The sequence below is a fragment of the Neisseria sp. HMSC066H01 genome, assembly GCF_001837375.1.
Taxonomy (GTDB): domain Bacteria; phylum Pseudomonadota; class Gammaproteobacteria; order Burkholderiales; family Neisseriaceae; genus Neisseria.
Genome location: NZ_KV832200.1, coordinates 23782 through 80128, shown reverse-complemented (window position 1 = coordinate 80128; position 56347 = coordinate 23782). Strand labels below are relative to the sequence as shown.

The 56347-nt window shown below is 51.3% G+C and carries 54 protein-coding genes, 1 tRNA gene and 2 pseudogenes (1 of these 57 cut by a window edge); 32 read left to right on the top strand and 25 right to left on the bottom strand.

Translation table 11 applies throughout. From position 1 onward, the window contains the following. Together HMPREF2551_RS10010 and HMPREF2551_RS10005 are read left to right on the top strand one after the other, a co-directional pair. A protein-coding gene (locus tag HMPREF2551_RS10010; RefSeq protein WP_070712224.1) for a peptidylprolyl isomerase crosses the window boundary here: on the top strand, positions 1–123 show its final stretch. The gene continues 867 nt to the left of window position 1, outside the view; 123 of the gene's 990 nt are visible here — the last part of the coding sequence; its start codon lies beyond the left edge, outside the window; its stop codon occupies positions 121–123. Positions 124–237: 114 nt separating this feature from the next. Next, positions 238–1047 carry an alpha/beta hydrolase gene (locus HMPREF2551_RS10005; protein ID WP_070838794.1) on the top strand — a complete coding sequence of 270 codons (810 nt, stop codon included), beginning with the start codon at positions 238–240 and terminating at the stop codon, positions 1045–1047. A 233-nt stretch (positions 1048–1280) separates the two neighbouring features. On the opposite strand, the gene HMPREF2551_RS10000 is transcribed toward HMPREF2551_RS10005, so the two are convergent. Next, positions 1281–1901: a DUF1269 domain-containing protein gene (locus HMPREF2551_RS10000; protein ID WP_070838793.1), complete on the bottom strand. Its 621-nt coding sequence runs from the start codon at positions 1899–1901 to the stop codon at positions 1281–1283. Between the two features lie 219 nt (positions 1902–2120). Next, positions 2121–3008 carry a 16S rRNA (cytidine(1402)-2'-O)-methyltransferase gene (rsmI, locus tag HMPREF2551_RS09995; protein ID WP_070838792.1) on the bottom strand — a complete coding sequence of 296 codons (888 nt, stop codon included), beginning with the start codon at positions 3006–3008 and terminating at the stop codon, positions 2121–2123. A gap of 65 nt (positions 3009–3073) precedes the next feature. On the opposite strand from rsmI, the gene HMPREF2551_RS09990 reads away from it, so the two are divergent. The 6 genes from HMPREF2551_RS09990 (at position 3074) to HMPREF2551_RS09965 (ending at position 6927) form a co-directional block, all read left to right on the top strand. After that, the gene (locus HMPREF2551_RS09990) at positions 3074–3421 is read left to right on the top strand and encodes a YraN family protein (RefSeq protein ID WP_070838791.1); all 348 of its coding nucleotides are present in this window, start codon (positions 3074–3076) and stop codon (positions 3419–3421) included. Positions 3422–3425: 4 nt separating this feature from the next. Then, a complete protein-coding gene (locus tag HMPREF2551_RS09985; RefSeq protein ID WP_070838790.1) occupies positions 3426–4019 on the top strand; it encodes a phosphoheptose isomerase in 594 nt (197 codons plus the stop codon). 74 nt (positions 4020–4093) lie between these two features. Continuing rightward, positions 4094–4705: a BON domain-containing protein gene (locus HMPREF2551_RS09980; protein WP_036493677.1), complete on the top strand. Its 612-nt coding sequence runs from the start codon at positions 4094–4096 to the stop codon at positions 4703–4705. Between the two features lie 67 nt (positions 4706–4772). Then, positions 4773–5387: a hypothetical protein gene (locus HMPREF2551_RS09975; RefSeq protein WP_070838789.1), complete on the top strand. Its 615-nt coding sequence runs from the start codon at positions 4773–4775 to the stop codon at positions 5385–5387. 63 nt (positions 5388–5450) lie between these two features. Then, a complete protein-coding gene (map, locus tag HMPREF2551_RS09970) occupies positions 5451–6230 on the top strand; it encodes a type I methionyl aminopeptidase (RefSeq protein WP_004520245.1) in 780 nt (259 codons plus the stop codon). 403 nt (positions 6231–6633) lie between these two features. Beyond that, positions 6634–6927, top strand: a complete 294-nt coding sequence (locus HMPREF2551_RS09965; protein ID WP_003684039.1) for a helix-turn-helix domain-containing protein — start codon at positions 6634–6636, stop codon at positions 6925–6927. A gap of 95 nt (positions 6928–7022) precedes the next feature. Here the strand turns inward: HMPREF2551_RS09965 and HMPREF2551_RS09960 are convergent, their stop codons facing one another. Genes HMPREF2551_RS09960 through HMPREF2551_RS09950 form a run of 3 tightly spaced genes read right to left on the bottom strand, consistent with a single transcriptional unit; the run spans position 7023 to position 9412 of the window. Then, the gene (locus HMPREF2551_RS09960; protein ID WP_070838788.1) at positions 7023–7973 is read right to left on the bottom strand and encodes a YheT family hydrolase; all 951 of its coding nucleotides are present in this window, start codon (positions 7971–7973) and stop codon (positions 7023–7025) included. Positions 7974–7985: 12 nt separating this feature from the next. Beyond that, the gene (locus tag HMPREF2551_RS09955; RefSeq protein ID WP_070838786.1) at positions 7986–8612 is read right to left on the bottom strand and encodes a phosphatase PAP2 family protein; all 627 of its coding nucleotides are present in this window, start codon (positions 8610–8612) and stop codon (positions 7986–7988) included. Next, on the bottom strand, positions 8612–9412 hold the full coding sequence (locus HMPREF2551_RS09950) for a competence/damage-inducible protein A (RefSeq protein ID WP_070838784.1): 801 nt from the start codon (positions 9410–9412) through the stop codon (positions 8612–8614). Before HMPREF2551_RS09950 ends, HMPREF2551_RS09955 begins: the two co-directional genes overlap by 1 nt. A 110-nt stretch (positions 9413–9522) precedes the next feature. Here HMPREF2551_RS09950 and argG point away from each other — a divergent pair, with 110 nt between their 5' ends. The 5 genes from argG to HMPREF2551_RS09925 all read left to right on the top strand — a co-directional run bounded on the left by argG (position 9523) and on the right by HMPREF2551_RS09925 (position 13042). Further along, positions 9523–10866: an argininosuccinate synthase gene (gene argG / locus HMPREF2551_RS09945; protein ID WP_070583756.1), complete on the top strand. Its 1344-nt coding sequence runs from the start codon at positions 9523–9525 to the stop codon at positions 10864–10866. A gap of 43 nt (positions 10867–10909) precedes the next feature. Continuing rightward, entirely contained in the window at positions 10910–11125 is a 216-nt protein-coding gene (locus HMPREF2551_RS09940; protein WP_036493650.1) for a DUF4177 domain-containing protein, read from the top strand. A 45-nt stretch (positions 11126–11170) separates the two neighbouring features. After that, a complete protein-coding gene (locus HMPREF2551_RS09935; protein WP_003749374.1) occupies positions 11171–11767 on the top strand; it encodes a DUF4240 domain-containing protein in 597 nt (198 codons plus the stop codon). Between the two features lie 178 nt (positions 11768–11945). Then, positions 11946–12395: a DUF3290 family protein gene (locus tag HMPREF2551_RS09930; RefSeq protein WP_049343729.1), complete on the top strand. Its 450-nt coding sequence runs from the start codon at positions 11946–11948 to the stop codon at positions 12393–12395. A gap of 14 nt (positions 12396–12409) precedes the next feature. Continuing rightward, entirely contained in the window at positions 12410–13042 is a 633-nt protein-coding gene (locus HMPREF2551_RS09925) for a DUF421 domain-containing protein (RefSeq protein ID WP_049336846.1), read from the top strand. Positions 13043–13114: 72 nt separating this feature from the next. On the opposite strand, the gene HMPREF2551_RS09920 is transcribed toward HMPREF2551_RS09925, so the two are convergent. The 3 genes from HMPREF2551_RS09920 to HMPREF2551_RS09910 form a co-directional block, all read right to left on the bottom strand. Further along, the gene (locus tag HMPREF2551_RS09920; protein ID WP_063076206.1) at positions 13115–13486 is read right to left on the bottom strand and encodes a DUF488 domain-containing protein; all 372 of its coding nucleotides are present in this window, start codon (positions 13484–13486) and stop codon (positions 13115–13117) included. A gap of 63 nt (positions 13487–13549) precedes the next feature. Further along, complete coding sequence (gene trpC / locus HMPREF2551_RS09915) at positions 13550–14332, bottom strand: indole-3-glycerol phosphate synthase TrpC (RefSeq protein WP_070838782.1); 783 nt, start codon at positions 14330–14332, stop codon at positions 13550–13552. A 141-nt stretch (positions 14333–14473) separates the two neighbouring features. Next, entirely contained in the window at positions 14474–15946 is a 1473-nt protein-coding gene (locus HMPREF2551_RS09910) for a malate:quinone oxidoreductase (RefSeq protein WP_070838780.1), read from the bottom strand. Positions 15947–16377: 431 nt separating this feature from the next. On the opposite strand from HMPREF2551_RS09910, the gene HMPREF2551_RS09905 reads away from it, so the two are divergent. The 3 genes from HMPREF2551_RS09905 to HMPREF2551_RS09895 all read left to right on the top strand — a co-directional run bounded on the left by HMPREF2551_RS09905 (position 16378) and on the right by HMPREF2551_RS09895 (position 18422). Then, the gene (locus HMPREF2551_RS09905) at positions 16378–16872 is read left to right on the top strand and encodes a hypothetical protein (protein ID WP_049348509.1); all 495 of its coding nucleotides are present in this window, start codon (positions 16378–16380) and stop codon (positions 16870–16872) included. A gap of 82 nt (positions 16873–16954) precedes the next feature. Then, on the top strand, positions 16955–17584 hold the full coding sequence (rsmG, locus tag HMPREF2551_RS09900) for a 16S rRNA (guanine(527)-N(7))-methyltransferase RsmG (RefSeq protein WP_036493627.1): 630 nt from the start codon (positions 16955–16957) through the stop codon (positions 17582–17584). Between the two features lie 67 nt (positions 17585–17651). Beyond that, the gene (locus HMPREF2551_RS09895) at positions 17652–18422 is read left to right on the top strand and encodes a ParA family protein (protein ID WP_070695186.1); all 771 of its coding nucleotides are present in this window, start codon (positions 17652–17654) and stop codon (positions 18420–18422) included. A 148-nt stretch (positions 18423–18570) separates the two neighbouring features. Here HMPREF2551_RS09895 and HMPREF2551_RS09890 read toward each other — a convergent pair. The 9 genes and pseudogenes from HMPREF2551_RS09890 to HMPREF2551_RS09850 all read right to left on the bottom strand — a co-directional run. Beyond that, positions 18571–18924: pseudogene (locus HMPREF2551_RS09890) on the bottom strand (DNA-formamidopyrimidine glycosylase family protein); the annotation flags it as partial. A gap of 91 nt (positions 18925–19015) precedes the next feature. Further along, positions 19016–19576 carry a hypothetical protein gene (locus HMPREF2551_RS09885; protein WP_070838778.1) on the bottom strand — a complete coding sequence of 187 codons (561 nt, stop codon included), beginning with the start codon at positions 19574–19576 and terminating at the stop codon, positions 19016–19018. Positions 19577–19593: 17 nt separating this feature from the next. Further along, entirely contained in the window at positions 19594–20466 is an 873-nt protein-coding gene (locus HMPREF2551_RS09880; RefSeq protein ID WP_070838776.1) for a DUF4747 family protein, read from the bottom strand. 57 nt (positions 20467–20523) lie between these two features. After that, positions 20524–23475 (bottom strand): DUF3418 domain-containing protein, encoded by a 2952-nt coding sequence (locus HMPREF2551_RS09875; protein ID WP_070838774.1) that lies wholly within the window; start codon positions 23473–23475, stop codon positions 20524–20526. A 65-nt stretch (positions 23476–23540) separates the two neighbouring features. Then, positions 23541–25118, bottom strand: coding sequence for a lipooligosaccharide phosphoethanolamine transferase (lpt3, locus tag HMPREF2551_RS09870; protein ID WP_143128535.1), 1578 nt, complete (start codon positions 25116–25118; stop codon positions 23541–23543). A gap of 140 nt (positions 25119–25258) precedes the next feature. Continuing rightward, a complete protein-coding gene (gene hrpA, locus HMPREF2551_RS09865) occupies positions 25259–26653 on the bottom strand; it encodes an ATP-dependent RNA helicase HrpA (protein ID WP_083323139.1) in 1395 nt (464 codons plus the stop codon). 108 nt (positions 26654–26761) lie between these two features. Further along, positions 26762–27148, bottom strand: coding sequence for a ribosome silencing factor (gene rsfS, locus HMPREF2551_RS09860; protein WP_002246503.1), 387 nt, complete (start codon positions 27146–27148; stop codon positions 26762–26764). A gap of 58 nt (positions 27149–27206) precedes the next feature. Continuing rightward, the gene (gene nadD / locus HMPREF2551_RS09855) at positions 27207–27812 is read right to left on the bottom strand and encodes a nicotinate-nucleotide adenylyltransferase (RefSeq protein ID WP_070838770.1); all 606 of its coding nucleotides are present in this window, start codon (positions 27810–27812) and stop codon (positions 27207–27209) included. A gap of 18 nt (positions 27813–27830) precedes the next feature. Then, complete coding sequence (locus HMPREF2551_RS09850) at positions 27831–28415, bottom strand: beta-class carbonic anhydrase (protein WP_070838768.1); 585 nt, start codon at positions 28413–28415, stop codon at positions 27831–27833. Between the two features lie 123 nt (positions 28416–28538). Here HMPREF2551_RS09850 and HMPREF2551_RS09845 point away from each other — a divergent pair, with 123 nt between their 5' ends. Both HMPREF2551_RS09845 and HMPREF2551_RS09840 read left to right on the top strand, forming a co-directional pair. Continuing rightward, positions 28539–29429 carry an NUDIX hydrolase gene (locus HMPREF2551_RS09845; protein WP_070838764.1) on the top strand — a complete coding sequence of 297 codons (891 nt, stop codon included), beginning with the start codon at positions 28539–28541 and terminating at the stop codon, positions 29427–29429. A 15-nt stretch (positions 29430–29444) separates the two neighbouring features. After that, the gene (locus HMPREF2551_RS09840) at positions 29445–30386 is read left to right on the top strand and encodes an ABC transporter ATP-binding protein (RefSeq protein ID WP_070838762.1); all 942 of its coding nucleotides are present in this window, start codon (positions 29445–29447) and stop codon (positions 30384–30386) included. A 284-nt stretch (positions 30387–30670) separates the two neighbouring features. Here HMPREF2551_RS09840 and HMPREF2551_RS09835 read toward each other — a convergent pair whose 3' ends face one another. The 6 genes from HMPREF2551_RS09835 to HMPREF2551_RS09810 all read right to left on the bottom strand — a co-directional run bounded on the left by HMPREF2551_RS09835 (position 30671) and on the right by HMPREF2551_RS09810 (position 39269). After that, entirely contained in the window at positions 30671–31393 is a 723-nt protein-coding gene (locus tag HMPREF2551_RS09835; RefSeq protein ID WP_049343711.1) for a pentapeptide repeat-containing protein, read from the bottom strand. An 81-nt stretch (positions 31394–31474) separates the two neighbouring features. After that, positions 31475–34306, bottom strand: coding sequence for a valine--tRNA ligase (locus HMPREF2551_RS09830; RefSeq protein ID WP_070838760.1), 2832 nt, complete (start codon positions 34304–34306; stop codon positions 31475–31477). A 96-nt stretch (positions 34307–34402) separates the two neighbouring features. Next, on the bottom strand, positions 34403–35212 hold the full coding sequence (zupT, locus tag HMPREF2551_RS09825; protein WP_002224778.1) for a zinc transporter ZupT: 810 nt from the start codon (positions 35210–35212) through the stop codon (positions 34403–34405). A gap of 180 nt (positions 35213–35392) precedes the next feature. Further along, positions 35393–36649, bottom strand: a complete 1257-nt coding sequence (locus HMPREF2551_RS09820) for a D-amino acid dehydrogenase (RefSeq protein ID WP_070838758.1) — start codon at positions 36647–36649, stop codon at positions 35393–35395. Positions 36650–36730: 81 nt separating this feature from the next. Then, positions 36731–38122, bottom strand: a complete 1392-nt coding sequence (locus HMPREF2551_RS09815; RefSeq protein ID WP_036493589.1) for an alanine/glycine:cation symporter family protein — start codon at positions 38120–38122, stop codon at positions 36731–36733. A 304-nt stretch (positions 38123–38426) separates the two neighbouring features. Then, the gene (locus HMPREF2551_RS09810) at positions 38427–39269 is read right to left on the bottom strand and encodes an ATP-grasp domain-containing protein (protein WP_070838757.1); all 843 of its coding nucleotides are present in this window, start codon (positions 39267–39269) and stop codon (positions 38427–38429) included. Positions 39270–39394: 125 nt separating this feature from the next. Here HMPREF2551_RS09810 and HMPREF2551_RS09805 point away from each other — a divergent pair, with 125 nt between their 5' ends. The 5 genes from HMPREF2551_RS09805 to HMPREF2551_RS09785 all read left to right on the top strand — a co-directional run bounded on the left by HMPREF2551_RS09805 (position 39395) and on the right by HMPREF2551_RS09785 (position 43530). Beyond that, the gene (locus HMPREF2551_RS09805) at positions 39395–40630 is read left to right on the top strand and encodes an FAD-binding domain-containing protein (RefSeq protein ID WP_070838755.1); all 1236 of its coding nucleotides are present in this window, start codon (positions 39395–39397) and stop codon (positions 40628–40630) included. Between the two features lie 147 nt (positions 40631–40777). Continuing rightward, positions 40778–41497: a septum site-determining protein MinC gene (gene minC / locus HMPREF2551_RS09800; protein ID WP_004520214.1), complete on the top strand. Its 720-nt coding sequence runs from the start codon at positions 40778–40780 to the stop codon at positions 41495–41497. A gap of 26 nt (positions 41498–41523) precedes the next feature. After that, a complete protein-coding gene (gene minD / locus HMPREF2551_RS09795; protein WP_070838753.1) occupies positions 41524–42339 on the top strand; it encodes a septum site-determining protein MinD in 816 nt (271 codons plus the stop codon). A 3-nt stretch (positions 42340–42342) separates the two neighbouring features. Then, positions 42343–42606: a cell division topological specificity factor MinE gene (gene minE / locus HMPREF2551_RS09790; RefSeq protein ID WP_070838751.1), complete on the top strand. Its 264-nt coding sequence runs from the start codon at positions 42343–42345 to the stop codon at positions 42604–42606. Between the two features lie 3 nt (positions 42607–42609). Further along, positions 42610–43530, top strand: a complete 921-nt coding sequence (locus HMPREF2551_RS09785) for a hydrogen peroxide-inducible genes activator (RefSeq protein ID WP_070838749.1) — start codon at positions 42610–42612, stop codon at positions 43528–43530. Positions 43531–43593: 63 nt separating this feature from the next. On the opposite strand, the gene HMPREF2551_RS09780 is transcribed toward HMPREF2551_RS09785, so the two are convergent. After that, positions 43594–43806, bottom strand: coding sequence for a glycine zipper 2TM domain-containing protein (locus tag HMPREF2551_RS09780; RefSeq protein WP_003684747.1), 213 nt, complete (start codon positions 43804–43806; stop codon positions 43594–43596). Positions 43807–44060: 254 nt separating this feature from the next. Between HMPREF2551_RS09780 and HMPREF2551_RS09775 the strand changes: the two genes are divergently transcribed. Together HMPREF2551_RS09775 and HMPREF2551_RS09770 are read left to right on the top strand one after the other, a co-directional pair. Beyond that, positions 44061–44510, top strand: a complete 450-nt coding sequence (locus HMPREF2551_RS09775; protein WP_070838747.1) for a CopD family copper resistance protein — start codon at positions 44061–44063, stop codon at positions 44508–44510. A 33-nt stretch (positions 44511–44543) separates the two neighbouring features. After that, a complete protein-coding gene (locus HMPREF2551_RS09770; RefSeq protein WP_070838745.1) occupies positions 44544–45518 on the top strand; it encodes a TerC family protein in 975 nt (324 codons plus the stop codon). A 63-nt stretch (positions 45519–45581) separates the two neighbouring features. On the opposite strand, the gene HMPREF2551_RS09765 is transcribed toward HMPREF2551_RS09770, so the two are convergent. Further along, entirely contained in the window at positions 45582–45980 is a 399-nt protein-coding gene (locus HMPREF2551_RS09765) for an Ag473 family lipoprotein (protein WP_070838743.1), read from the bottom strand. A 182-nt stretch (positions 45981–46162) separates the two neighbouring features. Between HMPREF2551_RS09765 and HMPREF2551_RS09760 the strand changes: the two genes are divergently transcribed. The 7 genes and pseudogenes from HMPREF2551_RS09760 (at position 46163) to cas2 (ending at position 56123) form a co-directional block, all read left to right on the top strand. Next, positions 46163–46238: transfer RNA gene (locus tag HMPREF2551_RS09760), tRNA-Lys, on the top strand. A gap of 256 nt (positions 46239–46494) precedes the next feature. Continuing rightward, positions 46495–47937: an aldehyde dehydrogenase gene (aldA, locus tag HMPREF2551_RS09755; protein ID WP_070838741.1), complete on the top strand. Its 1443-nt coding sequence runs from the start codon at positions 46495–46497 to the stop codon at positions 47935–47937. A gap of 179 nt (positions 47938–48116) precedes the next feature. Continuing rightward, positions 48117–49628 (top strand): lysine--tRNA ligase, encoded by a 1512-nt coding sequence (lysS, locus tag HMPREF2551_RS09750; protein ID WP_049331866.1) that lies wholly within the window; start codon positions 48117–48119, stop codon positions 49626–49628. Positions 49629–49888: 260 nt separating this feature from the next. Further along, positions 49889–51313: an alanine/glycine:cation symporter family protein gene (locus HMPREF2551_RS09745; RefSeq protein ID WP_070838740.1), complete on the top strand. Its 1425-nt coding sequence runs from the start codon at positions 49889–49891 to the stop codon at positions 51311–51313. Positions 51314–51582: 269 nt separating this feature from the next. Further along, a pseudogene (gene cas9 / locus HMPREF2551_RS09740) lies at positions 51583–54824 on the top strand (type II CRISPR RNA-guided endonuclease Cas9). A gap of 65 nt (positions 54825–54889) precedes the next feature. After that, on the top strand, positions 54890–55804 hold the full coding sequence (gene cas1 / locus HMPREF2551_RS09735) for a type II CRISPR-associated endonuclease Cas1 (protein WP_070838738.1): 915 nt from the start codon (positions 54890–54892) through the stop codon (positions 55802–55804). Next, positions 55797–56123 (top strand): CRISPR-associated endonuclease Cas2, encoded by a 327-nt coding sequence (cas2, locus tag HMPREF2551_RS09730; RefSeq protein WP_036493500.1) that lies wholly within the window; start codon positions 55797–55799, stop codon positions 56121–56123. The genes cas1 and cas2 overlap by 8 nt, the downstream gene beginning before the upstream one ends. Positions 56124–56347: the final 224 nt, after the last annotated feature.

Here is a 56347-nt window from a genome sequence, read left to right as displayed (position 1 = left end):
GGTACGCCTGAAGAGCGCCAACAAAACGCCGTCCGCCAGTATCTGTCCCAACAAAAAGCACAACAGGCGACCACCAACCTCCTGCGCGAACTGCACAGCAGCTCATACGTTGACGTACGCTAATCGCGCGTATTGTTAAAAAAGCAGAAATCCGTACAATAAGGCCGTCTGAAATCCATTGTTCAGACGGCCTTCTCTCCTTTTACTTAAGCAACCCATTGATTAAAGCACCCCATCATGCCCATCCGTCCCAACTGGCAAACCGCCACCCTGCTGCAAGCCGAAGAAACCTCCGTTACCTCCGCCCACACCGGCCGCACCTACCGCATTCAAGCCGCGACACTCGGCGAGCGTCCGGCAGGCGGCTATCCCGTACTATATATCCTTGACGGAGATGCCTTTTTCCCCGCCATCCTCAATATGGCGCAATCCCTGCTCATCAACCCCATCACCAAAAGCCATGCCGCCTGTCTGATTGTCGGTATCGGCTACACCTGCGGCACCATCCGCGACTTAAGCCAACGCGCCCTCGACTACACGCCGCCGCTGCCCGACAACGCGCCCGAATCCGAACGCAAACAATACGGCCAAGCCGACCGCTTCAGCCGCTTTATCGATGACGAACTCTCCACACTGCTCGACAGCAAATACCGCATCGATACCCAAAACCAAGCCATCTTCGGCCATTCGTTCGGCGCACTGTACGGCCTCTATTCCCTGTTCACCCGTCCCGAACGATTCCGCCATTATTTGCTGGTTTCGCCGTCTATCTGGTGGCAAGACCGCCGCGTACTTGATTGGCTGCCCGGCACATTGCCGCAAGGAATCGGCATCCGCCTCGGTGCAGGCGAACATGAAGGCAGAAACAACCGCCCCGACCAAACCAGCCGCGGCATGGTTGCACAAGCCAAAATTCTTGCCGGCACTTTGCACCACCTCGGCGCAGATGTCCGCTTTACCCTCTACCCCAACGCCAATCACGGCAATGCCCCGTTTTACGCCCTGACCGACTGCATCGAATATTTGCGCAGCGCATGGCAGCGTTGAAGCAGGTTTGCCAAACATCGAGGCCGTCTGAAACGCAAACTTAGAAGCGTATTGAACCTATTGGATCGATCTAAAATCCAATTATAAAAAGGCCGAGACCTTTGCAAAGGTCTCGGGGCATGAAAAAGGGAGAGGCTACCTGAAAAATAGATTTTCAGGTAGCCTCAAACCGGTTTGGCATGCATCCGAAACGGAAAATTTGAGCGGTTACATACCTTGGGTTGGTGGCAGTGTTATTTCAACTTGGCTGCCAATTTGTCGAATTTTTGTTTGATGTCGGCCTTGAAGGCTTCCACTTTCTCTTTGCGCTCGGCTTTGCGCTGTTTTTTCCACGCTTCGTGTGCCTGACGTGCCACTTCTTCCTGCGCTTCTATTGCTGCCAATACGTCCTGTTGGGCAACGGCTGCATCTTGCCGGAGAATAACGGTTTTGAAACGGTGGAAGAAGGCATCCAATACAGCTTCGTCGGATTCTTGCGCCAAAATAATGATTGCAGTACTGCCGTTATCCAGTTTTTTGGCTGTATTTTCCAGCAACAACTCCTCTCCCAATGTTTGGGCAGTGCCTGCATCACTGCCGATGAGTGCGCCAGTAGCTCCACCCAACAGAACACCGATAGGACCGCCGAGAATGCCGACCAGTGAACCAATGAGGCCGCCCGTCCATGTGCCTTCGACCGTATTGGCGGTAAAGTCGGTGCTTTCTGCTGGCATAATCAGACCATTTTCCTTTTTAATCAAAACGGCTTGTGCCACCAAAGCATCTGTTGTCTGCGAGTAAGCTTTCAATTCAGAAAAGGCTTGATAAGCTTCGCTGGAGATGTTGAATAAGACAACGATGATGTTTTGTTTCATAAGTCTACTCCCGTGGGTTGAAAGATTTAAGAACATACAAGTTGTATGCGGTGTCAGTGTAAATTGCAAGGGGGGGGGGGGAGCAATGCGGCAAACAAAACTTTACCTATGTAAAGCCTGTAGAACCGGCAAACGGATAACGAACAATACCCAGCCTTGCCTGTAGGAAATCGTCGCATCGTTCACACCACAGGTTGAGAGAAATAAGCCTGCAAGACCTCAAGCATCGTCTGAAATCCGTTTCCACTCCAACGCTAAATCGTACAAGGCTTTTTTGCTTTCGCCGGTAATCTTGGCGGCAAGCTCGGCGGCTTGTTTGGTCGGCAACTCGGCCGCAAGGATTTTCATCGTGTTTTGCGCCGCCTCAGGCAAATCGCTGTGTTTCTCTTTCACCGCAGGGTGCAACACCAGCACCATCTCGCCGCGCGTTTGGTTGCTGTCGTTTTTGAGGGCGGCTTGGATTTCGGCAACCGTGCCGCTGAGGAAGGTTTCAAACGTTTTGGTAATTTCTCGCGCCAAAGTCAAACGGCGTTCGGGGAACTGCGCGGCCATATCCGCAAGGCTTGCTTCGATACGGTGCGGCGTTTCAAACATCACAATCGGAAAATCGGCCTCAGCCCATTTAGCCAGCAGCTTTTGGCGTTCGCCGGTCTTAGGCGGCAGGAAACCGTTGAAGTAAAAATCGGATTCCGTCACCCCGGCCACGCTCAACGCCCCCATGACCGCGCTGGCTCCGACCACAGGTACCACTTTAAATCCGGCTTCACGCACTCGGGCGGCAAGTTTCGCACCGGGATCGCAAACCGCAGGCGTGCCCGCATCCGAAACTTGGGCGACGCTCAGGCCGTCTGAAAGATAGGAGATGATTTTGTCGGCCATTTGCTGCTCGTTGTGTTCGCGCACGCTCACGAGTTTGCCCTGAATGCCGTACGCACTCAAAAGCTGGGCGGTAACACGGGTGTCCTCGGCGCAGATAATATCGGCCTTTTGCAGCACGGCCAGCGCGCGCAGCGTTATGTCGGCTAAATTGCCGATGGGTGTGGCGACAACGTATAATGTCTGTTTTTCGATGCTGTCGACGGCTTTTTGCAGGTGTTTTGTGTACATAGATTCAAGGCCGTCTGAAACGGCGTCTCTTTAAAAACAATGATTATATAACGGGTAAACTTTTCATGCGCTTAAACCACAAACAGGGGGCGGCGGCCGAAGATGCGGCACTGGCGTTCCTGCTGGCCAAAGGCTGCTCGCTGCTGGCTCGGAACTGGCATTGTGCCTACGGCGAAATCGATTTAATCGTCAAAAACGGCGGTACGATTGTGTTTGTTGAAGTAAAATACCGCAAAAACCGAGGTTTCGGTGGTGCCGCATACAGCATCTCGCCGTCCAAATTATTGAAATTGCAACGAAGTGTAGAGTATTATCTGCAAAAGCACGGGTTGAACCATGCTCCCTGCCGCCTGGATGCGGTACTGATTGAAGGCGACGGCCAACCCGAATGGATTCAAAATATTACAGGTTAACCTCATGACAACATTACAAGAACGCGTTTCCGCACATTTTGCCGAGAGCATCCGCGCCAAGCAGGAAGCCGAAAAAGTACTGGTCGAGCCGACCGCACAGGCTGCCGAGCTGATGCTGCAATGCCTGATGAACGACGGCAAAATCCTGGCCTGCGGCAACGGCGGTTCGGCTGCCGACGCACAACACTTCGCCGCAGAAATGACCGGCCGTTTTGAAAAAGAACGCATGGAATTGGCCGCTGTCGCGCTGACGACAGACACTTCCGCCCTGACCGCCATCGGTAACGACTACGGTTTCGACCATGTATTCAGCAAACAAGTGCGCGCGCTCGGACGTGCCGGCGACGTATTGGTCGGCATCTCCACCTCCGGTAATTCCGCCAACGTTATCGAAGCCATCAAAGCCGCACACGAGCGCGACATGCAAGTCATCGCCATGACCGGCCGCGACGGCGGAAAAATCGCCGCCATGCTCAAAGATACCGACGTTTTGCTCAACGTCCCTTATCCGCGCACTGCCCGCATTCAGGAAAACCATATTTTGCTGATTCACGCTATGTGCGACTGCATCGACTCCGTCCTGCTCGAAGGCATATAATCCTTTCTTTTCAGACGGCCCGTCCCTTAAAGGCCGTCTGAACACCCAACCGTCCATACCCAAGGAAAAAGGATATGAAGAATATCAAACGCTACGCCCTCCCCGTTCTGACTGCGACCCTCTTGAGCCTGAGTCTGAGCGGCTGCGTCGGCGCTCTGATCGGCGGTGCAGCCGTCGGCACCAAATCCGCCGTCGACCGCCGCACCACCGGTGCGCAAACCGACGACAACGTTATGGCACTGCGCGTCGAAACCACCGCACGCTCCTACCTGCGCCAAAACAACCAAGTCGAAGGCTACAAGCCCAAACTGAACGTTGTCGGCTACAACCGCCACCTACTCCTGCTCGGCCAAGTGGCTACCGAAGGCGAAAAACAATTTGTTGAACGCATCGCCCGTTCCGAACAAGCTGCAGAAGGCGTGTACAACTACATCACCGTTGCCTCACAAGCGCGTTCGCTCGGCGATGTGACCAACGATACTTGGGGCACATCCAAAGTCCGCGCCGCCCTGTTGGGCCTCAGCCCGGCCACCCAGGCGCGTGTCAAAATCGTAACTTACGGCAACGTGACCTATGTCATGGGTATCCTTACGCCTGACGAGCAAGCCCGCGTGACCCAAAAAGTCAGCACGACCGTCGGCGTACAAAAAGTCGTTACCCTCTATCAAAACTACGTTGCCAACTGATTCACAGGCAATTCAGGGCCGTCTGAACATTCAGACGGCCATCCCACCAACTATTACCTGACCCATCATGTCAAAAAATAATAAAGCCCCTTTCCAACTTAAACCCAAACACTTAATCCGCGCATTCTTCCTTGTCAGCTTCGTTGCCGTCGCAGCCCTTGTTGCCGGCGTATTCAGTACCCTAAACTCCGGTAAAACCGACGTACCCGAAAAAAACCCTGCCGAACAAACCGACACACGCATTGAAGTTTGGCGCCCCAACGGCGCAGTCGAACCTGAAACCGTTCAACCTGCCAAAGACGGCGACGCAAAAACCGCCTCCGGCAATCCTGTCGTCCCACAAGACGAAAAAGGCGAAAAAGGCGAAAAAGCGGAAGAAGGTATAAAAAACGACCGCTCCACTGCACACCGCAGCAAACGCACAGAAAACAAACGTGCTGAAGCCGGCAAATCAGAAAACACACAATCCGACAACAACAGCTCTGCCGCTCAAAACAAACCTAAAGCAGACAGCCAGCCGGTAGAAAACAAAGCCGCAAGCAACAAACCTGCCGCACAAGCGGTAGAAAACAAACCGGAAAAAGCCAAAGCCCCCGAGTCCAAACCGACTCCGAAAGCCGAGCCTGAGGCAAAACCACAAGCCAAACCGCGCAATAAAGACAATCTCGACAACCTGTTTTAAACAGACGGCACACCCGTCCCGTTCAGACTGCCTCCATGCCGTCTGAAACAAGAAGGAAACCTCATGGACAAAGTCATCATCAAAACCCCCGAAGAAATCGAAAAAATGCGCGAACTCGGCCGCTTGGTCGCCGAAGCCCTCGATTACATCGGCCAATTCGTCAAACCCGGCGTAACCACCAACGAAATCGACAAACTCGTTTACGACTACCACGTCAACGTTCAAGGCGGTTATCCAGCCCCCCTCAACTACGGCAACCCGCCCTACCCGAAATCCTGCTGCACCTCCGTCAACCACGTCATCTGCCACGGCATTCCTGATGACAAGCCGCTGAAAGAAGGCGACATCGTCAACATCGACCTGACCATTAAAAAAGACGGTTTCCACGGCGACTCCAGCCGTATGTTTACCGTCGGCAAAGTCTCCCCGATTGCCCAACGCCTGATCGACGTGACCCACGCCTCCATGATGGCAGGTATCGAAGCGGTCAAACCCGGCGCCACCCTCGGCGATGTCGGCTACGCCTGCCAACAGGTTGCCGAAAATGCCGGCTACTCCGTCGTACAGGAATTCTGCGGACACGGCATCGGCCGCGGCTTCCACGAAGCGCCTCAAGTAGTCCACTACGGCCGCAAAGGTGAAGGCCTCGTCCTCAAACCGGGAATGATTTTCACCATCGAGCCGATGATCAACCAAGGCAAACGCCATCTGCGCATCCTGAACGACGGTTGGACAGTGGTCACCAAAGACCGCTCCCTCTCCGCCCAATGGGAACACGAAGTTTTGGTTACCGAAACCGGCTACGAAATCCTTACCATCAGCCCTGCCAGCGGTAAGCCTTAACCTTGAAAAACCTTCAGGCCGTCTGAAAACATAGATTCAGACGGCCTGAAATTTATTCGTATTCTCAACCTAGAAAACCGAATAAAAACTCAAAATTAAGTTTTTACCCAAATTGAATTGTTTAATTATGTAAAAATTTGCTTACGCCATATTTAAGATAATCGCATAATTTGATGATTTATATAATGAAAATTTAATGAAATAATGAATTAAGAAATATTTACACAAATTATGGCAGACAGAGGAAAACTTCTTTCGAATATACTGTCTAATTATCTAGATCAGTCATTTGCAATACGCCCACATATCACCCCAAAAGCCTACAGGAAAGGGATGCCGGCATTCTTGCAGACCCATTTTTATGCCTAGAGGCATGCAACAAATACCACAATAAGGAAGATTCATGAAATCGTTCGAAAAAATTGAAAACATCCGCGATATCCGTAAAAAACTCGGCCTGAACCAAATGGACTTCTGGAGCCGCATTGGTGTGACTCAATCCGGTGGTTCTCGTTACGAATCTGGCCGCAATATGCCTAAACCTGTACGCGAATTGCTGCGTTTAGTACACATCGAGCGCGTAGACTTGGCTAAAGTTAACCGTGACGACTTGGCCGTTGCGTCCCTGCTGAAAAACCGCGACCCTGAGTTGTACGCTTCTCTGAAAAAAGAAGCCAAAGCCGACAAAGGCAAATAATCAAGCTATTCAAAAGGCCGTCTGAAATTCGTTTTCAGACGGTCTTTTTACTTTCTACACCCTAAGGGCATGTCTGCACATATGCCCTTTTCTATTTACGGCTGATACTGTTTGAAATAGTCCAACACGGTTTGCGGCAACCATTGCAGATTCAGACGGCCTTGATCGCGGCTGACAAAGCCGACATGACCGCCGTATGCCGGTTGCAGCAGCGTAACAGCCGAGGACACGTCCCGCCCGGTCGGCAGGGCTTCCGGCGGCAGGAAAGGGTCGTTGACGGCATTGAGCAGCAGCAACGGCGTATCCACGCCTTTCAGGAACGGTTTACAGGAATTGCGGCGATAGTAATCATGACGGTCGGCAAAACCGTGTAGCGGCGCGGTAAAGCGGTCGTCAAAATCGCCAAGCGTTTTGCAGTTTTGCTGGCTTAAGGCCGTCTGAAACCGGGGAATCGCTCGGGCTTTCGGCAACAGCGAATTTAAAAAATAGCGCGTGTAAATCAGTCGCGTCATACCCTGATCAAAACGCGTCCCTGCCGCTACGGCATCAACCGGTGCGGAAACGACGGCAGAAGCGCGCGGAACGGCATTGCTGCCCTGCTCGCCCAAATATTTGGCCAAAGCATTGCCCCCCAAAGAAACGCCGACAGCGTAGATGGTTGAATAGCGTTGTGCCAACGTGTTGAGCATAAAGGCAATTTCGGGCGTATCGCCGAGGTGGTAGAACACGGGCGCGGTGTTTTCTATGCCGCCGCAACTGCGGAAATGGGCAACCACGCCGTTCCAACCGCGCTGCTGTACGGCTTTCATCAATTCGACCGCGTAATGGCTTTCGCTACTGCCTTCCAGTCCGTGGAACAAAACTACCAACGGCGCATCGAGGTCAGCGCTGTCGACAAAATCGTAGGCAACTTGGGTTTTGCCGGTACTGTCGGGCAGAAGCTCGCGGCGGTAGTCGGGCGCCTTGCCTTGCAGCAGCTTGGCAAACAGGGTGTCGGCATGACCGTTTCTGAGCCAATAAGGCGTGTTGGGTGAACGTGTATTCATGATTCGTTTCTTCTATTTTTCAGACGGCCTGAAGATGAGCATATACACCAGCAAGGCAGTCAGCGTGCCGTTTGTCCAGCCTGCCCAAACATCGGTGGGATAATGCACGCCCAAATAAATGCGTGAAAACCCGGTCAACAGGGCAAAGGAAATACCGCCTATCCAAGCGGCGCGGCGATAGCGCGTGCGGCGGCAAAGCAATATCAGCATGACGGCAATGGCGGCGGAAAACGTACTGTGGCCGCTGGGAAAGGAAAAATTGCTCTCCTCAATCAGGCGCGGCCAAAGCAACGGACGTTCGCGGGCAAACCATACTTTCACAATCAGCATGTTCAAAGTCGGCACCAATGCCGCCAACACGCAAAACAGTGCTTCGCGCTTCTTATCGGCAAAATACAGGGCGGCGGCAACTGCGCCGATCAGCGGCACGGCAATCGCGGTTTTGCCCAGATAGTGCAACACGGTGGCAATCGGGTCAAACCATGTTCCCGCGTGGGTATGGACGGCGTGCATCAGAGGCGGCTCAAAAGCGAAGCCGCCATATTGAGCCAGCCAAATGCCGATGATGAGGGTTGGCGGTAAAAACAGCAAAGAGGTAAAAGTCAGTGCGCGTCTGGATTGGGCTGGGGATAAGTGCATTATTCCACCGTTTCTTTCAAAGTCGCGCCAATCGCCTGCAAACCCTGCAACGCATCTTCCCACGCCGCATCCAGCAATCGGCAGGCCTCGCCTTCCGCTTTGATGCCGAACTCGATATGCGGCGGAGTATAACGGCCGTCTGAATCGGTACGGCTCACTGTGGGCAGGCTGTACGAGCGGATACCGGCGTAGGTACGCTCAAGATGTTCCATAATCGGCGTAATGCGAGATTCGGGTTGGTTGAACACATACACGCTGCGGCTGCCGCGTTCGGTTTGGTTAAAGCGGTCGGCGTAATAAGTTTCCAATACCCATTCGGCCATCGGGTGCGCCATCACGGGGAAACCGGGAAAGAAATAATGCTCGCAGATGGAAAATCCGGCGATGTTGTTAAACGGATTGGGCACCAATTCCGCGCCTTCGGGAAAATCCGCCATCTTCAGGCGTTGGGCGTGTTCCGGCGAATCAAGCGGTTCACCGCGTTTCCGGGTCACGCCTTCGATAAACTTAGCGGCTTCAGGATGGCGGACGACAGGCAAATCCAAAGCGGCCGCTGCGGCTTGGCGCGTGTGGTCGTCAGGCGTAGAACCGATACCGCCGGTCACGAAAGTCGGCAGGCCGTCTGAAAAGCTGCGGCGCAGCTGCTTGACCAGCAAATCGGGCTCGTCAGGCAGATATTGCACCTGATTGAGCTTCAGCCCGTGCGATTCCAATAAAAATTTAAAAAAGGCGAAATGCTTGTCTTGACGGCTGCCGTGCAGGATTTCGTCGCCGATGATGATGAGGTTAAAAGCGTTCATGATGAGGTTTCTTTAATACGGCCCTCCGAACATTCAGACGGCCTAATTGCTGACAATGTATTCCATTTATAAGATAATGGTTTCAACTTTTCAAGTCTGGAGGAATTCCAATGAGCCAAAACCATACCATTTTACAAAATCTCCCCATCGGTCAAAAAGTCGGCATCGCCTTCTCCGGCGGTCTTGATACCTCTGCCGCACTGCTGTGGATGAAACTCAAAGGCGCGCTGCCTTATGCCTACACCGCCAACCTCGGCCAACCTGACGAAGACGATTACAACGCCATTCCTAAAAAAGCGATGGAATACGGCGCAGAAAACGCCCGCCTGATTGACTGCCGCGCACAGCTGGCACACGAAGGCATTGCCGCCATCCAATGCGGCGCATTCCATGTTTCCACCGGCGGCATCGCCTACTTCAACACCACGCCTCTAGGCCGTGCCGTGACCGGCACCATGCTCGTTTCCGCCATGAAAGAAGACGACGTCAACATCTGGGGCGATGGCAGCACCTACAAAGGCAACGACATCGAGCGTTTCTACCGCTACGGCCTCTTGACCAATCCGGCACTGAAAATCTACAAACCTTGGCTCGACCAACAATTTATCGACGAACTCGGCGGCCGTCACGAAATGAGCGAATTTCTGATTGCCAACGGCTTCAACTACAAAATGTCGGTTGAAAAAGCCTACTCTACCGACTCCAACATGCTGGGTGCCACCCACGAAGCTAAAGACTTGGAATTCCTCAACAGCGGCATCAAAATCGTTAAGCCCATCATGGGCGTTGCCTTCTGGGACGAAAACGTCGAAGTCAAACCCGAAGAAGTCAGCGTACGCTTTGAAGAAGGCGTGCCGGTTGCACTGAACGGCAAAGAATACGCCGATCCTGTCGAACTCTTCCTCGAAGCCAATCGCATCGGCGGCCGCCACGGCTTGGGCATGAGCGACCAAATCGAAAACCGCATTATCGAAGCCAAATCACGCGGCATCTACGAAGCCCCAGGCATGGCGTTGTTCCACATCGCCTACGAGCGTTTGGTCACCGGCATCCACAACGAAGACACCATCGAACAATACCGCATCAACGGCCTGCGCCTCGGCCGCCTGCTCTACCAAGGCCGCTGGTTCGACAGCCAAGCCCTCATGTTGCGCGAAACCGCCCAACGCTGGGTCGCCAAAGCCATCACCGGCGAAGTAACCCTCGAACTGCGCCGCGGCAACGACTACTCGATTCTGAACACCGAATCGCCCAACCTGACCTACCAACCCGAACGCCTGAGCATGGAAAAAGTCGAAGACGCCGCGTTCACACCGCTCGACCGCATCGGCCAACTGACCATGCGCAACCTCGACATCACCGACACCCGCGCCAAACTGGGCATTTACTCGCAAAGCGGTTTGTTGTCCTTGGGCGAAGGTTCCGTATTGCCGCAGTTGAACAATAAAGAGTAGAATCATAGGGGGCTTTAAGGCCCCCTTATTTTAAAGGAATAAAATGAAAGAATATAAAGCCGTCATTTATCAAGAGAACCTGCTTTCCAGCTTGATTTTCGGCAGCGCCAAAATCAATCCGGTCAAATTCAGCGATTTCCTCAACAGCCACGCTTCGCAAGGCTGGAAGGTCGTTACCATGGAAAAAGACCAACGCCGCATGCTGCTGTTTTTCGTGCGTGAAGCCTACGTCGTCATTTTGGAAAAAGAACGTGTTTAAACTCGGCGTCTATGCCTGTCTCGGATTATTCGGAAGATTGGAGCCATGACAATCAACGATTTTTGGAACATCATTGATCAAGCACGTCCTGAATCTCGCAATATTGGGGAATTCAACCAAAACTTGAATCGGTTATTGGAATCTTTACCAGATGAGGATTTATTATATTTCGATTATTTCTTTAAGATGTACGAATGCACAATTATTGCCAGTCCCAATAGATTAATTTGGTCTGCGCTATCTTTGGTGTACGGTGGTAAGCATAAATACAATACTTATGGCTTTGCAGCTTGGCTGATTTTGCAAGGTAAAAGCCACTATCTTGCTGTTTTACATGATGCCGATCGGCTGGCTGATACTGAAGCTACTCAAAACTATTGCAGTGGTAACTTGAAGGGGCATGAGCATGAGTTTCCTGAACAACGTTACTTGGCAGGCAGAATATACAGCAAGAGAAACCGCATCGGTATTCGCGCATTCGAAAAAACTACCAAAGAATTCGCCCCAAAAGCCAACACAGAGTGGCAAAAAATCGAACAGCAAGAATTAAACTCTCCCACCTTTCAGTCCAATAGAAATTGGACACTGGAAGATCTTGCCGTGATACTACCCAATACCTATCAAAAATATATATGTGTATGAATGTACAATTAAATACATATCCGAAAAGAAAATGAAAGACGACGGATTTATCAACTGATACCGCTTTAAAAACACCCTATTTTGAAAACTTAACGCAACATCCTTGTTTAATAGACGAGGCCGTCTGAAATTTATGTTTCAGACGGCCTGATTACCCTCCTCAAAGCTACTGAATACCATGAAATTCTTTTCCCACTTTTATCTTGAAAACCATATGTATTTCAACGACTACTTGAAATACGTCCTGATTTTCGCCGCCCTTGTCGTCCTCCTGCTCGCCGTATCGCAATACCTGCGCCACCGCATGGACACCAAATACCGCGACCTGAGCATTATTGCACTGTTGCTGCTCATCCTCATCTGCGGCACGCAATATCTTTCGTACAGCGAGCGTCAAAACTTTGCCGCCGATACTTCGCGCATGGTGGGTTTTCTCAATGCCTTGATTGAAAACCAAAAAGTTGAAAAACAAGACATCATCGTCAACAGCACGCGCCTGTTCAACGGCATGATTATCGGCATCAAAAACCAATACTATGAAGTCCATTTCAATCAAGACTTCTCCGCCTACACGCTGACGCCCATCAATTTGGTCAACAACAATATCGAACTCATCGATAAAGAATAACAGGATACACACACATGGAAGCATACTCCCTGCTCGCCCTCAAACTGCTGATGGGTATTTTAGGTTTGATTTTGCAAATCAACCTCTTAGGTAAAGGCAACCTCGCGCCGACCTCCGCCATGGACCAAGTGCAAAACTATGTACTCGGCGGCATCATCGGCGGCGTGATTTACAGCGACAGCGTCGGCCTGTTGCAATTTTTCCTCGTGCTGATTTTGTGGACGCTGTTGGTCTTGAGCCTGAAATTCATCAAAAACCACAACCGCTGGGTCAAATCCATCATTGACGGCAAATCCGTCTGGGTTATCGTCAACGGCAAAATCCAAACCGATGAATGCATGAAAAACGGCATCAGCGCACACGACCTCATGTTCAAACTCCGCGCCGCCGGCATCTACGAAATCTCTGCCGTCAAACGTGCCGTGATGGAACAAAACGGCCAGCTCGCCGTCATTAAGTACGGCGACGAAAGCCTGCGCTATCCACTGATTACAGACGGCCAAGTTGACCCCGACATCCTCGAAATCATTAAGCGTGATGAAGAATGGCTGCAACAGGAACTTGACCGCCTCCACCTTGAAGCCTCGCAAGTCTATATCGGCGAATACATAGACGGAAAATTGGTGGCACACCGTTATCCTTCTTGATTTGAAAATAGCAGGCCGTCTGAAATGCAAGTTTCAGACGGCCTTTTTGTATTCAGCTCAAACACTGATTTTTTAATCGCGATATTCAAACGTTGCGCCCAAAAATTGAGCCAGCGCGGAAACGTGGGAATGTCGGGGATCTTTGACGGCGGTCAGCAATAAAATATTGCCGTGCTGTTTTTCCAAATCCAGCACCCGTTTGATGGTGGCCTGCTCGGTATCGCCTTGCAGCTCTTCATGATAACGGCTGACAAAACTGTCAAAATTCTCAGTCGGATTTTCGTGATACCAGCGACGCAGGTTTGCACTGGGTGTAATGTCTTTCAGCCAAAGCGCAGTGGCAAAAATCTCTTTGCGGACGCCGCGCGGATAAAGGCGGTCGATAAAGACGGCGGTTTGTTTAGAATCGGGTTGATAGGCGTAAATGCGCTGTACGGTAAACATTTTTTCTCGTCTCCAATGGATTCAGGCCGTCTGAAAATTCAGACGGCCTGATGTTTTTTGGGTTTAGAACAGTTTTTTGACTTCGGCTTCAATATCTTCGGCTCGCATAAAGGTTTCGCCGATCAGGAAAGTATGCACACCGTGGCCGCGCATGAAATCGACGTCTTCTTTGTTGCGGATGCCGCTTTCGGTAACAACGGTTTTGCCGTTTAATTCGGGCAAAAGGTCGAGGGTTTGTTGCAGGGTAACTTCAAACGTACGCAGGTTGCGGTTGTTGACGCCCCACAACGGCGTGGTCATGTTGCGGCATTTTTCCAGCTCGGACGCATCGTGCAATTCCAACAATACGGTTATGCCCAATTCGTGGGCAACGGCTTCAAAACGCTCAAGCTGCCCGGCTTCCAGTGCGGCGGCAATCAGGAGAATTGCATCCGCACCCCACGCGCGCGCCTGATAGATTTGGTATTCGTCGATGATGAAATCTTTACGCAAGACCGGCAGCGCCACGGCCGCACGCGCCTGTTTCAAATATTCGGGCGAGCCTTGGAAATAAGGTTCGTCCGTCAACACGGACAAGCAGGCCGCGCCGGCTTTTTCATAGGCGGCGGCGATTTCGGCAGGATGAAAATCAGGGCGGATCAGGCCTTTGCTCGGGCTGGCTTTTTTGACTTCGGCAATAATGGCAGGCAGATTCTGCGCATGTTTTTCACGGATCGAGCCGATAAAGCTGCGAACCGGCGCGGCTGCCTGCGCTTGGGCTTTGATGTCTTCCAAGGAAACGGCGGCTTTTTGGGCAGCCACTTCTTCTGCTTTAGTGGCAAGGATTTTGTTGAGAATATCGGTCATGGCGTTTTTCTACTGAGCTGATTTTCGGGTTTGAATCGTGCAACATGCCGTTGCCGATTAGGTTTCAGACGGCCTGAATGCCGTTATTTTAATGGTTTGAAAAAAGGCGGGCAAGAATGCCCGCCTTTGTGCTTGCTTCAATTAGTGGTGTATGCCCAAAACGGTCGCGTTGCGGCTGATGATTTCGTCTGCCAAAGACGGATTGTCGTTCAGCTTGATGCCGTAACCGGGCACCAATTCTTTCAGACGGCCTGACCATGATTCGGCATGATCGGGGAAGCATTGGTGAACAAGTCTGATCATCAGCGGAACTGCTGTCGATGCACCGGGAGACGCGCCCAGCAATGCAGCCAGCGAGCCGTCGGCATGGGCGACGATTTCGGTACCGAATTGGAGTACGCCGCCTTTTTTCGGGTCTTTTTTGATGATTTGCACACGCTGACCGGCGGTAATTAGTTCCCAATCGTCAGGGTTGGCTTCGGGATAGTAGTCGAGCAGCGAGGCGAAGCGTTCTTCTTTGGTTTTGCGCAATTCACCCAAGAGGTATTTGGTCAGCGGCATATTAGCCCAACCGGCGCGGAGCATAGGATAGAAGTTGTCCATGTGGATGGACATCGGCAAATCCATGAGCGAGCCTTGTTTGAGGAAGTTGGGGCGGAAGCCTGCATACGGGCCGAACATCAAATGGCGTTCGCCGTTCACGTTGCGGGTATCCAAGTGCGGAACGGACATAGGAGGCGCGCCAACGGAAGCTTGACCGTACACTTTGGCATTGTGTTGGGCAACGGTTTCAGGGTTGCTGTTGCGGAAGAACAGACCGGAAACGGGGAAGCCGCCGTAGCCTTTGCCTTCCGGAATACCGGATTTTTGCAGCAGGGTCAGTGCGCCGCCGCCTGCTCCAAGGAAGAGGAAGCGGGTGCGGAGGGTCAAATGGTCTTCATGGTTTTCGGTGTTACAGGTTTTGAGTACCCACGCGCCGTCAGATTCGCGTTTGATGTCTTCAACATGGCGGTTGAATTCCATTTTCACGTCTTTTTCGCGCAGATATTGCACCATTTGGCGGGTCAGATTACCGAAATCAACGTCCGTACCTTCGGCGGAGTAGTTGGCGGCGATGGATTGGTTTTCATCACGGCCGTTGACAACCAGCGGCGCCCATTCGGCAATTTTGGCGCGGTCGGTAGAAAACTCCATTTTTTCGAAGAGTTTTTGGTTTTTGAACACATCGAAACGTTTTTGCAGATAATCGCAATGATCGGCGTTCATCACCAGCGACATGTGGGGAACGGAATTGATGAAAGTGCGGTTGGCCAGTTTGCCTTCTTCGACCAAGCTCGCCCAAAACTGGCGGCTGATGTGGAATTGTTCGGCAATATTGAGGGCGCGGGTCGGATCGATCGTACCGTCGGCAGTCAGGGGGGCATAGTTCAATTCGCACAGGGCAGAGTGTCCCGTACCGGCGTTGTTCCATGCATTTGATGATTCCAACGCTACATCTTCCAAGCGTTCGATCAGGGTAATTTCCCAAGATGGTTCGAGCTCCTTGAGCAATACGCCCAAAGTGGCGCTCATAATGCCGCCGCCTACTAATACGACATCGGTTGCTTCAGCCATGGTTTTACTCCTACTAAAGTCAGGCATGGTTTGCCTTGTGGTTATCTATCATTATAAACAACTGATTTCAGAGGAATTGTTTTGTTTTTGTAGTGTGTGAAACTTTTTTGCCTGCTGAGTTTCCGAGCGTAAAGGGCGGGAGGCAGTTTCGGTTTGGGTTCCAGATTTCAGGTCTTTATAATATGTTATTGAGAATTTAGTAGATTTTACGGAGAAATGCAAAGATTTTCTGTTCGGTTCATATAAAAATAAGAGATTAGGCCGTCTGAAAACGTTTTCTTACCCTTTATCCGCCAAGGTTTGCCAAGAAAAAAGAATTTTTCATTTCTTTTTTAATTGACCGTTTTTGTCAGCAATTTCAGCGCTAACAAACGTGAATCAACCGCCAATCTGCTATCATTTCGACTTATCCCACAACAAGGCAAACCGCCATGTATCTGACACAAGAAAAGCCCTACCGCCCCCTATTGGTCGCACTGATGTTCCTCACCCTGCCGCTGGCGATGATATTGCACAATATCGTGCAAATCGCCTTTTCAGACGGCCAAGGGCTGTTGGTTACGGTCAAAGACGGCGCGTGGGCATGGCAAAGCGGCTGGCAGGATTCCGTCGCATGGTTCGTCTGCGGCATGTTTGCCTTCCTCAACCTGCCGATTGCCGGCGGGCTGACCAAGCTGGCGTATAAAAAAATGATGCGCCGGCATTCGCGTTACGCCCTATTCCTTGCCGGTGTCGCAGCGTGTGCCTCGGCGGCGGCAGGCTTGATTTTTGAAGCCATCTTAGGCAATGCCGCATTGGCCGGTATGCGCGGGCAAGGCGTGTTTTACTACACCCTCTCCGTATGGATTATCGCCATGCTGACCCTGCCCAAACAGCTCACGCGCGCGCCGGAGCAGCCCATCGTCTTTCACAAAATGAAACGTTGATTCAACAGGCGCAAACATTTTCAGACGGCATGCTTTCCGTTACCATTACATCCAACGCGTTTTAACCAATAAGGAATAACAAATGAATCAGGCGCAACAGCTCCGCGACGGCATACAGGCACTGGGTTTGGACATCGACGAAGCCAAACAGGCCAAACTGCTAGACTATGCCGCCCTGCTGCAAAAGTGGAACAAAACCTACAACCTGACCGCCCTGCGCGACCCCGCCCAAACCGTCAGCCACCACCTGCTCGACAGCCTGACCCTCCTGCCCTATATCGAACACGCCCAAACCATGCTCGACGTCGGCTCCGGCGGCGGACAGCCCGGCATACCCACCGCCATCTGCCGCCCCGACCTCGACATCACCCTCCTCGATGCCAACACCAAAAAAACCGCCTTTCTGCAACAAGCCGTCATCGAACTCGGCCTTAAAAACGTCCGCGTCATCAGCGGCCGCGTAGAAGCCGCCGCCGACTGCCGCGCCGACGTCATCACCAGCCGCGCCTTTGCCGAACTCGCCGACTTCGTCAACTGGACCGAACACCTCCTCAAAGACGGCGGCTACTGGGCGGCCATGAAAGGCGTATATCCGCAAGAAGAAATCGACAAACTGCCCGAAAGCGTCGCCGTCGAAAAAGTCGAAGCATTGCACGTCCCCCAACTCAATGCCGAACGCCATATCGTCATCATCCGCAAAAAGGCCGTCTGAAAACAACCCAAGCATACCGAATAACGGTACAATCCAGCCATCCACACTTAACACGACAGCAAAGCACATGAGCGCACAAATCCTCGCCGTCGCCAACCAAAAAGGCGGAGTCGGCAAAACCACCACCACCGTCAACCTAGCCGCCTCCCTAGCCTCCAAAGGCCGCCGCGTCCTCGTCGTCGACCTCGACCCCCAAGGCAACGCCACCACAGGCAGCGGCATCAACAAAGCCACCATCGAAAACGGCGTATATCAAGTTGTCCTCGGCGAAACCGACATTCCCAACGCCGTCGTCCGCAGCAAAGAAGGCGGCTACGACGTATTGGGCGCCAACCGCACACTGGCCGGCGCAGAAGTCGAACTCGTCCAAGAAATCGCACGCGAAATCCGCCTCAAAAACGCCCTGCAGCTCGTTGCCGACGACTACGACTACGTCCTCATCGACTGCCCCCCGTCCCTGACCCTGCTCACCCTCAACGGCCTGGTCGCCGCCAACGGCGTCATCGTCCCCATGCTTTGCGAATACTACGCCCTCGAAGGCATCTCCGACCTCGTGGCCACCGTCCGCAAAATCCGCCAAGCCATCAATCCCAACCTCGACGTAACCGGCATCGTCCGCACCATGTACGACAGCCGCAGCCGCCTCGTCGTCGAAGTCAGCGAACAGCTCAAACAACACTTCGGCAACCTGCTCTTCGATACCGTCATCCCCCGCAACATCCGCCTCGCCGAAGCCCCCAGCCACGGCCTCCCCGCCCTCGCCTACGACGCCCACGCCAAAGGCACCCAAGCTTATCTCGACTTGGCCGATGAACTGATTGCACGGTTGGAAAAATAAACAGAAATATGAATATAAAAAGGCCGTCTGAAAGTTGGGAAATACTTTCAGACGGCCTTTGGTTTAGCTGGAAAGAACTTTTTAAAAAGACCGCGTGCGTGCCTTAAGGCACGCACGCGGTTGCATGGAGGCTACGGCTTGCTGCCAGCCATAAAATTGCGCCAAAGCGGCGCGGGTCATGGTAGCGCAGCAGCGTGCTGTTGGCAAACGCGATGTCCACATGATCGTGCTTGCCCGCTGCGGGTGCGTTGCTCTGCCAAATCCGCAGGCTGCCCGACATGCCCAAGTGAATCAGCAGCACGCCCGTATCAAAACGGATGAGCAGATATTTGGCGCGGCGACGACATTCGCGCACAACAAGATGGCGCAGGGTTTCAGGCAGCGCGGGTGGAATTTGCCAGCGCAGCTTGGGCTGGCGGATGGTTACAGTGGAAACGGCTTGATTGATGATGTGCGGCGCAATGCCGCGCAAAGTGGTTTCCACTTCAGGAAGTTCGGGCATGGTGGAGTATTTTGTAAGTTTCTAAGAGATATTACTATTCTAAGAGATATTACTATATGTGTAGTGCAATCTGATTGCATTAAGATTGGTTTTACTGGTTTTTAGCTTGAATAGTTTCAAATTTTATATAGAGACAGACTAATCTGTATAAAGCAAAACAAACTGCAAATGTCAAAAGAATACTATAAAGAAAAATACCATATCCTAAAAAACCTAATAGAAACCAAATAGTAGATATACAGATACAGCGATTTGCATTCGTAATCTCCATAATTGGGATTACATTAACAGAATTGGCAATTAATGCAACTGCTAATGTTAGTGTTTGCATAATTACAAAATGTAGAAATGTAGTTGTTACATCAAGATATGGGGATTTTCCTTTATCATCTTCAGTAGCTAATAAACTTCTAAATTTATCATTTCCATAGCCTAAGAAAATAGCAAATCCACCAATGGTAAATCCTAAAATGCTCGGAATAATTGATAAACTTTGCTCCCTCCATTTGTTATAAAACCAAAATGGAATGGTCAGAATTAAAAGAAAAATAGAAATATGCAAATATGGAGATGTAATTATTGCTGCAAATCCACCATAATTTTGCCAATATCTACGGATAATTCCTATTGTTCCATTCCATTGAGAAAACATTTCTGACTCCTTAAAGATTAAGGACGAAAACTTCGTAAAGCCTCGCGCTCCGATACTCCGTCGTTATCTACTGTGATTGGTTCTCTTAGCGGTTTATCCTTTGTGGATAAATGAACAGTAATATTATCAGGATTTTTACCAACACCACTAACATATCCATTTTGAGAGGCAACTTCTGTAAGCTGCCTTAATTCTAAATCTGGTTTAATGGATTCATCTTTTTCACCGTAATATGTTTGTTCTTCCTTGGCAACATTCATACTGCTTAATCTCGAGTAAACTGATTTCTCAACATCTTCTAAATCATCTGGATTTGGTGGGGTAATTTGAAGAAACAACTTATTTAGTTTAGGCAATTTGAAAATTGAATCTAAAGCAGAGTTCTCAGGAATAACAGTGATTTTAATAGAATTAAATTGAGAAGCAATATACTCTTCTGAGAATAAGGTAGTAAATAATCGTTCTACAAAATTGGGAGATAATGTTTCAGTTTTCTTGGAGTTTGAATTTCGTGATTTACTAATATAAAACAATCTATGTGAGGTTCTTCTTCCAGTTGTGTGGAAGATAAAAGGAAACAATGCACCATTGGGACGAAGATGTGAAGGGAGTTTAGGGACATCTCCGTCTTCCGCAAGTTTCCCAGATGTAATATCAACCCATTGGGCATGTTCATCAATATTGGAGAATTTTACCAATTCCCCCTCTATACCTGTTGACCAATCATTATTCAGATGAGGACGAAGACCTGAAATCATCAAATATTCATTTCCACGAACAGGAACAGCTTTTTGATTAATAGAACGAATAATTTCAACATATTTATCAGGAGAGTGTGGTTGAGTAACGATATTAACTCCTGATATCTCAATGGTTTTTTTGCGAGACATAGATAAAATCCTTTGGTAGAGCTTGTTAACAAAGACTAACAATAAATGTCCGTTATTTTACACGTACTTTCCCCACTCCTTCAACAACCTCTTCACCGACACTGGATACGGTGTCTTCAATTCCTGTGCAAACAGCGACACCCTCAATTCCTCAATCATCCATTTAAACCCTGCAAGGCCATCTGAAATGGGGAGGCCTTGTTTGATCAGGCTGTCGGTTTTTTCCTGCCACATTTGTTCCAGCTCTTGAATATCGGCTTCGCGGGCGGCGTCTCGTGATGGGTTGCTGCTGTATTTTTCGAGGCGCAGGGTCATGGCTTTGAGGTAGATGGGCAGGCGCGGCCATTGTGCCCACGGGGTGCGGGTGGCGAAGCCGGCAGCGAGCAGGGTTTGCAGGCGTAGTCTTAGAAGGTGGGTCAATGGGTGTTTGCCGAGTTTGCCGTTGAGTTCGGCATAGGCGGCGGCGGTTTCCTGCAAGTAGCGGCTGAGGGCTTCTTTGACGGCAGGCAGGCGGCTGCGGGCGCGTTTGATTTGCTCTTTAAAGGCTTTTTCGTTGCGGGGCAGCTCGTCGTCGCCGATAAAGGCGCGGTCGCAGACGGCTTGGGTGAGGTCGTCGCGCAGGGTGTCGGCGTTGATGTGTTTGAGCAGCATGGCGGCTTGGGTAAAGCCTTGGATGCCTTTGTTCAAATCTTTTACCTGCTCTTTTAGTTGCAGCTTCATCAATTCGATTACGCCTTGACGGTGTGCCTGTTCGGCGGCTTCGTTAGTGTCGAACAGGCGCAGGGCGATGCGGCCGTCTTTTTCTTTTTGCAGGCCGAGGTAGCCGGTGAGCTGTTGTTTGCCGCGTGCGAACTTAATGGATTCGGGCAGGGTGCCGATGTCCCATGTGGTCACGTTGTCGCGCTCGAATTCTTGGGTGTTGTCGCGGAAGGTAACGGCGGCGGCTTGGCCGAGTTGTTGTTGCAACTCGTGTAGTTTGCGGCCGCCGGCAAGCTCTTGTCCGCCGTCGTCGATAATGCGCAGATTCAGATAGCAGTGTTCGGGCAATTCTTGCGCCGCCCATGCGTCTTGGTCGATTTGCTCGAGAATCCGCATATCGCCGGCGCTTTTAGCGATAAAGTGTGCCAACTGGGGAATGATGGCCGCTTGGCGGTCGGGATTGCTTTCGAGAAATTTGGTGATGAAATCGGGCACGGGTACGCAAATGCGGCGGATTTGCTTCGGCAGGGCTTTAATCAGCAGCTGGATTTTTTCGCGCAACATACCGGGCACCAGCCATTCGAGCGACGGCGCGTGCAGGCGGTTGAGGACGGTCAGCGGCACGGTCATGGTCACGCCGTCGAGCGGATGGTGCGGCTCGAAGCGGTAGGAAAGTTTGAACTTGCCGTCTGCGGTTTGCCAGAATTTGGGGAACTGCTCTTCGGTAATGTGCGCGGCGGCGTGTTGCATCAGATCGTCGCGGCTGAGGAACAACAGGCGCGGATTGTCGCGTTCGGCGGTTTTGAGCCAGGCTTCAAAGGTGCGGATATCGGCAAGGGGCAAAGGTTTCAGACGGCCTTTTTGAGATGCTGGCTGCTTTTTGGGTTTGGGGTCATCTGAGACATTTTGTCGGATATGTGAACTCGGTTCGCGCTCGCGGTTGGATGTATCTTTGGAATCTGCGTGCGCGGCTTGCGCCACACTCTCTGCGTTGCGCTGGTTTGCTTGCCCGTTTTGTCCGGCTGCGTTATCCGACTGGGTTTGTCCGCCCTCTTCGCTTCCCCAAACGCCGCCTTTCGCGTCTTTCCACACCAGCTCGGGCAGCCGTTCGTTATAAAACGCAAACAGAGCTTCGTCATCGACCAATACGTCTTGCTTGCGCGATTTGTGTTCGAGTTCGGTAATTTCTTTAATCAGCTTTTTATTGTGAACAAAAAAGGCCGTCTGAAGATTGCTTTCCTGCGCCACCAATGCGCCGCGGATAAAGATTTCGCGCGCTTCTTCGGGCGCAACTTTGCCGTAAGACACGGGGCGGCGCGGCAATACGGTCAAGCCGTAAAGCGTCACGCGTTCGCTGGCGACTACTTCGCCGCGTTTTTGCTCCCAGTGCGGCTCGAAATAGTGGTAGCGGACGAGATGCGGCACTTCCTGCTCGATCCATTCGGGCTGGATAACGGCGACGTCGCGCGCGTAAAGGCGCGTGGTCTCAACCAATTCTGCCGCCATCACCCATTTGGGTTTGGCTTTGAACAGGGCTGAGGCGGGGAACAGGTGGAAACGGCTGCCGCGCGCGCCGGTGTAGTCGTTGCCGTCGGGCGATTTCATGCCGACGTTGGCGATAAGGCCGGTCAGCAGGGCACGGTGGATTTGTTCGTAGCCGGCTTCTTTGGCGGCACGGATTTGGGCGCGGTGTTGTTTCTTATCCAGTTGTTTTTGTTTGAGCTTTGCCGCCAAATCTTGGTCGCCTTGGCTTTCAGACGGCCTTAATTGTTCTTGGGAAGGAGGTTGTCTAAACGCGGCTTCTTTGGTGGTCAAGCCCATTTCAATCGCGGTTTGGGCAAGCTGGTGGTGCAGCTCGCGCCATTCGCGCATCCGCAGGTGCGACAGGAAATATTGGCGGCACCATTGCACCAACTGCTTGTTGGACAAACCTTTATCGCGCTCGCGCTGAAAGCTGTCCCAAATATTCAGATAGGCAAGAAAGTCGGATTGCTTGTCGGTAAAACGCTCGTGCGCCTTAGCCGCGGCATCGCGCGCTTCCAACGGCCGCTCGCGCGGATCTTGAATCGATAGCGCGGACGCAATCACCAATATTTCCGCCATGCAGTCGTGTTTCTTCGCCGCCAACAAAATGCGTGCGATTTTCGGGTCAATGGGCAGGCGCGCCATTTGCTCGCCGAGCTTGGTCAGGCGGTAGCGCGTGTTGGTACCGATATGACCCGAACTGTTTTGCAGGCCGTCTGAAACATTGGCTGGGTTGGATCGGGCATCCATGCCTGATCGGCGTATTTGGTTTTTCATATTTTGCATAGTCTTGTCGGTCGGGCATCTTCCCCGACATCATCTAAATTTGTCTTTATTGGTTTTCACGCCGCTTATTGCGGATAAACATATTCCGCCTTGCCGTCGCGAATGTTCAAACTGCCTGCATCGCCTGTAATCAGGTTGCCCGTTACCGAGCCTTCGCGACAACCTGAAACCGGCATATCGTAGCCCAGCGTATGAATCAGGAACGTTGAAAGCTGCTGATGGAAGGCAATCTCGCAAGGCGCAAAAACCTGGTTGGCAGCCTGTTGCACGGCCTTATCCGGGCTGTACAACACCAGCGGCACGAGATAGCTGTCGGGCTGTACCGTGCCTTGATTGTAGGTATCCTGGCGCACATACTGGCCATGATCGGAGGTATATGCAAACAGCCAGTTGCCGTCAGGCTGCTTTTGCAGCTGCTCGAATACGGTTTGAATCATTTGGTCGGTTTTGTGGATGGTGTTGTCGTACTTATCCACAATATTGGCTTCGCCGAATACTTTATCTTGAGGCTGCAACAATGCGCCGTATGGGACGTGCGAACCGCGTTGATGCAACACAATAAAATGCTTGCCCTGCTGCAAATTGATTTTGTCGAACAGCGGCAGCAGCTTCTCATCAGGCATATTGTCGCCGTTGCCGTAGCCAAGTTGCGTCGGCTGAATCAGATGGTCTATCCATTTCTTACCGATTAAGTTCAAAATCGCCATCTCGTTTTCAGCCTGCGCGCTGTAAAAATACGTTTCATAGCCCTGCTCTTTGGCGAGGCGGAACATATTGGTATCGCCGCTGCTGATTTGCTCATAGCCGTTGGCATGCGGTATCGCATTGAAAAAGCTGGGCAGGGACACAGCTGTCATCAAAGCGGCGGAATAGCTTTGCTTCACAATCGGCTTAAAGTCAGCTTGCGAAAGTTGGGTCAAAAACGGCGAGGTTTCGCGTCCGTAGCCAAACAATTTCAAATGCGCCGCGCTTTCGCTCTCGCCCATAATCAGGACGATATTTTGAACACTGCCTTGCCCGATTTTGCCTGGTGCAGGCTGTTTGAACACAGGAATCTTGCTTAAATCAAACAACTGATACGGCAACACGCGCCCGACAAAATAGCCGAAGCTGAAATAATTGGCTTTGACGCGGCTATATGTCGGTTTGGGCGAAATACCGTGTTCCTGCGTCGTACTGAATGAACGTCCAAAAATCAACAACATCGCCGCAATAAATAAAATATCAGCGGCAAAATGCGTCTTACGGCGGAACTTGGCAAGGCTGCAAAACAACACAACTTCCGCCACGCCCCACAACGCAGGCAGCCACAACTTATCCAACATCGACGCGCCCGCGCTGCCGACTTCGGTAACCTCTTTCAGCATCAGCCAATAGTTAATGCCCGTCATCCAACTTTGATAAACCGCATAATGCACATTATTGGCAATAATGCTGAACGCGAAAAACACCGCAATCAACAAACGCGTCGCCTTATAACGCGCAAACAGATACAGCGCAGCAATCACAAATGTCAGCGCAAACGTTTCCGCCATTTTCGCCGCCGGCAGGGTTTCAATCCCGAATACAAAGCGATAGGCAATTTCGCTGGCAGTCAGCAAAGACGAATACAGAACAAGCGCAAGGAAAGATTTTTTCATCATTAATATTTCACAATAAAAAATTTACTGATTGAGTGTTAAAACCCAATATTCCCTTTTTAATAATTTTCTTAGTTTCTCAATGATTTAGGCCGTCTGAAAATAAAACATGGCCTGCCTTTTTATTAAGAAAACTTTTATTTTCAGACGGCCTCCACCGCCCCCAATTCCAGCAACACTTGAAAACCGTCATTGATATACCGTGAATCGGGCATTTCTAAAAACGGAAATGCCGCCACATCGCCCAGGTTCAGTGATGCCATGCGCAGGATGACGGCGGCGAGGTTGCTGCGGACGATTTCGGGGTCGGTAAATTCGGGGCGGCTGTTGAAATCTTCTTCTGAAAACAGTCGGATACATACGCCTGCGGAGACGCGGCCGCAGCGGCCGGAGCGTTGGCGGGCGGCGGCTTGGGAGATTTTCTCTACATGAAGCTGCTCCACTTTCGCCCGTGCGGAATAGCGTTTGACGCGCGCGAGGCCGGTGTCGATGACGTATTTGATGCCCGGCACTGTGAGCGAGGTTTCGGCGACGTTGGTTGCCAATACGATGCGGCGTTTTGCGCCTGAAGGGTGGAAGATTTTGTGCTGCTCGGCGTGCGACAGGCGTGCGAACAGGGGCAGGATTTCGTCGTTGCGGCGCAGTGTGGATTTGCGCATGGCTTCGGCGGCTTCGCGGATTTCGCGTTCGCCCGGCAGGAATACCAAAATATCGCCTTCGCCGTATCGTGCCAACTCGTCGGCTGCATCAACAATCGCGTCGGTCAGCTCGACTTCTGCGTCGTCTTCGTCTTTGCTGGTCAGCGGGCGGTAGAGGATTTCGACGGGATAGGTGCGTCCGCTTACTTCTAAAACGGGCGCACCGTTGAAGTGTTGGGAGAAGCGTTCTGCATCTATCGTTGCCGAGGTGATGATGACTTTCAAGTCGGGGCGGCGCGGCAGCAGCTGTTTCAAATAGCCCAAGAGGAAGTCGATGTTCAGGCTGCGTTCGTGCGCTTCGTCGATGATAATCGTGTCGTAGGCGGCGAGATAACGGTCGGTCTGGGTTTCCGCCAGCAGGATGCCGTCGGTCATCAGCTTGACGCAGGCATCGCGCGAGGTGTGGTCGGTGAAGCGCACTTTATAGCCCACCGCGCCGCCGATTTCCGATTTCAACTCTTCGGCAATCCGCTCTGCTACAGAGCGCGCGGCCAAACGGCGCGGCTGGGTATGCCCGATCAAGCCTGCCGCCCCGCGTCCGAGTTCCAAACAAATCTTGGGCAGCTGCGTGGTTTTGCCCGAACCGGTTTCGCCGCAAATAATCGTTACCTGATTCTCGGCAATGGCTTTTTTGATTTCGTCGAGTTTTTCGTGAACGGGCAGCGTGTTGTCGAATTCGGGTTTGGGCAGTTTGGACAGGCGTTGCAAATAAAGATCGTGCGATTTTTTGTATTTTTCCTCAACCTTGGCCAAGCCGCCGTATTTTTTTGGGTTTTTAAAGGCGGATTGCAGGAAATGGCGGTCTTTGGAGAGGGTTTGGGCGAAATCGAGATGCGGCATGATGGTGCGGTAAACTGAATAATGTGAAAAGAATGGAATTATAGCAAAAGGCCGTCTGAAACTTGCTTACTTTCAAGTTTCAGACGGCCTTTGTATGGATAAACCGTTTTAGTCGGCGGCGTGCCAAGGTTTTTGCATACCGGCGTGGAAACTCGGTTTTTCTCCGCCCCACAAGGTGTCGATGTCGTAGAAGTCGCGTACGGCAGGGAGCATGACGTGGACAACGAGGTCGCCTGCGTCGACGAGCGTCCATTCGCCGCTGTCGCCTTCGGTGCTGAGGATTTCGAAACCAGCTTCTTTCAAATCGACGGCAACGTTGTTCGCCAGTGCTTTCACTTGGCGTGTGCTGTCGCCGCTGGCAATAATCATGCGGGCGAACAGGGAGGTTTTGTCTTGGGTTTCCAAAACGGAGATGTCTTTGGCTTTGATGTCTTCGAGGGCGTTTACGGCCACTTCGACCATTTTTTGCAGGTCTTGCAATTCTTGTTCGTTCATTGTTTTCCTAGTTGAAATGTTTTCAGACGGCATTATAGCTTATCTGCCTGAATAAACGCTATTTTTCATAGAGTTTGTGTTGGCGGATGTATTGGGCGACGGGTTGCGGCAGGCCGTCTGAATGGTGCGTTTTGGCGAGATTGGCACGGATTTGGGTGGAGCTGGTGTTGTGCAGCGGCGCGTTGAGGATGCGAACGCTGCCGTTTTGCAGGGCTTCGCCGAGCCATGCGTGCAATTCGCGCGGGGTTTTGTTGAGGTTGTCGCCTTGGCGCATGGCGACGGCGATATGGATCTGGCGCACGAGGGTTTGCCATTTTTTCCATGTGTGCAGCTGCATCAGGCTGTCGCTGCCCATCAGCCACCACAGTTGCGCGCCGGGAAACTGCTGGCGGAAGATTTGGACGGTGTCAAACGTATAAGTTGCGCCGTCGCGGACGATGTCGCAGTCGCTGGCGGCGAATTTCGGCTCGTCGGCGATGGCGAGTTCAACCATATTGAGGCGCTCTTGTGCCGGCGTGCGCGTGCTGTCTTTGTGGTATGGGTCGCCTGCCGGCAGGAAGACGACAAGGTCCAAACCGATTTCGTCAGCGAAGGCGCGGGCGATGTGGAGGTGGCCGTTGTGGATGGGGTCAAACGTGCCGCCGAATAATCCGATGTTTTTCATTTCGTAGTGGTGTCTGCGTTAGATGTTTTGGCCGTCGGAAGCAGGCAGGCTGCCGTCAACAATCAGGTTGAGCTTGCCTGTGGTCGGGTGGATGACCAGGCCGTGGACGGCGATGTTGTTGGGCATCAGCGGATGTTTTCGAATCAGCTCGACGGTATGGCGCACACTGTCTTCAACGTTGTCAAAACCGGTCAGCCAGCCGTCCAAATCGATACCGGCGTTGCGCAGGGTTTCGATGCGGTCGTCGGGGATATTGCTGTCGTGTACGCGTTGGAGGAACTCTTCGGCGTGTAATCCGCGCATACCGCAGTCGTGGTGGGCAATGACCATGATTTCTTTGACTTTAAGTTCAAATACGGCCACCAACAAACTGCGCATTACGGAACCCCAAGGGTGCGTCACTAGCGCACCGGCGTTTTTGATGAGCTTGGCGTCACCGTTTTTCAAACCTAAAGCATTGGGCAACAATTCGATAATGCGTGCGTCCATGCAGGAAAGAATGGCCAACTCGCGGCCGGGGTATTTGTTGGTGAAATATTTTTCGTACTCGCCCGATTCAACGAAACGTTGGTTGTAGGAAAGGATATCGGTCAATTCACTCATGATGATGTGCTCGTTTCGGATGGTTTACTCTATTATAGCGGTTTTCAAGGGGTATGGTTGTTTTGCAAATTCGCCGTAAACGGCTAAAATCGACGTATCTTTAGTTCTTTTGGAGGATGCGCCATGTCTCAGTCTTTCCGCTTTGAACAGGTATTCGCGCCCGATGTCCATGACGCATTGTGGGATTGGGCGCAAACCAGCTATAGCGCATCCGACGATTGGTGCATTCTGTATCTCAACGGCCTGCCTTTGGGCCGTCTAAACCCGTTATGGCGCGAACGCCTCGGACAAGATTGGACAGGCAGGCAGTCGACCCTTTCAGACGGCCTGAATTTGGAAACTGACGGCTGGGCGGAAATGGGCGACAGTTTGCAAACGCTGGCGCAACAGTGGCGCGAGTGCGGTTGGCTCAAGGGTTGGCGCGGTGAAAAGTTCGACATCTGCGACCAGTCGGGCAAGCCTTTATGCGCACTCGAACGCGCCGCCTTCCGTCCGTTCGGCCTGATGAGTCAGGCAGTTCATTTGAACGGATTGGTCGAAACAGAAGACGGTTTGCGCTTTTGGATAGGCCGCCGCAGTCCGCACAAAGCCGTCGATCCAAACAAACTCGACAACCTGACCGGCGGCGGCATCAGCAGCGGCGAGAGGCCGTCTGAAGCCGTCTGCCGCGAAGGCAAAGAAGAAGCAGGCATTCCCGCTTCGTTAACACCCCATATCCGACCGACCGCCCAAATATATAGTTTGCGCCCCGTTAATCGCGGTGTCCACAACGAAATCCTGTATATCTTCGACATCGTCCTGCCCGAAGGCTTCCAACCCGCCAACCAAGACGGCGAAGTCGCCGGTTTTGAGCTGATGGACATCTCCACCCTGCTCGATGCCATGTTGGGCGGACACATGATGCACGATGCCCAGCTGGTCACGATCGAAGCCTGCCGTCGATACGGCCTGATCAACCCCAAACATCCGCTGTCCGCATGGCTCGACAGCATCCGTTGCCGACCCCATTTTTAAAGGCCGTCTGAAACCATGTTGCAACTCAAAAACATCAACAAACGCTTCGGCAGCAAAACCGTTGCCCAAGACATCAACCTAAACGTCGAAGCAGGCGAAATCCTCGCCGTACTCGGCCGCTCCGGCTGCGGCAAATCCACCCTGCTCAAAACCATCGTCGGCCTGGTGCGTCCCGACAGCGGCGAAGTCTGGCTCAACGGCGACAACATCACCGACATGCCGTCTGAAAAACGCAATATCTCGCTGATGTTTCAAGACTACGCCCTTTTGCCGCATTTAACCGCCCTCGACAACGTCGGCTTCGGCCTCAAAATGCGCCGTCTGCCCAAAGCCGAAATCGAAGAACAATCCATGCAGGCCTTGCGCGACATCGGTTTGGAACACGAAGCGCAACGCAAACCCGAAAGCCTCTCCGGCGGCGAACAGCAACGCCTCGCCCTCGCACGCGCCCTCATCACGCGCCCGTCGCTGTTGCTCTTGGACGAAGCCTTCTCCAGCCTCGACACCCACCTGCGCCACCACCTGCGCACCCTGACCGCCGAACGCATCCGCAGTCAAAACATCCCCGCCATCCTCGTGACCCACTCCGCCGAGGAAGCCTGCACCATGGCCGACACCATCGCCATCATGCACGAAGGCCGCATCCTCCAACACGGCACACCGGAAACCCTTATCCGCCGCCCCGTCAATGCCCAAGCCGCACTGCTGCTCGGTTTGGCCAACACCGGCGACACTCGCTACATCCCCCAACATGCCATCCGATTCGACCCAAACGGCACAGCCGTCCGCATCAGCGAAGCCATCCCCCTCGCCGAAGGCACACGCCTTACCCTCACCCATCCGCAATACGGCGATTTGATTTGGTATCCCCACGCCGACCACGATACAGACAAACCGCAAACCGGACAGGAAATCCGCATCAGCGTGGATGAAAGTCAGATTGTTTGGTTTAATTGAATTTTAAGGATTAAGAAAAAGAAAAAGGCCGTCTGAAATTTAAGTTTCAGACGGCCTTTTGGTAACTTGGGTTGAAAATCTAACACAAAACAGATGATTTAAGGGTTTTGTTGGGTCTTGACCCAACCTATGCTTGCTATTAGAACCCCACTAGACCACTTGATATTGACGTTCAACATAATTTTGTAAACAACTAATGAAACAAAACTTAAAACAGTAAAACAATCCATCACCATAGGCAATCCCTCCATCAACATATTTAAAATGAAAGCCTTAACCTCGCATCAGTCCGTAGACGAGCATTCATCAGTCAATTTTGGAATATCAAGCGTAGTGGAGCCGAGGAATTCCTTTTTACCATTATTCTGTATTTTTTTCAAGATGTTGGTTATGTAACTTAGCGATGAAAAATTGCGAGTTACCATAATATTCAGATTTTTTAGGTTATTAATTAAGAATTCTTCACCAAACTCTTCTACGAGAACTTTTAGTGAAACTGTTTCTATCCGTTGTTTTTTTAAATGCAAAATAGAAGATTTACGAATGAATTCATTTTTCTTTAGTAACTTAACCTCTTCAATTAATTGTTTACTGAAACAATGTTCTTGAGGGTACTGTTCTAGGATTTCATTAGTAATATTTTCTTTATTATGCAAAATAGCATTTGATAATGATGGGGAATTAAGAATTTTGCAATTCTCAAAATAACAACTCTCTAGTTTGCTGTTTTCAAATAAGGAGGATGATATAATACAATTTTTAAAGATACATTCTTTTAAGTTGCATTTTCTGAATAGTGCTCCCCTTAAGTAACAATTATCAAAAGTAGAGCCAAATAGTGAACTAAATTTAAATTTAGCACCTATAAAAGAGGCATTGATAAATTTGGAGTGGGAAAAGTTAGAGTGGTAGCTAGTGGTTTTATTAAAATTTTTATGAATAAATTTTTTATTTCTAGTATCAATATTGTTATAGCTGTATCTTTTTTTATCATTATTCACCAACATAATTTGTTCCTTATTTCTAATTAAAGCAGCCTGAAAATCACCTTACCGTTTTCAGGCTGCCTTTCTCACAACCAAACAATACTACCCTTTCAACTTCGCCAACTGAGTTTGCACTTTCGCCATTTTGTCTTCCAATTCCGTCAAATCGGCTTTGTCTTTTTCCACCAAATGCGCGGGGGCTTTTTCGGTGTAGCCGGGTTTGGAGAGTTTAGCGTTGAGTTTGTCCAAGGCTTTTTGCAGCTTCTCGGCTTCTTTGCTCAAACGGGCGGTTTCGGCAGCTTTGTCGATTTCGACTTTCAGCATCAGGCGCGCGCCGTTGCAGACGGCGACGGGGGCATCTTCTGCTTCGGGCAGGTTGTCCACCAGCTTAGCTTCGGCCAGTCGGGTCAGCGACGGCAGGTATTTGAGCAGGCCTTCGAGTTCTGCGCTGCCTTCGACGAAGAGTGGCGCTTTGACGTTTGGCGCGATACCCATTTCACCGCGCAGTTTGCGCACTTCTTCCACCAAGTCTTTCAATGCGGCCATTTTGTCGAAGGCCGTCTGAACGATTTTTTCTTTATCGGCTTGCGGATAGGCGGCCAACATGATGCTGTCGGCGGTTTTGGCATTCGCCAGAGGCGCAACGACCTGCCACAGCTCTTCGGTAATGAAAGGCATGATTGGGTGCAGCAGGCGCAGGATGGTTTCGAGTACGCGCACGAGGGTGCGGCGTGTGGTGCGCTGGGTTGTCGGGCAGCCGGTTTGGATTTGCACTTTTGCCAGCTCGATGTACCAGTCGCAATATTCGTTCCACACAAATTCGTACAGCGTTTGCGCGGCAAGGTCGAAGCGGTAGGTTTCAAAGGCTTCGGCAACCGCGGCTTCGGCTTGTTGCAGTTTGCCGATAATCCATTGGTCGGCAAAGGTAAACGCCAACGGTTGCATTTCGTCTTGACCGCAGTCTTTGTCTTCGGTGTTCATCAACACGAAGTTGGTGGCGTTCCACAATTTATTGCAGAAGTTGCGGTAGCCTTCGGCGCGTTTGAAGTCGAAGTTGACACTGCGGCCGAGGCTGGCGTAGCTCGCCATGGTGAAGCGCAATGCGTCCGCACCCATGCTCGGAATGCCTTCGGGGAAGAGTTTTTTGGTGGCTTCTTCCACTTTCGGCGCGGTTTCGGGTTTGCGCAGGCCGGTGGTACGTTTTACCAGCAGTTTTTCCAAGTCGATGCCGTCGATCAAATCCACAGGGTCGATGACGTTGCCTTCGGATTTGGACATTTTTTTGCCTTCGTGGTCGCGCACGATGCCGTGGATGTACACGTCTTTAAACGGTACTTTGCCGGTAAAGTGGGTGGTCATCATAATCATGCGCGCCACCCAGAAGAAGATGATTTCGTAGCCGGTGACCAAGACATTGGAAGGCAGGAAGGCTTTGAGTTCGTCGGTTTCAGACGGCCAGCCGAGCGTGGAGAAGGGCACGAGCGCGGAGGAGAACCATGTATCCAATACGTCTTCTTCGCGGGTCAAACCGGTTTTGCCGGCTTGTTTTTCGGCTTCTTCCTGATTGCGGGCAACATACACATTGCCTTCGTTGTCGTCCCATGCAGGGATTTGATGACCCCACCACAGTTGGCGTGAGATACACCAGTCTTGGATGTTGTTCATCCATTGGTTGTAGGTATTGACCCAGTTTTCGGGGATAAAGCGCACTGCGCCGCTGTCGACGGCTTTTTTGGCTTTGTCGGCGAGGCTCAAGCCTTTGAATTCGCTGTCAGGCTCGCCGCCGTTTGGCGTTGCGGACATGGCGACAAACCATTGGCTGGTCAGCATCGGCTCAATCACTGAGCCGGTACGGTCGCCTTTCGGCGTCATCAGCGTGTGCGGTTTGATTTCAACCAAGAAGCCTTGTTCCTGCAAATCGGCAACCATTTGTTTGCGCGCGGCAAAGCGGTCTAAACCTGCGTATTTTTCAGGCAGGGCAAAGCCTTGTTGCGCTTCGCCTTTGAAGTTGAACACTTCGGCGTTTGCCAACACTTTGGCTTCCAAGTCAAACACATTAATCAGGCGCGTGTCGTGGCGTTTACCGATTTCATAGTCGTTGAAGTCGTGCGCAGGCGTGATTTTCACGCAACCGGTGCCGAAGTCTTTTTCAACGTATTCATCGGCAATCACGGGGATAGTACGGCCGGTCAGCGGCAGGATCAATTCTTTGCCGATTAAATGGGTATAACGTTCGTCTTCAGGATTGACGGCAACGGCCACGTCGCCCAATAGCGTTTCAGGGCGGGTGGTCGCCACAATAACGGCTTCGGCAGGATTGTCCGCCAGCGGATAGCGGATGTGCCACATAGAGCCTTGTTCTTCCACGCTTTCCACTTCCAAATCAGACACTGCGGTACCCAATACCGGATCCCAGTTCACCAAGCGTTTGCCGCGGTAAATCAAGCCTTGTTCATACAGGCGCACGAACACTTCGGTCACGGTTTCGGCGCGCACGTCGTCCATCGTGAAATATTCGCGCGTCCAGTCGGCAGAACAGCCCACGCGGCGCATTTGTTGGGTAATCGTGCCGCCGGAAACTTCTTTCCATTCCCATACTTTTTCCAAGAATTTTTCGCGGCCCAAGTCATGACGGGACACGTTTTGCGCGGCAAGCTGGCGCTCGACCACGATTTGCGTGGCGATGCCCGCGTGGTCTGTGCCCGGAATCCAGGCGGTGTTGCAGCCTTTCATACGGTAGTAGCGGGTCAGGCCGTCCATGATGGTTTGGTTGAAGGCATGGCCCATGTGCAGCGTGCCGGTAACGTTGGGCGGCGGCAGTTGGATGGAGAAAGACGGTTTGGTCAAATCCATATCAGGTTGGAAATAGCCCTGCTTTTCCCAGTTTTGATAATGTTTGGATTCGATTTCGGCTGGATTGTATTTGTCTAACATGATGGAACTTTGTGAAATTAAGGTTATTTTTGATGTGCGGATTATAACGCAAAAAGGCCGTCTGAATCATTTCAGACGGCCTTTGGCATACGGGTTTTAAAAATGGAACAATACCAGGCTGACGGCAATCACTGCCATGCCCGTTGTCAGGCCATAAACGGTTTCGTGGCCGTCTGAATAGCGTTTGGCGGCCGGCAACAGCTCGTCCAACGCCAAAAACACCATCACGCCGGCTATCACGCCGAACACCGAGCCAAACACGGCAGGCGACAAAAACGGCTGCAAAACCAAATAGCCCAAAGCCGCCCCCAAAGGCTCAGCCAAGCCGGATAACAGACATGCCCATACCGTTTTCTTACGGCTTCGGGTGGCAAAATAAACCGGTGCGGCGATGGAAATGCCCTCCGGAATATTATGGATGGCAATCGCCAAGGCCAAAGGCATCCCGACCGCCGGATTTTCCAAGGTGGCAAAAAATGTCGCCAAACCTTCGGGGAAATTGTGCGCCGTAATCGCAAACGCCGCCATCATGCCGACTCGCGCGATATGGCGGCGTTTGCTTTCTTGAAACGACGGGTCTTGCGCATCTAAAGTTTCATGCGGGTTCGGCACCAGGCGGTCAATCAGCGCGATGCCGCCCATCCCGGCCAAAAATGCCATGGTCGCCGCCGCAAACGCGTGGTCTTTATCATAAATTTCAGCAAACGCCTCGCTGGATTTACTGAAAATCTCCGTCAGGGAAACATACACCATCGCACCGCCGGCAAATGCCAAACCAAACGACAACACGCGCGGATTGGGCGTTTTGGAAAACATCACCAAACCGCTGCCTAATACGGTAAACAAACCGGCAGCCAACGTGATGGAAAAGGCAACGGCCAAATTGGACATCGAAAAATCGGGCATGAGAAAACCTGCGCTAAAAGCTGGGACAGGTTCAGACTAACACTTTTTAATGCGTATGATAATAGTTATTATTTATTTTATTGATTGGATACAATACTCATAAAGCTAAGGGCCGTCTGAAAAATGGTTTTCAGAAGGCCCTTAAGTTTGAAATATCACCAAATCTTATCGCTTTCCAGCTTAAGCCTGATAGCGCGACAGGCTCAAGTCATCACTGCGGATTTCAGTGTCTTTGCCGCTCACGATATCGGCGGTCAATTTTGCCGAACCCAGCGACATGGTCCAGCCTAAAGTGCCGTGGCCTGTATTCAGGAACAGGTTTTCAAAACGGGTGCGGCCGATTAACGGCGTGCTGTCGGGCGTCACCGGTCTGAGTCCGCTCCAGAACAATGCCTGATTCAAGTCGCCGCCTTCGGGGAACAAATCGTTGACGACCAAAGCCAAGGTTTCGCGGCGTTTTTCGGGCAGTTTGATTTCGTAGCCGGACAATTCCGCCATGCCGCCGACGCGGATTCTGTTGTCAAAGCGCGTGATGGCGACTTTGTAGCTTTCATCCAAAACGGTGGAAACCGGCGCGCCGTCTGAGTTTGTGACCGGCAGGGTCAAGGAATAGCCTTTGACGGGATAAATGGGCAGATCGAGATCCAACTGCGCCAAAACCGTCCTGCTGAAGCAGCCGAGCGCGCAGACGAAGGCATCTGCTTCAAACCGTTCTGTTTCGGTTTCCACTGCGCTGATGCGCTGGCCGCCGTGTTCGATGCGGCGGATGGTTCGGTTGAAATGGAACTGTACACCTTTTTCCAGACACAGTTTGTACAGGTTTTCGGTGAAGAGGTGGCAGTCGCCGGTCGCGTCTGCGGGCAGGTGCAGGCCGCCGGCAATTTTGGCGGTAACGCGCGCCAACGCAGGCTCGAATTCTGCGCATTCTTCGGGTTTCAGACGACGGTAGGGCACGCCGTAGCGTTCCAAAACGGCAATGTCTTGTTCTGCCGCTTCGACTTCTTTAGCCTGACGGAAAATCTGCAACGTCCCTTTTTTGCGTCCTTCAAAATTCATGCCGGTTTGCGCTTCAAAACGGCGGAACATTTCACGGCTGTATTCGGAAATCCTGACCATGCGCTCTTTATTGATTTGATAGCGCGCTGCCGTGCAGTTTTGCAGCATTTGCCACAGCCATTCGATTTGATACAGGCTGCCGTCGGGGCGAAACAGTAAAGGCGGATGGCTTTTAAACAACCATTTCAGCGCTTTGGTCGGGATGCCGGGTGCCGCCCAAGGCGTGGTATAGCCGTAAGAAAGCTGGCCTGCATTGGCAAAACTGGTTTCCATCGCCACGCCCTCGGCGCGGTCGATGACCGTTACTTCATGTCCTGCCTCTGCCAGATACCACGCGGAAGATACGCCGGCAACTCCGGCACCTAAAACAAGCACTTTCATTTTTCTCCTCCTCTGACTTTTTTCAAAACAAACTTTATCTATCGGGCCGTCTGAATGTTCAGATTCAGACGGCCTTGGACATCAATGCGGCAATTCGCCGTTTTTGATTTTTTGTTTGAAGTCTCGCGTTTCATTGACGATGACTTTCGCCATCAACAGAAGCGCAATCAGGTTGGGCAATGCCATCAAGCCGTTAAATGTATCCGAAGCCAGCCACACCAAGTCAAGGCTCAACACGGTACCCAGCATGACGGAAGAGACGTAACCCACGCGGTACAGTCCGGCAAAGCGTTCACCGAAAACGTACACCGCGCATTTCTCGCCGTAATAACACCAGCCGAGAATGGTTGAGTAAGCAAAGAAAATCAGGCCAATGGTAACAATCCAGCCGCCGATGCCGGGCAGCATTTTTTGGAACGTGACGGTTGTCAGCGCCGCGCCGCTCAATTCAGGTTTGACAAACTCGCCGCCTGCGCCGAGCAGACCCATGACCAACACGATACCGGTAATCGAGCAGACAACGATGGTGTCCAAAAACGTACCGGTCATGGAAACCAATGCCTGACGGACGGGATGGTCGGTTTTTGCGGCTGCGGCGGCAATCGGTGCAGAACCCATGCCTGCCTCGTTGGAGAATACGCCGCGTGCCACGCCGTAGCGGATGACCGTGCCGATGGCGCCGCCGGCCACGGCTTGCGCGCTAAACGCATCGGAGAAAATCAGTTTGACGGCAGGCATCAGTGCGTCAGAATTCACGACAATAATGGAAATACCGCCCACTACATAAAATACTGCCATGGCAGGCACGATAAAGGACGCAGCTTTGGCGATGCCCTTAATGCCGCCCAAAAGCACGATGGCCGTTAATACGGTCAATATCACGCCGGTGTAGGCAGGTTCGACGCCGAAGCTGGTTTGCACTGCCTGCGCAACCGAGTTGGACTGCACCGAGCTGCCGATGCCGAAGGAAGCGAATGTGCCGAACAGCGCAAACGCAACAGCCATCCATTTCCAGTTTTTGCCCAAGCCTTTTTCGATGTAATACATCGGGCCGCCGGACATTTCGCCTTTGGAGTTGGTGACGCGGTATTTCACCGCCAACACGCCCTCGCCGTATTTGGTGGCCATACCGAAAATGGCGGTCATCCACATCCAAAATACCGCACCCGGGCCACCGGTTACCACCGCAGTCGCCACGCCGGCGATATTGCCCGTACCGATGGTGGCCGACAGCGCAGTCATCAACGCTGCAAAATGGGAAATATCGCCTTCGTGGTCTTCACCGTCTTCATGCTTCTTTGACGGCACAAACGCCTGTTTCAACGCATAACCCAACATGGTGAACTGCAAGCCTTTCAGCAAAACGGTCAGCAAAATGCCCGTACCGACCAGCAGCATCAACATAATAGGCCCCCAGACCCAGCCGCTGATGGTTTCAAAAAAGGCTTTGAGATTGTCTAAAAGCAATTGCATGGTTTTTCTCCTTTGTCTGTTTTATTTTTTTAAAACACCACTTTTTTGTAGTGTCCTGTAATTTCAGCACAGAATGTTTAAGATTACAACATATTTATTTTCAAAAGCTTTTCGTATTTTTACCCTAAATAAAACCCAATCAACACCAAGAAAATTGTTTACAATCCAGAGCAGGCCGAGACCCCAGCCCAATTAAAATGACAAATAAAAGCATGCTTTAAAACATCTTCCTGCCAACTGTTTAAAAAAATTCAGGCCGTCTGAAAAAAGTCTTTCAGACGGCCTGAATGTGCGTGCCGCAATCCTATTCCAGCAACCCAGCCAACACTCGGGCAAAACGCTCCGCCGCGCCTTCGCTGGTGTGCAGGTACAGGGCAGGTTCGATGAGTTCCAACTCATTAAGCAGGAAGGTATCGCCAATCAGTGTGCCGTCCACGCGGGCGTAAACCGGCATTTGCGGCAAGGCGGCCAGTACGTCTTGCGCGGCACGGACGGCAAACTCGGGCGGCTCGATACCAAACACCGACACGCCATAGGCCGAGTTGGCGCGCCATTCGCCTTGCGGCGGCTGACGGCGCACGGCATGGCTGAATGCGCCGTTGAAAAACACCAGCGAGCTTTCGCCCGCCGTTTCGATTTCACGGATATACGGTTGAACCATCATGCCTTGCGGATAATCCGCCATATCCACGTCCAATGCCTCCGCACAAACTTTGACCACGCCTTTGCCGCTCTGACCGAATGCAGGCTTGACGACTGCTTCCGTCCAGCCTTGTTGTTTCAGAATATCGGCCAATTTGTCTTTTTGCGGCGGAACGAACACGCTGGGAATCACTTGCGCGCCGCGCGCCGCCAAATCGCACAAATAAGTCTTTTCCATATTCCAAGCCATCAATTCGGGCGGATTGATAAAACGCTGCCCCGCCTGCCCGGCTTGCTCCAGCCATTGGCGGAAGGCTTCGGGTTCGGCGGCATAATCCCATGCGCACAAAGGCAGCAAAAACGGCGCGGATGGATGGTTTTGCCACGCGTCAAATACGGTTTTCACACCCATGGTTTCCAAATGCGCCGCCAATGTTTTCAGGTTGTCCGACGGTTCGGGGTAGGTTTGGCAGGTAATGAGTGCCAAAACGGTTTGCTCGGTCATGGTTGCATCTCGTTGCTAAAACCAAAATTATATAGCGAAATCAAACCAAAAGATTTTTCAGACGGCCTGATACATAAGGCCGATTCTGATAAAATGGTTTCCCCCTTTTCCGTCGGAACATGCTCATGAAATCTGCCCACGTCCTTGTCTGGTTCCGCCGCAACCTCCGCCTGCACGACAATGCCGCGCTTAATGCCGCCGTTGCAAGCGGTTTGCCCATCGCCTGCGTCTGGGTCAGCCAAAGGCCGTCTGAAAACCACAATCCGCGTCAAAGCCTGTTCCATTATCAAGCCGCGCAAGAGCTGCATACCCGTCTGGCGGCACACCATATTCCTTTATATGCCGTTGCTTCCGACGAAGACCTCCTCCCCTTGGCCGCTACGCTCCATGCCCATACCGTCATCACAGACGAAGCCTACACCGAAGCCGAAATCCGCCAAGACAACCTCCTCTGGCACAATTTCGACCGCGCAGGCATTGCCCTGCAACACGCCAACGACCGCGGTATCTTGGCCAAATCCCCCCTCATGGATGCCAACGGCCTGCCCCACACCGATTTTGCCGCCTATAAACAAGCATGGTTGCAGGCCTATTCAGGACAAAGGCCGTCTGAAACCGAATTGCCTGTTCAAATTGGGCAAAGCGTTCCGCCGTTTCCAGCCCATCGCGGCGCAGTATTGCCTGCCTATCAACAGGGCGGCGAAACCGCAGCCTTAACGCAATGGCACGCGTTCAAACAAAATTTGGTTCACTACCCGATTACCCAAAATTTTCCGGCACGAAAAAACACCAGCCTCCTCAATGCCTACCTGTCCGCAGGCTGCATTTCACCGCGCCTGCTGGCCGCCGAAAGCTTGGCAAACCGACATTTCGAGTGGCTGGACAAGCTTATTTTCCGCGACTACTGCTACCAGCTCGCCTACCACCGCCGCCTACCCGAAACAACCGATGCCGCCCCGGTGCGCGAATACTGGCGCAACGGCCAAACCGGCGTACCCGTCATCGACGCCTCCATCCGCAGCCTTGAAGCCACCGGCCACCTACATCCTGTTCTCCAGCAGCTGTGCGCCCACTATTTCTGCCACGCCCTCAACCTCGACCCCAACCAAGGCATCGCGTGGACAGCCTCCGTCCAAACCGGCACCGACCCCGCGCTCAACCAAGCCAACTGGCACCTCGCCGCACAAGACACAACCACTGTCCGCTATGCCCACCGTTCGCACCAAATCGACCCCGACGGCAGCTACATCCGCAGTTACCTCCCCGAATTGGCACACCTGCCGTCCACCCTCATCCACACACCGTGGGCGGCCGCCGATGACATCGACACACACGGCTACCCCTTCCCCAAGGCCGTCTGAAACAGAGCTTCACACCAAAAAGCCACACTAAACACAACTAAAAAACGCCCAAACAAAATATTTTGGTTTCAGACGGCCAAACAGATTGAATAGCCAAGATTTACACGGTAAACTTACATCATTAAAAAATTTTATTATTTCATTACAATGAAACCCGCATTCGACATAAAAACGTCACGTTTGGACGTCTTATCCATCCATCTGCACACCGCAGATCTAACCGAATTGGAAGAATTCCTGCGCCAACTGGCAGGCCAGTCCCAAGACGAATTCGTTCCCTTCATTTTAGACGTACAAGATTTCGACCATCCCGAATCCATCGATTTGGGCGGCATGATTTCCCTGTTTGCCCGTTACGGCATGCAAATCTTAGGGCTGCACCACACCAGCGACACATGGGCGGCAGCGGCGGCGCGTTACCACTTGGTATTCAAACAAGGTAACTCCACCCAAGCAGCCGACACACAGGCAGCGCCCACCCCGCGCCAAGCACCGCAGCCGCAAGACGTACAAGCCACCGTTATCAACAATCCGACCGTATTGGTCAGTACGCCCGTGCGTACCGGCCAGCAAGTTTACGCTGAAAACGGCGACCTCATCGTCACCGGCATCGTCAGCCAAGGTGCGGAACTTATCGCCGACGGCAACATCCATATTTACGCCCCCATGCGCGGCAGAGCGTTGGCCGGTGCCAAAGGCAATACCAACGCGCGCATCTTCATCCATTCCATGCAGGCCGAATTAGTCTCCGTTGCCGGCATCTACCGCAACTTCGAGCAAGACCTGCCCGAGCATCTGCACAAAAAACCCGTACAAGTATCATTGCAAGACAACCGACTGGTTATCAGCGCAATCGACGCCGAATAAACATCAGTACTTAAAAAGGAAATATCGTGTCCAAAATCATCGTAGTAACTTCAGGTAAAGGCGGCGTAGGTAAGACCACTACCAGTGCCAGCATCGCAACCGGCCTGGCCCTGCGCGGCCACAAAACCGCCGTAATCGACTTCGACGTCGGTTTGCGCAACCTTGATCTGATTATGGGTGTGGAACGCCGCGTCGTATATGACCTCATCAACGTTATCCACGGCGAAGCAACTCTCAACCAAGCCCTTATTAAAGACAAAAACTGCGAAAACCTCTACATCCTGCCTGCATCGCAAACCCGCGATAAAGATGCACTGACCCGCGAAGGCGTGGACAACGTGATGAAAGAGTTGGCCAGCGAAAAAATGGGCTTCGAATTCATCATCTGCGACTCCCCTGCCGGTATCGAACATGGTGCACTGATGGCGCTCTACTTTGCCGACGAAGCCATCATTACCACTAACCCGGAAGTATCCAGCGTCCGCGATTCCGACCGTATCTTGGGCATTTTGCAAAGCAAATCCCGCAAAGCAGAACAAGGCGGCACTGTTAAAGAGCACCTGCTGATTACCCGCTACTCCCCTGAGCGCGTAGCCAAAGGCGAAATGCTGTCTGTACAAGACATCTGCGACATCTTGCGTATTCCGTTGATCGGTGTGATTCCTGAATCACAAAACGTTCTGCAAGCTTCCAACGCCGGCGAACCTGTCATCCACCAAGACAATGCCGCAGCAGCAGAAGCCTACAAAGACGTTATCGCCCGTCTATTGGGTGAAAACCGCGAAATGCGTTTCCTCGAAGCTGAGAAGAAAAGCTTCTTAAAACGACTGTTCGGAGGTTAATACATGTCACTGCTCGATATGCTGTTCGGCAGAAAGCCGAAAACCGCCGTAGTCGCGCGCGACCGCCTGCAAATCATCATCGCGCAAGAACGCGCACAAGAAGGCCAAGCTCCGGACTATCTGCCGACCCTGCGTAAAGAGTTGTTGGAAGTCCTGTCCAAATACGTCAACGTATCATTGGACGACATCCGCATCTCCCAAGAGAAACAAGACGGCTTGGACGTTCTTGAGCTGAACATCACCCTGCCGGAACAAAAAAAGGCTTAACACATGACCTTGACCGAATTGCGTTACATCGTAGCCGTCGCACAAGAACGTCACTTCGGACGTGCCGCACGACGCTGCTTTGTCAGCCAGCCCACCCTCTCCATTGCCATCAAAAAGCTGGAGGAAGAGCTGTCGGTATCCCTGTTCGACCGTAGCAGCAACGATATCATCACGACCGAAGCGGGCGAACGCATTGTCGCCCAAGCCCGCCGGGTTCTGGAAGAAGCAGAACTCATCAAGCACCTTGCCAATGAAGAGCAAAACGAATTGGAAGGCGCGTTCAAACTCGGCCTGATTTTTACCGTTGCCCCCTACCTTCTGCCCAAGCTCATTATCGCGCTGCGTGAAACCGCACCGAAAATGCCGCTGATGCTGGAAGAGAACTATACCCACATCCTGACCGAGTCGCTCAAACGTGGCGATGTCGATGCAATCGTCGTTGCCGAGCCGTTCCAAGAGCCGGGCATCGTGACCGAGCCTCTGTATGACGAACCTTTCTTCGTCATTGTTCCCCAAGGCCATCACTTTGAAGAACTCGATGCCGTTACGCCTCAGCTTTTGAGCGAAGAACAAGTGTTGCTGCTGTCCGAAGGCAACTGTATGCGCGACCAAGTGTTGGCAAGCTGTTCCGAATTGGCTTCCAAACAAAAAATCCAAGGTTTGACCAATACCCTGCAAGGCAGCTCCATCAACACCATCCGCCATATGGTTGCCAGCGGTTTGGCCATCAGCGTCATGCCGGCTACCGCCTTGACCGAAAACGACCATATGCTTTTCAGCATTATCCCGTTTGAAGGCAATGCGCCGCACCGCCGTGTCGTTTTGGCCTATCGCCGCAACTTTGTCCGCCCGAAAGCACTGACTGCTTTGCGCACTGCTATTTTGCAATCGCAACTGACCGGTGTAACGTTCGTCAACGAATAAACCGCAAAACAAAAGGCCGTCTGAACATTCAGACGGCCTTTTTATTTTTAACCGAATAAAGGATTAGTAGCGGGTATGAACCTGACTGCCGATAACGCCACCCAAAGCCGCACCACCCAAGGTAGAGCCGGTATCGCCACCAATCAAATTACCTGCCACGCCGCCCAATACCGCACCAGCAGCAGTGTTGCGTTGGGTTTGAGTCATATTGGCACACGCGCCCAAAGAAGCGGCCAGCATGATCAAGGTCACAGTTTTTGCAAAAGTTTTCTTCATGGTTTGATTCTCCATCAGGGGTTAAGCTGTATATAGAGCAGTATGGCACAACCTTTCATTAATATATTTTCTGATAAGTAAAGACAGATTAAACTAAGATAACACTTTTGATGAACGGTTAACTTCAAAAACAAACGGCAATTCCAATAGAATATTTATAAAATTTAATATCTTTGGCATAAAATTGCGCACACATCAACCGCATTCGGTAATGATACAATGATGACTTGTTTGAACTACCGGAAACACCCGTCATGAGTACCTACGCACTGGCACACATCATCCACGTTTATTGCGCGATTGCCTTTGTCGGCGGCGTATTTTTCGAAATGCTGGTTCTCTCCGTTTTGCACACCGGCCGCGTTTCGCGCGAATCGCGCCGCGAAGTCGAACGTGCCATGTCCTATCGTGCCGTCCGCGTGATGCCGATTGTCGTCATCACCCTTTTCATCAGCGGCATCGTTATGGTGTACAACCGTTATCTGCCGATACTGCACCATCCTCTCGACAGCGCCTTCAGCATTATGTTGAGCGTCAAAATCCTGTTGGCAGTAAGCGTTTTGGTGCATTTTGCCATCGCTGTTGTCAAAATGGCCCGACACACCCTCACCGTCGGCTGGTCGAAATACATACACGCCGTTGTCTTCAGCCATATGCTGTTTATCGTCTTTTTTGCCAAGGCGATGTTCTACCTGTCTTGGTAAACCTTACCCATACCCCACACACAAGGATTGTTTATGACCCAATACCCGTCCGTCGGCTCGCCGATGTTTTACGGCATCTTCTTTATTGCCGTCTTAATCATGATCGCCATCGATATGGTATCGCTGAAAAAAAACGGCGCCCACAAAGTCAGCATCAAAGAAGCCCTCGCTTGGAGCGGCATTTGGGTGGCCGTATCCTGCGCATTTGCAGGCTGGCTCTATTTTGAACTGGCGGGCAACCCGACTTACGGAGCCGTTGTTGCCAAAGAAAAAGTCCTCGAATTCTTCACCGGCTATGTGCTCGAAAAATCCCTTGCCGTCGATAACATATTCGTTTTCCTGATGATTTTCGGCTACTTCAAAGTCGAACCCAAATTCCAACACCGCGTCTTGCTCTATGGCGTATTCGGCGCCATCATCCTGCGCGCCATCATGATCTTCATCGGCGCAGCCTTGGTACAACAATTTGAATGGATTTTGTACCTCTTCGGCGCCTTCCTCTTATACACCGGCATTCACATGATGAAGCCCGAAGCCGAAGCTGAAGAAGACCTTTCCCAAAACAAGATCCTGACCCTGCTTAAAAAAGTCATCCCGACCAGCCAACAGTTTGACGGTGAAAAATTCTTTACCATCGAAAACGGCAAACGCATCGCTACGCCGCTTTTGCTGGTATTGATTATGATCGAATTGAGCGACGTCATCTTCGCTGTGGACAGCATCCCCGCTATTTTTGCCGTAACCACCGACCCTTTCATCGTCCTTACTTCCAACATTTTTGCCATCTTGGGCCTGCGTGCCATGTACTTCTTACTGGCAGACTTTGCCGAACGCTTTATTTTCCTCAAATACGGCTTGGCTTTCGTATTGAGCTTTATCGGTATCAAGATGCTGATTATGCACTGGGTGCATATCCCGATTTCCATTTCCCTGTCCGTCGTCTTCGGCGCACTGGGCGCATCCATCCTGACTTCCTTGATATATACGCGTCAGCAAGAGAAAAAATAATCTGCCGATATAAAAAGGCCGTCTGAACATTTCAGACGGCCTTTTCAAATATCAAACACCAGCTTATTTAGCAGCGTCTTTCAATTTGTCGGCTGCTTCTTGAGTCGCATCGGCTGCTTTACCCATAGCGTCTTTAGCTGCGTCTTTGGCAGCATCTTTAGCATCAGAAACCGCTTCTTTAGCTTCTCCAACCGCTTTACCGGCAGCATCTTTAGCGTCAGAAACTGCTTTATCCGCAGTTGCTTTAGCATCTGCAGCAGCGTCTTTAACATCAGAAACAGCTTGCTCAGCTGCACCTTTGGCTTCAGAAGCAGCAGCATCAACAGCAGAAGTTGCATTTTCAGCAGCAGTGTTTACATCGGAAGCAACAGCAGAAGCCGCCTCTTGGGTTTCTTTTTTCGCTTCTTGTGTACACGCCGCCAAGCCGGCTACCATCATTGCAGCAATCAATAATTTTTTCATATTGTATATCCTTTGGTCTAAAAAATATCTGTCAAAACTGACAGACCCAAAAATCATAACATAATAAATGCTCAAAAAAGGGAGAATTAACGCCAAATAACAGCCGATTTACGTTTTTTGAAAAAAATCTCAAAAAAACAGTTGACGAAAAGAAACAAGCTACCTATAATGCACAGCTCATCGGGTCGTTAGCTCAGTCGGTAGAGCAGCGGACTTTTAATCCGTTGGTCGAGCGTTCGAATCGCTCACGACCCACCAGATATGAAAACCTGCTTTGAAAAAGCAGGTTTTTTTATATTTTCCATCACGCCTTTCTTCTTGTCACAATGCTGTTATAGATGTAACTCAAAACATCACAAACCTCTTAAATCAATCAAGCCCAACTCCCCACACATCATATTTTTCTAAAAACTTCCAAATACCTATCATCAACCCACGCTAAATCCTCTTGTATGCCAGACAATTTAGGCATAGACTAAAACTACATCCAACTACAACAACAGGAGAAGGTTTGATGAAACAACTGTCTATGTATATCAACGGCCGCTTTGAAACCGACTTTAACGGCACATGGCGTGATGTATTGAATCCGGCAACCGAAGAAGTTATCGCGCGTGAGCCTAAAGGCGGAAAAGCCGATGTTGATCGTGCCGTTGCCGCGGCCAGAGATGCGCAAACTGCATGGGAGCGTTTGCCTGCCGTTGAGCGCGGCGCATACCTGCGCAAAATTGCCCAAGGCATCCGTGAACGCGCCGACGAGCTGACGGATACCATTGTTGCCGAAGGCGGCAAAACCAAAGATTTGGCACGCATAGAAGTTATGTTCACTGCCGATTATCTCGACTACCAAGCAGAATGGGCACGCCGTTATGAAGGCGAAATCATCCAAAGCGACCGTCCGCGCGAAAACATTTTATTGTTCAAACGTCCTTTAGGCGTGATCGCCGGTATTTTGCCGTGGAACTTCCCATTCTTCCTGATTGCCCGCAAAATGGGCCCGGCTTTGGTAACAGGCAATACCATCGTCGTCAAACCAAGCAGCGTTACCCCGATTAACTGCCACATCTTTGCTGAAATCGTTCACGCTTCAGGCTTACCGGCTGGCGTATTCAACGTCGTCAACGGCCCGGGTGCGGAAATCGGCAATGCCTTGGCATCACATCCGCAAGTCGACATGGTCAGCCTGACCGGTTCTGTAGAAGCAGGCCGCCAAGTAATGGAAGCCGCCGCCACCAACATTACCAAAGTCTCATTGGAACTCGGCGGCAAAGCCCCTGCCATCGTTTTGAAAGACGCGGATTTGGACTTGGCAGTGAAATCCATCTTGGCTTCGCGCGTCGGCAATACCGGCCAAATCTGCAACTGCGCCGAGCGCGTGTATGTCCACAGCAGCCTGAAAGACGCGTTCATTGAAAAAATGACTGCCGCCATGAAAGGCGTGCGCTACGGCAACCCGGCCGAAGCCGAACCCGGCGCGCTGGAAATGGGCCCGCTGATTGAAGAGCGCGCCGTCAAAGCCGTTGCCGAAAAAGTGGAACGCGCCGTCAAACAAGGTGCGACACTGGTCTGCGGCGGCAAACGTGCCGACGGCAAAGGCTACTTCTTCGAACCTACCCTGCTGACCGATACCGACAACAGCATGGACATCATGAAGGAAGAAACCTTCGGCCCAGTCCTGCCGGTTGCCACTTTCGACACGCTCGACCAAGTCATCGCCTTGGCAAACGACAGCGAGTTCGGCCTGACCAGCTCCGTCTATACCACCAATCTGAATGAAGCGTTTTATGTAACCCGCCGCCTGCGTTTCGGCGAAACCTACATCAACCGCGAAAACTTCGAAGCCATGCAGGGCTTCCATGCCGGTTGGAAAAAATCAGGTATCGGCGGCGCCGACGGTAAACACGGTTTGGAAGAATATCTGCAAACCCAAGTTGTTTATTTGGAAACCGATATCTAACCGCCCATACTGCCCTTCATGAAACCAAAGGCCGTCTGAAGCTGATTTTTCAGGTTTCAGACGGCCTTTCTGCCTTTATAGAAAAAAATACCGACATCGCGTAAAATAGAGCCAATTTTTCACTTTATTCAGGCCATCTGAACACATGGGCAGCCTGACTTATTTTCCCGGAAAACATCATGAGCGAACAAAACAATCCTCAAATCGAGCCGCAATTGGACGAAAACCAAATCATCGCCCTGCGCCGCGAAAAACTGCACAACATCCGCAAAGAACGCAACGCTTACCCTAACGACTTCAAACGCGACAGCTTTGCCGCCGACCTGCATACCCAATACGGCGAAATCAGCAAAGAAGAACTCGACCCGCAAGGCATTCCCGTCAAAGTGGCCGGCCGCATGATGCTCAAACGCCAAATGGGCAAAGCCAGCTTCGCCACCATTCAAGACGTGACCGGTCAAATCCAGCTTTATCTGAACAACAAAGGCGTGAGCCAAGAAGTTTTGGATGACTTCAACCACTGGGACTTGGGCGACATCGTCGGTGCGGAAGGTACTTTGTTCAAAACCAACCACGGTGAATTGACTGTGCGCGTGTCCAACATCCGCCTGCTGTCCAAATCCCTGCGCCCTCTGCCAGACAAACACAAAGGCTTGAGCGATCAGGAAACCAAATACCGCCAACGCTACGTCGATTTGATTGCCAACGAAGAATCGCGCAATACGTTTATCAAACGCAGCCAAATCATCCAATCCGTGCGCAATTTCATGGTGAACGAGCATTATCTCGAAGTCGAAACCCCGATGATGCACCCGATTCCAGGCGGCGCGACGGCGAAACCGTTCGTGACCCATCACAACGCTTTGGACATTCCGCTCTACCTGCGCATCGCGCCCGAGCTGTATCTGAAACGCTTGGTTGTCGGCGGCTTGGAACGCGTGTTTGAAATCAACCGCAGCTTCCGCAACGAAGGCATGTCCGTACGCCACAACCCTGAATTCACCATGATCGAATTCTACGAAGCCTTCTCCGACTACGAACGCATGATGCAAATGGCGGAAGACATCATCCGCAACGCTTCCCGCGCGGTGAACGGCACGGCAAAAATCAGCTACAACGGCAAAGAAGTCGATTTAGAAAGCCCGTTTGAACGCCTGACCATTCTCGAAGCCATCAAAAAATACAATCCGCACTACACCGACGAGCAGTTAAATGATGAAGAATGGCTGAAAAAAGAAATCGTCAAGCACGGCGAAAGCCTGCCGCCGTCTCCGGGCATCGGCAGCCTGCAACTGGCCCTGTTTGAAGGTTGCGCCGAGGGCAAACTGTGGAACCCGACTTTCATCATCGACTACCCTGTCGAAGTGTCGCCATTGGCACGCGCATCCGACAGCAAACCGGGGCTGACCGAGCGTTTCGAATTGTTCGTTGTCGGCCGTGAGCTGGCAAACGGCTATTCCGAGTTAAACGACCCCGAAGACCAAGCCGAACGCTTCAAAGCGCAAGTAGCACAAAAAGACGCCGGCGACGACGAAGCCATGCACTACGATGCCGACTACATCCGCGCGATGGAATTCGGCCTGCCGCCGACAGGCGGTTGCGGCATCGGCATCGACCGCTTGGTAATGTTGCTGACCGATTCGCAAACCATCCGCGACGTGATTCTGTTCCCGCAAATGCGTCCCGAATAACACATTGAAATAAAATCTAGGCCGTCTGAAAACAAGACTCTGTTTTCAGATGGCCTTTTTGTTCAAATATGTAAAACGGCAGAATTCAAATCAATAATTTCTTTACATCATAATAATAAAATTCCATGATAATCAAAAGCATAATATAAAAAAGAATATGTAAACGTTTTTCAGTTTGTTGACAGTCTGCTAGAATACATCCAATTACAGACAGCCCACACACAGGCCGTCTGAAAATTCAGAAACTCTGAAAGGTTTGTATGGATCAATTTTTCGAACAGCTTCACGGCTGGGTAAATGCCATCAACGACCCAATGTGGTCGGGATTGGTATATATGCTTTTAGGCGCAGGCCTATTTTTCACCATTACCACCGGTTTTGTACAATTCCGCCTCTTCGGCCGCAGTATCAAAGAAATGCTGGGCGGCCGCAAACAAGGTGATGATCCGCACGGAATCACACCGTTCCAAGCATTCGTTACCGGCTTGGCCAGCCGCGTAGGCGTGGGCAACATCGCCGGCGTGGCGATTGCCATCAAACTCGGCGGGCCGGGCGCGGTATTCTGGATGTGGGTAACCGCCTTAATCGGCATGAGTTCGGCGTTCGTCGAATCTTCACTGGCCCAACTCTTTAAAGTCCGGGACTACGACAACCACCACTTCCGCGGCGGTCCTGCCTACTACATAACTCAAGGCATGGGACAAAAATGGCTGGGCATTTTGTTCGCCCTGAGCCTGATTTTCTGTTTCGGCTTTGTATTTGAAGCCGTACAGACCAATACCATCGCCGATACCACCAAAGCGGCATGGGGCTGGGATCAACACTATGTCGGTGTCGCCCTGGTCATTCTGACTGCCCCGATTATCTTCGGCGGTATCCGTCGCGTATCTAAAGCCGCGGAAATTATCGTTCCGCTGATGGCGGTTTTATATCTCATCATAGCACTCTTCATCATTGCTACCAATATTTCCCTGATTCCTGACGTGTTCGGTCAGATTTTCTCCAACGCGTTCAACTTTGATTCGGCTGCAGGCGGTTTCCTCGGCGGTCTGATTTCGACCACCATGATGCAGGGCATCAAACGCGGCCTGTATTCCAATGAGGCGGGTATGGGTTCCGCGCCGAACGCCGCAGCCGCAGCCGAAGTAAAACACCCCGTCTCCCAAGGCATGATTCAAATGCTGGGCGTTTTCGTCGATACCATCATCGTCTGCTCATGCACCGCCTTTATCGTCTTGACCTATCAACAGCCTTACGGCGACCTGAGCGGTGCGGCGCTGACCCAAGCGGCAATCGTCAGCCAGGTAGGCGAATGGGGAGCGGGCTTCCTTGCTGCCATCCTGTTTATGTTTGCCTTTTCAACCGTTATCGGCAACTATGCCTATGCCGAGTCCAACGTCCAATTCATCAAGAGCCATTGGCTGGTTACCGCCGTTTTCCGTATGCTGGTTTTGGCATGGGTCTACTTCGGTGCAGTTGCCAACGTACCCTTGGTATGGGATATGGCAGACATGGCCATGGGCATCATGGCATGGATTAACCTCGTTGCCATCCTGCTCCTGTCCCCACTTGCCTTCCTGCTGTTGAAAGACTACACAGCCAAGCTGAAAATGGGTAAAGACCCAGAGTTCAAACTCTCTGAACACCCGGGCTTGAAACGCAAAATCAAATCCGATATTTGGTAAAACCAAAGGCCGTCTGAAATTTCAGACGGCCTTTTTAATCCCTGCCATTTAGACAAAACGATGCCCCTTAAAGCAGAAGCCTTAAGGGGCAGAGCGTTGCGGCACATCTTTTCAGACGGCCTTATTGTAGCAACGTTTCTCATTTCGCAGTGCAACAATATGGACGAATTCTAATTCCAAATCGGCACCCAGTCAAGCATTTCATTTGCATGTTAATACTTACCTAGGATATATTTATACTTGCCAAACATCACATTACGGAGAAACTGATGACTGCATTCAAACCCAATCCAATCAACTACATCCTCGGCCTCGATATCGGCATCGCATCCGTCGGCTGGGCAATGGTAGAAATTGATGAAGAAGAAAACCCCACCCGCCTGATTGATTTAGGCGTACGCGTATTTGAGCGTGCGGAAGTACCGAAAACAGGCGACTCTCTCGCAGCAGCGAGACGCTTGGCACGCAGCGTCCGCCGCCTGACCCGCCGTCGCGCCCACCGCCTGCTTCGGGCCCGCCGCCTATTGAAACGCGAAGGCGTATTACAAGCCGCCGATTTTGATGAAAACGGCTTGATCAAATCCTTGCCGAATACACCATGGCAACTTCGCGCAGCCGCATTAGACCGCAAACTGACGCCTTTGGAATGGTCGGCAGTCTTGTTGCATTTAATCAAACACCGCGGCTATTTGTCGAAACGGAAAAATGAAGAGCAAACTGCCGATAAGGAGCTTGGGGCTTTGCGTGCAGGTATGAAGAGTAACACTCAAGCCTTACAGACAGGCGGTTTCCGCACTCCGGCCGAATTGGCTTTAAATAAATTTGAAAAAGAAAGCGGCCATATCCGCAACCAGCGCGGCGATTATTCGCATACGTTCAGCCGCGAAGATTTACAGGCGGAGCTGGTTTTGCTGTTTGAAAAACAAAAAGAATTCGGCAATCCGCATGTTTCAGACGGCCTTAAAGAAGGTATTGAAACCCTGCTGATGGCGCAACGCCCTGCCCTGTCCGGCGATGCCATTCAAAAAATGTTTGGGGCATTGCACCTTCGAACTGACAGAGCCGAAAGCCGCTAAAAACACCTACACAGCCGAACGTTTCATCTGGCTGACCAAGCTGAACAACCTGCGTATTTTAGAGCAAGGCAGCGAGCGGCCATTGACCGATACCGAACGCGCCATACTTATAAATGCCGTATAAAAAGAAACTGACTTACGCACAAGCCCGTAAGCTACTGGGTTTAGAAGATACCGCCTTTTTCAAAGGCTTGCGCTATGGTAAAGACAATGCCGAATCTGCGATACTGATGGAAATGAAGGCTTACGATGCCATCAGCCGTGCGCTGGAAAAAGAAGGATTGAAAGACAAAAAATCTCCATTAAACCTTTCTCCCGAATTACAAGACGAAATCGGCACGGCACTCTCCCTATTCAAAACCGATGAAGACATTACAGGCCGTCTGAAAGACCGTGTACAGCCCGAAATCTTAGAAGCGCTGTTGAACATCAGCTTCGATAAGTTCGTTCAAATTTCCTTGAAAGCGTTGCGCAAAATTGTGCCTCTAATGGAACAAGGCAAACGTTACGATGAAGCCTGTGCCGAAATCTACGGAGACCATTACGGCAAGAAGAATACGGAAGAAAAGATTTATCTGCCGCCGATTCCCGCTGATGAAATCCGCAACCCCGTCGTCTTGCGCGCCTTATCTCAAGCACGGAAAGTCATTAACGCCGTTGTACGCCGTTACGGCTCCCCTGCTCGTATCCATATTGAAACGGCAAGGGAAGTAGGCAAATCGTTTAAAGACCGCAAAGAAATCGAAAAACGCCAAGAAGAAAACCGTAAAGACCGGGAAAAAGCCGCCGCCAAATTCCGAGAGTATTTCCCCAATTTTGTCGGCGACCCCAAATCCAAAGATATTCTGAAACTGCGCCTGTACGAGCAACAACACGGCAAATGCCTGTATTCGGGCAAAGAAATCGACTTAGGCCGTCTGAACGAAAAAGGCTATGTCGAAATCGACCATGCTCTGCCGTTCTCGCGCACATGGGACGACAGTTTCAACAATAAAGTGCTGGTATTGGGCAGCGAAAACCAAAACAAAGGCAGCAAAACCCCTTACGAATACTTCAACGGCAAAGACAACAGCCGCGAATGGCAGGAATTTAAAGCGCGTGTTGAAACCAGCCGTTTCCCGCGCAGTAAAAAACAACGGATTCTGCTGCAAGAATTTGACGAAGACGGCTTCAAAGAACGCAATCTGAACGATACGCGCTACGTCAACCGTTTCCTGTGCCAATTTGTTGCCGACCATATGCAGCTGACAGGTAAAGGGAAAAGACGCGTCTTTGCCTCAAACGGACAAATTACCAATCTGTTGCGCGGCTTTTGGGGGTTGCGCAAAGTGCGTGCGGAAAACGACCGCCATCATGCTTTGGACGCCGTCGTCGTTGCCTGCTCAACCGTTGCCATGCAGCAGAAAATTACCTATTTTGTACATTACAAAGAAATGAACGCATTTGACGGTAAAACCATAGATAAAGAAACAGGAGAAGTGCTGCATCAAAAAACACACTTCCCGCAACCTTGGGAATTTTTCGCGCAGGAAGTCATGATTCGCGTCTTCGGCAAACCGGACGGCAAACCCGAATTTGAAGAAGCGGATACCCCCGAAAAACTGCGCGCGCTGCTTGCCGAAAAATTATCTTCCCGTCCCGAAGCCGTACACGAATACGTGACGCCACTGTTTGTTTCACGCGCGCCCAATCGGAAGATGAGCGGGCAAGGCCATATGGAGACTGTCAAATCTGCCAAACGACTGGACGAAGGCATCAGTGTGTTGCGCGTACCGCTGACACAATTAAAACTGAAAGACTTGGAAAAAATGGTCAATCGGGAGCGCGAACCCAAACTATACGAAGCGCTGAAAGTACGGCTGGAAGCGCATAAAGACGACCCGGCCAAAGCCTTTGCCGAGCCGTTTTACAAATACGATAAAGCAGGCAACCGCACTCAGCAGGTAAAAGCTGTACGCGTAGAGCAAGTACAGAAAACCGGTGTATGGGTGCGCAACCATAACGGTATTGCCGACAACGCAACCATGGTGCGCGTAGATGTCTTTGAGAAAGGTGGCAAGTATTATCTCGTACCGATTTACAGTTGGCAGGTAGCGAAAGGGATTTTGCCGGATAAGGCTGTTGTACAAGGAAAAGATGAAGAAGATTGGACGGTAATGGATGATAGTTTTAAGTTTAAGTTTGTACTTTATGCGAATGATCTGATTAAGCTAACTGCTAAGAAAAATGAATTTTTAGGCTATTTCGTCAGCCTAAATAGAGCCACAGGAGCAATTGATATTCGTACACATGATACGGATAGCACCAAAGGGAAAAACGGCATTTTCCAAAGTGTTGGTGTCAAAACCGCCCTTTCATTCCAAAAATACCAAATCGACGAACTAGGTAAAGAAATCAGACCATGCCGTCTGAAAAAACGCCCACCTATCCGTTAAATTAATCTATCCCTGTTTCAGACGGCCTGAAGCAGGGATTTTTTATATAAAAATAAGGGAAAAACATGACTTGGCGCAGCCTGCTCATTCAAAACGGCGGCAAACTATCCTTGCAACGCCGGCAACTGCTGATTCAACAAAACGGCGAGTCCCATACCATACCATTAGAAGACATCGCCATTATCATCATCGAAAACCGCGAAACCCTGATTACTGCCCCGCTCCTATCGGCCTTAGCCGAGCATGGTACAACTCTGCTGACATGTGACGAGCAATTCCTGCCCTGTGGGCAATGGCTGCCTTACGCCCAATATCACCGCCAACTTAAAATCCTCAAGCTGCAGCTAAATATAAGCGAACCCTTAAAAAAGCAACTCTGGCAACATATCGTCCGCCCAAAGATCCTAAATCAAGCATTTGTCGCAAACGAAACAGGCAATGATCTTGCAGCCAAACGGCTGCGCACTTTGGCAGTCGAAGTCCGTTCAGGCGATACAGGAAACCGTGAAGCCCAAGCTGCCGCCCTCTACTTCCAAACCCTCTTTGGAGAAAAGTTTACCCGTAATGACAACAATGCCGTCAATGCCGCATTGAACTACACCTACGCCGTACTCCGTGCAGCAATTGCACGCGCCCTGACCTTATATGGCTGGTTGCCTGCATTAGGCTTGTTTCATAGAAGCGAACTAAATCCATTCAACCTCGCCGATGACTTTATCGAACCCTTACGCCCATTGGCCGACTTGGTCGTTATACATTTGCATGAACAAGGCCGTCTGAAGACTGATCTGCCCCCCGGCATCAAACAAAACCTTATCAAGACCCTTCACTGTCAAATCTGCATCGAACGACAACACTTCAGCACCTTGGCCGCTATCGACAAAATGATTTCTTCATTTCAAGCCAGCGTAACCGCCAAAAACGCCAAACAGCTGAAATTGCCTGAAATCTTGCCATTGAAAGAATACCAATATGAGTGAGGCCAAATTTATGAGGATTATCGTCTTCTTCGACCTACCGGTTACCACGGCGGCCAAGCGCAAAGCTGCCAATCAATTCCGCCAGTTTCTATTAAAAGATGGATACCAAATGCTCCAGCTTTCCGTATACAGCCGTATTGTCAAAGGTCGAGATTCGTTGCAAAAACACCACAATAGACTATGTGCAAACCTACCGCAAGAAGGCTCAATCCGCTGTTTGGAAGTAACAGAAAAGCAATTTGCCACCATGAAACTGCTGTTGGGAGAGCTAAAAACCCAAGAAAAAAGGGTCAATTCAGACCAACTATTATTATTTTAAAGCCACTTTTTTAGTCAAAATAAAACGGGAAACCCTTATAGAATAAGGATTTCCCATTGAGGTATTGTAGCACTGCGAAATGAGAAAGGGAGCTACAACAGATACTGGGTAGATACTGGGTAATACACTATTGTAGCACTGCGAAATGAGAAAGGGAGCTACAACGCCATACTCTAACGGGCTGTTTGCCTTGTTATTGTAGCACTGCGAAATGAGAAAGGGAG

Excerpts from the sequence above, each read along its gene's own strand:
- HMPREF2551_RS09840 (WP_070838762.1), top strand. The coding sequence starts at position 29,445 with ATGTTGCAACTCAAAAACATCAACAAACGCTTCGGCAGCAAAACCGTT.
- HMPREF2551_RS09930 (WP_049343729.1), top strand. The coding sequence starts at position 11,946 with ATGAAATTCTTTTCCCACTTTTATCTTGAAAACCATATGTATTTCAAC.
- HMPREF2551_RS10005 (WP_070838794.1), top strand. The coding sequence starts at position 238 with ATGCCCATCCGTCCCAACTGGCAAACCGCCACCCTGCTGCAAGCCGAA.
- minC (WP_004520214.1), top strand. The coding sequence starts at position 40,778 with ATGAAACCCGCATTCGACATAAAAACGTCACGTTTGGACGTCTTATCC.
- HMPREF2551_RS09925 (WP_049336846.1), top strand. The coding sequence starts at position 12,410 with ATGGAAGCATACTCCCTGCTCGCCCTCAAACTGCTGATGGGTATTTTA.
- HMPREF2551_RS09815 (WP_036493589.1), bottom strand. The coding sequence starts at position 38,122 with ATGCAATTGCTTTTAGACAATCTCAAAGCCTTTTTTGAAACCATCAGC.
- HMPREF2551_RS09955 (WP_070838786.1), bottom strand. The coding sequence starts at position 8,612 with ATGCACTTATCCCCAGCCCAATCCAGACGCGCACTGACTTTTACCTCT.
- lysS (WP_049331866.1), top strand. The coding sequence starts at position 48,117 with ATGAGCGAACAAAACAATCCTCAAATCGAGCCGCAATTGGACGAAAAC.
- HMPREF2551_RS09920 (WP_063076206.1), bottom strand. The coding sequence starts at position 13,486 with ATGTTTACCGTACAGCGCATTTACGCCTATCAACCCGATTCTAAACAA.
- HMPREF2551_RS09885 (WP_070838778.1), bottom strand. The coding sequence starts at position 19,576 with ATGTTTTCTCAATGGAATGGAACAATAGGAATTATCCGTAGATATTGG.
- HMPREF2551_RS09905 (WP_049348509.1), top strand. The coding sequence starts at position 16,378 with ATGTATCTGACACAAGAAAAGCCCTACCGCCCCCTATTGGTCGCACTG.
- HMPREF2551_RS09880 (WP_070838776.1), bottom strand. The coding sequence starts at position 20,466 with ATGTCTCGCAAAAAAACCATTGAGATATCAGGAGTTAATATCGTTACT.
- HMPREF2551_RS09960 (WP_070838788.1), bottom strand. The coding sequence starts at position 7,973 with ATGAATACACGTTCACCCAACACGCCTTATTGGCTCAGAAACGGTCAT.
- nadD (WP_070838770.1), bottom strand. The coding sequence starts at position 27,812 with ATGAAAAACATCGGATTATTCGGCGGCACGTTTGACCCCATCCACAAC.
- HMPREF2551_RS09820 (WP_070838758.1), bottom strand. The coding sequence starts at position 36,649 with ATGAAAGTGCTTGTTTTAGGTGCCGGAGTTGCCGGCGTATCTTCCGCG.
- HMPREF2551_RS09770 (WP_070838745.1), top strand. The coding sequence starts at position 44,544 with ATGACCCAATACCCGTCCGTCGGCTCGCCGATGTTTTACGGCATCTTC.
- HMPREF2551_RS09940 (WP_036493650.1), top strand. The coding sequence starts at position 10,910 with ATGAAAGAATATAAAGCCGTCATTTATCAAGAGAACCTGCTTTCCAGC.
- HMPREF2551_RS09830 (WP_070838760.1), bottom strand. The coding sequence starts at position 34,306 with ATGTTAGACAAATACAATCCAGCCGAAATCGAATCCAAACATTATCAA.
- HMPREF2551_RS09910 (WP_070838780.1), bottom strand. The coding sequence starts at position 15,946 with ATGGCTGAAGCAACCGATGTCGTATTAGTAGGCGGCGGCATTATGAGC.
- HMPREF2551_RS09765 (WP_070838743.1), bottom strand. The coding sequence starts at position 45,980 with ATGAAAAAATTATTGATTGCTGCAATGATGGTAGCCGGCTTGGCGGCG.
- HMPREF2551_RS09810 (WP_070838757.1), bottom strand. The coding sequence starts at position 39,269 with ATGACCGAGCAAACCGTTTTGGCACTCATTACCTGCCAAACCTACCCC.
- map (WP_004520245.1), top strand. The coding sequence starts at position 5,451 with ATGGACAAAGTCATCATCAAAACCCCCGAAGAAATCGAAAAAATGCGC.
- cas1 (WP_070838738.1), top strand. The coding sequence starts at position 54,890 with ATGACTTGGCGCAGCCTGCTCATTCAAAACGGCGGCAAACTATCCTTG.
- rsmG (WP_036493627.1), top strand. The coding sequence starts at position 16,955 with ATGAATCAGGCGCAACAGCTCCGCGACGGCATACAGGCACTGGGTTTG.
- HMPREF2551_RS09950 (WP_070838784.1), bottom strand. The coding sequence starts at position 9,412 with ATGAACGCTTTTAACCTCATCATCATCGGCGACGAAATCCTGCACGGC.
- HMPREF2551_RS09850 (WP_070838768.1), bottom strand. The coding sequence starts at position 28,415 with ATGAGTGAATTGACCGATATCCTTTCCTACAACCAACGTTTCGTTGAA.
- HMPREF2551_RS09980 (WP_036493677.1), top strand. The coding sequence starts at position 4,094 with ATGAAGAATATCAAACGCTACGCCCTCCCCGTTCTGACTGCGACCCTC.
- HMPREF2551_RS09965 (WP_003684039.1), top strand. The coding sequence starts at position 6,634 with ATGAAATCGTTCGAAAAAATTGAAAACATCCGCGATATCCGTAAAAAA.
- cas2 (WP_036493500.1), top strand. The coding sequence starts at position 55,797 with ATGAGTGAGGCCAAATTTATGAGGATTATCGTCTTCTTCGACCTACCG.
- rsmI (WP_070838792.1), bottom strand. The coding sequence starts at position 3,008 with ATGTACACAAAACACCTGCAAAAAGCCGTCGACAGCATCGAAAAACAG.
- HMPREF2551_RS09835 (WP_049343711.1), bottom strand. The coding sequence starts at position 31,393 with ATGTTGGTGAATAATGATAAAAAAAGATACAGCTATAACAATATTGAT.
- HMPREF2551_RS09935 (WP_003749374.1), top strand. The coding sequence starts at position 11,171 with ATGACAATCAACGATTTTTGGAACATCATTGATCAAGCACGTCCTGAA.
- HMPREF2551_RS09985 (WP_070838790.1), top strand. The coding sequence starts at position 3,426 with ATGACAACATTACAAGAACGCGTTTCCGCACATTTTGCCGAGAGCATC.
- argG (WP_070583756.1), top strand. The coding sequence starts at position 9,523 with ATGAGCCAAAACCATACCATTTTACAAAATCTCCCCATCGGTCAAAAA.
- HMPREF2551_RS09775 (WP_070838747.1), top strand. The coding sequence starts at position 44,061 with ATGAGTACCTACGCACTGGCACACATCATCCACGTTTATTGCGCGATT.
- HMPREF2551_RS09875 (WP_070838774.1), bottom strand. The coding sequence starts at position 23,475 with ATGCAAAATATGAAAAACCAAATACGCCGATCAGGCATGGATGCCCGA.
- HMPREF2551_RS09805 (WP_070838755.1), top strand. The coding sequence starts at position 39,395 with ATGAAATCTGCCCACGTCCTTGTCTGGTTCCGCCGCAACCTCCGCCTG.
- lpt3 (WP_143128535.1), bottom strand. The coding sequence starts at position 25,118 with ATGATGAAAAAATCTTTCCTTGCGCTTGTTCTGTATTCGTCTTTGCTG.
- HMPREF2551_RS09745 (WP_070838740.1), top strand. The coding sequence starts at position 49,889 with ATGGATCAATTTTTCGAACAGCTTCACGGCTGGGTAAATGCCATCAAC.
- minE (WP_070838751.1), top strand. The coding sequence starts at position 42,343 with ATGTCACTGCTCGATATGCTGTTCGGCAGAAAGCCGAAAACCGCCGTA.
- HMPREF2551_RS09990 (WP_070838791.1), top strand. The coding sequence starts at position 3,074 with ATGCGCTTAAACCACAAACAGGGGGCGGCGGCCGAAGATGCGGCACTG.
- aldA (WP_070838741.1), top strand. The coding sequence starts at position 46,495 with ATGAAACAACTGTCTATGTATATCAACGGCCGCTTTGAAACCGACTTT.
- HMPREF2551_RS09785 (WP_070838749.1), top strand. The coding sequence starts at position 42,610 with ATGACCTTGACCGAATTGCGTTACATCGTAGCCGTCGCACAAGAACGT.
- HMPREF2551_RS09895 (WP_070695186.1), top strand. The coding sequence starts at position 17,652 with ATGAGCGCACAAATCCTCGCCGTCGCCAACCAAAAAGGCGGAGTCGGC.
- zupT (WP_002224778.1), bottom strand. The coding sequence starts at position 35,212 with ATGCCCGATTTTTCGATGTCCAATTTGGCCGTTGCCTTTTCCATCACG.
- HMPREF2551_RS09780 (WP_003684747.1), bottom strand. The coding sequence starts at position 43,806 with ATGAAGAAAACTTTTGCAAAAACTGTGACCTTGATCATGCTGGCCGCT.
- HMPREF2551_RS09845 (WP_070838764.1), top strand. The coding sequence starts at position 28,539 with ATGTCTCAGTCTTTCCGCTTTGAACAGGTATTCGCGCCCGATGTCCAT.
- hrpA (WP_083323139.1), bottom strand. The coding sequence starts at position 26,653 with ATGCCGCATCTCGATTTCGCCCAAACCCTCTCCAAAGACCGCCATTTC.
- rsfS (WP_002246503.1), bottom strand. The coding sequence starts at position 27,148 with ATGAACGAACAAGAATTGCAAGACCTGCAAAAAATGGTCGAAGTGGCC.
- trpC (WP_070838782.1), bottom strand. The coding sequence starts at position 14,332 with ATGACCGATATTCTCAACAAAATCCTTGCCACTAAAGCAGAAGAAGTG.
- HMPREF2551_RS10000 (WP_070838793.1), bottom strand. The coding sequence starts at position 1,901 with ATGAAACAAAACATCATCGTTGTCTTATTCAACATCTCCAGCGAAGCT.
- HMPREF2551_RS09975 (WP_070838789.1), top strand. The coding sequence starts at position 4,773 with ATGTCAAAAAATAATAAAGCCCCTTTCCAACTTAAACCCAAACACTTA.